This window comes from Longimicrobiales bacterium (assembly GCA_028823235.1).
Taxonomy (GTDB): domain Bacteria; phylum Gemmatimonadota; class Gemmatimonadetes; order Longimicrobiales; family Gaopeijiaceae; genus UBA2589.
In genome coordinates this window covers 1-57,671 of sequence record JAPKBW010000011.1, presented here as the reverse complement: position 1 = coordinate 57,671, position 57,671 = coordinate 1, and the positions used below count along the sequence as shown (strand labels likewise).

Here is a 57,671-nt window from a genome sequence, read left to right as displayed (position 1 = left end):
GTCAGACGGGCCCGATCGTAGGGTCGTTCGATGGAGGCTTCGGTTCCTCGTACTTGGCGAGACAGGTCGGACAGAAGCGCGCACGTGAAATCTGGTATCTCTGTAAGCAGTACTCCGCAGAGGAAGCCTACCAGATGGGAATGGTCAACAAAGTCGTGCCGATCGCGGAACTCGAAGCCGAGGGATGGGACTGGGCTCAGGAAATTCTAAAAAAGAGTCCACTGGCGATTCGACTCATCAAGAGTGCAATGAACGCCGATGTCGATGGACAGGCAGGACTACAGGAACTGGCGGGGAACGCCACGCTTCTATTCTACATGACTGAGCAGGGGCAGGAAGGCAATAAGGCCTACTTGGAGAAGCGCGAGCCAAACTTCAGGCAGTATCCTTGGCTCCCGTGGTAGGTCGCGCCGAGGTTCGTTCCCGAGCGCGGGGAAGGAACCTCGCTGCGGCGATTCTGTCCTCAGTGGTTGTCGGCGCGTGTGGTCAGAACGCGGCACTGTATAACCCGACGCCCGAGATGCTTGAAGTCGAGGCTCCCGATTCGTTCCTGGTCGACGTAACCACGAGTGAAGGCACGTTCACCGTGAAGATGCGCCGCCACTGGTCGCCCTTGGCGGTGGATCGCGCATGGCATCTTCTCGACAACGACTTCTACGCAGGTGCCCGGATCTATCGGGTCGTGGACAGCTTTGTTGCTCAGTGGGGATTCTCGGGTGAGCAAGTGAAGGACTCGATCTGGCGAGCACATGGGCTTGAGGATGAGCCCACGCTCGCGAGCAATGCGCGCGGCACCGTCGCCTTCGCGAGAGGTGGCCCTCAGACTCGGTCCTTCCAGCTGTTCGTGAACCTCGTGGACAATGAGCGGCTCGACGAATTCAGCAGTGGCGGGGTCGTGGGGTACCCGCCGATCGGTGCGGTCGAAGAGGGCATCGAGGTAATCGATGGCTTTTATGGCGCGTATGCCGAGCGCACGCCGATCCAGGACTCGATTCGCTTCCAAGGTAATGACTACCTGCGCCGTGAGTACCCTCAGCTCGATTCAATCATCGGCACGCGCGTGACCGGATTCTGGCGATAGCGGACGTGGTCACGCCGAACGAGATCACCCGAGCACAAGCGTGGATTCTCGCGTCGCGCCCGAAGACACTGACGGCCGCGGTCGCACCGGTTCTGGCTGGAATGGGCCTCGCAGCCTTCCATGACACGCTGGCCTGGCTGCCTGCGCTCGCCGCGATGCTTGGCGCAGTGCTGATTCAGATCGGGACGAACTTCGCGAACGACTACTACGACTTCATGCGCGGAGGAGACACGGAAGAACGAGTGGGTCCGGTGCGAGTGACCCAGGCAGGGCTTCTTCCGCCCCGGTCGGTCCACCGTGGCATGGTCGTCGTGCTGACGGCCGCGGTTCTCGTGGGTGCCTATCTGGTGTTTGTCGCGGGATGGCCGATCGTCTGGATTGGCCTGGCATCCGTGGCATGTGCCGTCCTGTATACGGGAGGCCCCTTTCCGCTCGCCTACCATGGATTGGGTGATGTGTTCGTCTTTCTGTTTTTTGGACTGATCGCGGTCGGCGGTACGTACTACGTGCAGGCACTGGCATGGCCCCCTGATGCGCTGTTGGCAGGCGCTGGACTCGGAGCATTAAGCACCGCGATTCTGGTAGTGAATAATCTGCGGGACATCGAGACGGACACGAAGGCAGGGAAGCGCACGCTCGCGGTGAGACTGGGCGAGCGCGGCACCAAGGCCGAGTACGTGATCATGCTTGTCGTCGCCGCGGCGGTGCCCGTGGTCGGCGTACTGAAATACGGTTGGCCACCGGCGGTACTGGCTTCACTGGCGGTTGCCCCCCTCTGCCGTCGCCCGCTTCGCACCGTGCTCACCTTCAGCGATCCGCGTGAGTTGCTACCAGCGCTCGGCGGAACCGCACGCGTTGTTGTTCTCTATGGTGCCTTTCTGGCGGTCGGTCTGGCCTTCGGATGACACAGGTTGAGCTTCTCGCCCGATCGATAGAGGCTCCCGACGCTCCTGTGATCATCGGGCGAGAAGGTGTCGTGAGCTGGGCTCAGCTTCGTGGGGCTGTAGGACGTCGAGCCAAGGCAATCACGATCCCGACTGCGCCGCAGGAGACCGGGCACGCCTTCATCGCTCGCTCCGAGCCAGCCGATGTGGTCGAGCTGCTCGCGTCGTGGCAGATGGGGAAGGTTCCCGTCCCGTTGAACCCACGCCTGCCGGCTGATGAAGCGTCCTCACTCCTGGAAGAAATGGCGTATATGACCATGCCGGAGGGCAGCGCTGTCGTGCTCCGGACCTCCGGCACCTCCGGGAACCCACGCGGCGTCGCCCTCAGCATGGACAACCTTCTCGCGAACGCGCGAGGGACGGAGGCGCGACTCGGCGCAGGTGCCGATGACGTCTGGATTTCGACCCTGGCGCCTGGTCACGTCGGCTGGCTGGCCACGATCATTCGTGCCCTCGTGCTAGGGGGGCGGATCATCCTCCCCGGGTCCCTGACCACCGAGGAACTATCTGCCTGCCTGGACGGAGAGGGCCTTCCGGGGACTGCGGCCGTCCCTCCCACCCGAATGTCTCTGGTGCCGACACAACTCCAAAGACTTCTGGCGTTCCGCGGAGACCGCGATCCGCCAACGGGGTTGCGATCCGTACTGATCGGAGGAGCGCACGCGCCCCTCGTGCTGGTTGAACGAGCACTGGAAATCGGTTGGCCCGTCGCGCTCACGTATGGCGCCACCGAGATGTCGTCTCAGATTTCCACGGCCTCTCCGGAGGAGACCCGGGGGAAGCCAGGCGCGGTCGGCCGCCCGATGCCAGGAGTGAAAATCCACTTCGACGCGTCAGGCGAGGTCCTCACACGTGGAGAGACGCTCGCGATTGGGTACGTGGGCCCCGAACACGGCGAGGTCCATGATGCCGAGGGTTGGTATCACACTGGAGATCACGGTCACCTCGACGATGAGGGAGATCTCTGGATCACGGGGCGAAGAATCGATCGGATCATCTCGGGCGGGGTGACGGTCGAGGCCGGGGACGTTGAGGAAACGCTTCGGTTACACCCGGCTGTGTTGGATGCCTGCGTCGTGGGCCTGCCCAGTGAAGAGTGGGGCGAGACCGTGGGTGCCTGGGTCGAGCCCGTTGTCGGGGAATTCGATCAGGAGGAAATTGACCGACACTTGAGGGCCAAACTCACTGCGGCGAAGCTTCCACGTGTCTGGTATGTTGGAGTTGGCCTGCCGCGAAATGTGAACGGCAAGGTAGATCGGGCCGCTGTAAAAAAGGCCTTGGCCGAGAAAAAAAACCGGCACCCGCAGCATCCGGGCGAGATGTAACCGTGGGTGGAACCATCCCCAATGGGTTGGTGACCGGTCCGGAACGGGAATGCCCCCCCGCCACGATCCAAATTTGGCCTAGAACAATCCGAGCGTCACTCCGAGCTGGAAGCTGAGCAGTTCAGCCTCGCTGAGCTTTGGGTACATCGTCACAGATCCGTCCGGGTTGTCGACGATGTCTCCCTCTGTCAGGTAGCTCACCAGCCCGTTGTCGTGCCGCACGACGCCCAGGTTGATGAAGAGCGCGTTGCCGGCTCTCACACGGAGGCCACCACCGAACTTCCACCCGAACACGTGGTCGGAGTAGTTCGTCGTATCAAGGGACGAACCGTATCCGGCGTGGTGGTCCACCGCTGAAGAGGCCACGAACCAGGACATTCCGGCGGTTGCATGGACGTAAGGCTGGATGTCGCCTCTGGCGAATACGATCTCGGGCCCCACACCACCGTACAAGATGCTGTTGGTCGTGGTGAGTTCAGAGCCGACCCGGCACCCGTAGTCACAGTAGTAGAAGGACTCGATCCCGTAGATCATGAATCCGCCGTCCAAGCGCAGGCGCAGGTGCCCATCGGCCGCCATCGGAATTCCGGCGTTTAGGTCGAGACCGAAGCCATGGTCGACCGCTAATCCGAACTCACCAATCGCATCCGCGGCGACGAAGCTCATGCCGACGCTGCCGCCGGGACCCTGTTTGTACTGAGCCTCAGCTTCGGTCGACAGAATCAGTGCGCTTCCGACCACCAGAATGAATGCTGTGAGTCCGTGCAGCATGATGCCCTCCATAGTGAATGCACCTCTCGATGAAGCACGTTCCGCTCCGGGCACATGTATATCCCTAAGGCATTTTCCAGCAATGATATACAGTTATATAGGGCTGCTGATGCAGCGTGCCCGAAACGTCCCTTGTATAGGACATATGTTCCCGATCGGGGGGGCGGACTCTCCCAGCGGGACCCGTGCGGAGTAGCGCGAGGCACCCCGCTCGCTCATGTTCGCGGCCCATGAGCCCACAACGCCCTGCCTCACACTTCATCCCTCGCACTGCAGGGGGGTGGACCGCGACGATCTCCTTCCTGGGGATCTTCCTTCTTGCGATGCCTCCGATCACGCACCTGTTCTTGGATCGTCCTGAGAACTGGTTTGCCGGCGTGCCGTTCTTTGTTGTCTCGCTCTTGCTGATTTACACCGTGCTCATCGGAGTGCTGGTATGCACGCTGAAGAAGGGCGTCTGACGTGGAACCCTGGGTTGTCTCCACAGGCCTGATCTTCGTCTATCTGCTCGCGACGATCGTCCTCGGCATCGTCGCGAACCGAAGCATGAGCAACGACATGGAGGACTTTCTCCTCTACGGTCGTAAGGCCGGTTTCGTTGTCCTGTACCTGACCGTGGTTGCCACATTCCACTCCGCATTCGCGTTTCTCGGCTCGGGCGGTTTCTTCTATACGCACGGTGTCGGCTTCTGGATGGCGGGCACGTGGACGGTGCTGGTAGGGGCAATCACCTACGTTCTGGGCCCGAGGATCTGGGCCGTAGGGAAGGCCTTCGGCTACATCACTCCAGCCGATATGCTCGCCGACTTTTACGAGTCAGAGGCTGTCCGCGTTGTGGTCGCCATCGTGTCCGTGGTCTTCACAATCCTCTACATCCAGGTGCAGGCACAGGGGCTCGGCTACATCATCAACATCGCCTCGGGAGATCGGATCTCCTTCGAGCTCGGGACACTGATTCTGCTCGTCGTGGCTGCGACCTACCTGATGGCTGGTGGCCTCCGTGCCGTCTACTGGACCGATGTGATTCAGGGTATCTGGATGTACATCGCCGTCTGGGTTGGGGCGATCTATCTGTCGTACGAGCTCTTCGGCGGCCCCTTGCAGCTTTGGGCCGAGGTCCGAGAGTCGCGGCCTGATTTGCTGACACTGCCGGGTCCTCGAGGGTTCTTCACGCCGGGCATGTGGATCGGAATGACGATCACGCTCTCCTTCGGTATCGTCTTCCAGCCGCACATGATGATTCGGTATTACACCGCTGTGGACTCGAAGACGCTCAAGATTCTGGGCGCGACGACTCCTATCTACCTGATGACGCTCTACATACCGGCGGCGCTGGTGGGGCTTGGTGGGGCCGTTGCCATGCCGGGCCTGGAGATTCCGGATCGGATCTTCCCGGAACTGCTCTTCGCCCATGCTCCTCCGATCATGACGGGTGTGATTCTCGCGGGTGCGACGGCGGCGGCGATGTCTACCCTGGACTCGATTTTGCACGCCAACATGAGTGTGCTCACTCGGGATGTTTACCAGCGCTACATCGCGCCAGAGAAGTCACAGCAACACTACGTATGGGTGGGCCGAGGCATCGTCGGTGCCCTTCTCGTCGCGGGGTATTTCCTGTCGGTTCGGACCTTCGACGCACTCGTGGTCCTCGTCACACTTTCAGGATCCGGCGCGCTGCAGCTAATGCCCGCGATTCTCGGTGTTTGCTTCCCGGGCCGACGTACGTTGACCAGGCTCGGCGTCCTGGCCGGAATTATTGCCGGAATGGTGACGCTCTACGTCACACTCGTCGTAGCGCCACACCCGCTGGGACTGCATGGTGGCGTCTGGGCCCTCATCATCAATAGCGTCCTTACGGTCGGCGTGTCGTACTTCACGGCCGCTCCGTCCGAAGAAACGATCCAACGGATCCACGGTGAAATCGAGCGCGAGGTCTACGGATCCGCGTCCTGAGGAGGTTCGAATGAAGCAACTGGTCTTGATGGTCCTGAGTGCCTTTGGTGTCGCAGCGGGTTCAGGTGTATCCGCCCAGCAACAGGGACCGCCACCCCCACAGGTCGGGCCAGAAAATGGCTCACTCGTCGTGGTCGGCGGAGCGATGCAGTCGGCCGAGATCTACGAGCGCTTCATCGAACTCGCGGGCGGCCCCGACGCGCATATTGTGCTGATTCCGACAGCCGGCGGTGCTGCGGAGTACGACGAGTTCTATCAGGGGCTGAACGCGTGGCGTAAGCATGGCGCCCGGAACCTGACGCTGCTCCACACGATCGATCCAGCAGAAGCCGATACCGATGCCTTCGTCGAGCCCCTGAAGACGGCCGGCGGTGTGTTCTTTTTTGGCGGAAGACAGTGGCGTCTCGTCGACTCGTATGGCGGAACGAAATCCGAGACGGCCTTTCGTGAGGTCCTTGAGCGAGGAGGTGTAATCGGCGGATCGTCGGCCGGCGCTTCGATTCAGGGTTCCTATCTCGTGCGTGGCGACTCTCGAACGAACACCGTGATGATGGGCGATCACGAGCGCGGATTTGGTTATCTGCGCAATGTGGGTATCGACCAGCACGTGCTGCGCCGCAATCGACAGTTCGACATGGTCGAAGTGATCGAAGCTCATCCGGAGTTGCTTGGCATTGGACTCGATGAGGACACCGCGATCGTAGTACAGGGCGATCGATTTCAGGTCATCGGCCGCTCCTACGCTCTGATTTATGACAATCAGTCGACTACTGGTCCTGACGGAAAATTCTACTTTCTCGCGCCCGGGGACCGGTTCAATCTCGCAACGCGCGAGGCGACTCGTCCCACCACGACACAGAGCCCGGTCGGTGGGCCTCAGAAGAAGCCATGGGGCGGAGACAGCTGACCCGCTGATGGCCCCACCCGCCGGACCGATTAGCCTGACTCAAGCAGCCTGACCCCCACGCCCTGAGGCCCATGGCCGACCATACCAGCACGAGCGGTGGCTCAAATGAGCACCCCTCCGTCACTGACCCTGCGACAATCGCCCGCCACAAGGAGTACTGGCGCCGGAATATCCAGTACCTGGGGTGGCTTCTCGGCGCCTGGTTCCTCGTGTCCTACGGGTTCGGCATCCTGTTCGCAGACGCGCTGAACGCGTTCACGGTTCCCGGAACACACTACCCGGTCGGCTTCTGGTTCGCGCAACAGGGATCGATCTACGCCTTCGTCGTTCTGATCTTTGTCTACGTCCGGCTCATGAACGGGCTCGACCGTGAGTTCGATGTGGATGAAGGGGCGGAGTCATGAGCGTTCAGGCCTGGACCTTCCTGCTCGTCGGGGCGTCGTTCGCCCTCTATATCGGGATCGCGATCTGGTCCCGTGCGTCTACTACCAAGGACTTCTACGTGGCGGGGGGAGGAGTGTCTCCACTCGCCAACGGCATGGCTACCGCGGCGGACTGGATGAGCGCGGCGTCGTTCATTTCGATGGCCGGCCTGATTTCGTTTATGGGATACGATGGCTCCGTGTATCTCATGGGGTGGACGGGAGGCTACGTCCTTCTCGCGCTCCTGTTGGCGCCTTATCTGCGCAAGTTCGGAGCTTTCACCGTGCCGGACTTCGTGGGAGATCGGTACTACTCGCAGCTAGCACGGATCGTCGCAGTTATCTGCGCGATCTTCGTCTCGTTCACGTACGTGGCAGGTCAGATGCGTGGCGTCGGTATCGTTTTCAGCCGCTTCCTGGAAGTCGACGTGAATGTGGGCGTGGGCATCGGCATGGCGATCGTCTTCTTCTACGCCGTGATCGGCGGCATGAAGGGCATCACCTATACGCAGGTCGCGCAGTACTGCGTGCTCATCTTCGCGTATATGGTGCCAGCGATATTTCTCTCGATCATGATTACAGGAAACCCGATCCCTCAGTTGGGACTGGGTGGTGTGGACCAGGCGTCCGGCATCGCGCTTCTCGAGCGTCTGAACGGACTTCACGCGGAGTTGGGCTTCGCGCCCTATACGAGTGGGACTAAGTCCACGCTTGATGTGTTCTTCATAACCGCGGCGCTCATGGTCGGGACGGCGGGACTTCCGCACGTCATCATCCGGTTCTACACCGTTCCGCGTGTCAGAGACGCTCGGATCTCGGTGGGCTGGGCGCTTCTCTTCATTTCGCTGCTGTACACGACCGCCCCAGCCGTGGCTGTTTTTGCTCGCACAAATCTGATCAACAGCGTTCAGGACGTGCCGTACTCGGAGGTGCCTGAGTGGTTCACCACGTGGGAGGATACCGGTCTCGTCAGCTTCAATGACGTGAATGGTGACGGACGCATTCAGTTCGTCGGTCCGGACTCGCCGATGACGAACGAGCTCACCGTCGACAATGACATCATGGTGCTCGCGAATCCCGAGATCGCGAACCTCCCAGGTTGGGTGATCGGGCTGGTCGCAGCAGGAGGGCTCGCGGCTGCACTGTCGACGGCAGCGGGACTCCTGCTGGTTATCTCGTCAGCGGTCAGTCACGACCTGCTCAAACGAAGTCTCATGCCGGAAATTTCGGAGAAGAATGAGCTCATTGCGGCACGGGTTGCCGCGGGGTTTGCGGTTTTGGTGGCGGGCTATTTCGGGATCAATCCGCCCGGCTTCGTAGCACAGGTCGTGGCGTTCGCCTTCGGGCTCGCGGCGTCCTCGTTCTTCCCGGCCATCATCCTGGGCATTTTCTCGAAACGAACGACGAGAGAGGGTGCCATCCTTGGAATGATCACAGGAATCACCTTCACTGCGGCCTACATCTCCTACTTCAAGTTCGTGAGCCCGGAGCTGAATACCGCGGAGCACTGGTGGTTCGGAATCAGCCCCGAGGGAATCGGAACAGTCGGCATGCTGCTGAACTTCGCGATCACGATCGTGGTGTCCCGCTTCACTCCTCCTCCTCCTCCGTCCGTTCAAGCCTTGGTTGACCTGATTCGGGTGCCGCGTGGAGCAGCGGAAGCAGACGAGCTTAACCTCTAGGCGCCGGAAGGATCGCTTCTCGGCAGCATGTGTTGTTTCTCGGACGAAGTGGATCTGGACTGCAATGCAAAAGCCCCTCGCCCGCCGAAGCGGACGAGGGGCTTTTGCCTAAGCAGGATCAACCCTCGCCACTATCCGGGTTCTGCATCCGGAAGACCGGGACTGCCGCGACCGCTCCGAGAATCGGGCCGACCCAGTAGAGCCAGAGGTCATCGAAGGTGCCGCCACCTATCAGTGCATCCACGATGATCAATCCTGTGCCAACCGCCGGGTTGAACGCCCCCCCGGACACATCGCCGACCGAGAAGGCGAAGGCCATGACGGTAAATCCGATCGCGAGGCCGTAGTACGAATTACCTTCGGTCGCCTTGGCTGTGGCGACGTTCAGGATGACTAGGGCGAGAGCGAAGGTCGCCAGGATCTCAGCTAGCAATGGGCCGGCTATGCCATCGACCCCCGGTGTGGGCGCGAACATCTGGCCTGTGATCCTGGGCACAGCGGTCGCCGCGAGCGCTGCTCCGATCAGCTGTGCACCGATGTAGGGAGCGATGTCAGACTTCTCCATCGCGCCGCGCAGGTATATGGCGATCGTGACGGCGGGATTGTAGTGAGCCCCGGAGACATGGCCGCCCATGTATACGAGCGCTATCAGGACTGCGCTGATCGCGAGGGGCGCCATGGGAGAACCGGCAGTACCTACCATGCCGATGGTGAAGACGAGAAAAAACGTTCCGATGAGCTCGGTGACGTAGCGATTCAGGGGGACTTCTCCGCGGAGGTGGGGTTGGGTGGGCTGCACACGGTTGTCCTGAAATTCACGGACCGCGAAGATCCGCTTTGTGGAGAGTTTGGCGCCACGGCAACCCTTCCCACAAGTTTCCCTATCTCCGGGTCTAGTCTGAACCCCACAGTCCGTTCACGTGGTCTCGTTCGACGGATTCGACCTCAATTTCCTCGAACGCTATTCCATGCCGGGTGCCTGACTAGCGAACGATCCCACCGGCGATGTAGACGGACTCGAGGCTGCGAGTCGCCAAGATATCGGCTAACGGGTCATCTTCGAACACGATGAAGTCGGCCCAGTTGCCAGCTTCGAGGGTGCCGATGTCGTCTTCAGCGAGACATGACGCGGCAACGGACGTGGCACTGAGGAGCACCTCCTCCGGGGTCATGCCGGCGTCGACCATCATCCAGAGCTCCATGTGCTCGAAGTAGCCGGGGAAACGTCCGGCGGGGCCAGCGTCTGTCCCCATCCCCACGGGCAATCCAGCGTCTGACACCGTTTTCACGTTGGCCATCGCCTGGAATAGTGCTGTGCGATAACCGGCAGCAGTGGGGCTTGCTGCGGTTCGGGCCATAAACTCGGGGTCAGAGACGCGAGCCAGTTGCCCGGCATGGGCGTGTTTGGTGAAGAACGGGTCATCGAAAAATTCGGGACGGTCCCCGTACACGAAGGTGCTCACCTCGCGGGTCAGCGTGGGGACATAGCACACGCCGGACTCGCCGAGTTGAGACAGAAAGGCCTCGTCCACCGCGGTGTCCCGGACCGAGTGGGCCACCATGCCCGTTCCCATCTCGAGAAGTCGTTTGGCGTCTTCGAGATAGAAGAGATGTGTGGCCAGTCGGAGCCCCCGCTCGTTTGCGACGTTCAATACGGCTTCGACCGCCGTCCAGGGCATCTTCTCGCTGGTCCCGAGGTTGTCGTCGACCCTCAGTTTGAGCCAGTCGACACCGGCATCGGCAATCGCCAGGGCAGTCGCTCGGGCCGCGTCTGCGTCGATATCGGTGATCACGGGCCCTGAGGCGAACAGTCGAGCGCGCGCGTCGAGGGGCGTTGACGCGTTGCGAGCAGCGAGTACGGGACCCTCGTCTCCTAGGCTGTTGACCGTCGTAATCCCGTAACGGGCGAAGAGATCGAGGTCGGCACGGACCGTGGCCATCTCACCGGTGGTCCCCTCGGGGGCCCAGATACCGCTGACATGTCCGTGCACGTTGATGAATCCGGGCGTGACGTAGCGTCCGCCGAGATTGACGACCGTTGCACCGGCCGGAGCAGCGCCACCAGGCGTCACCGAGAGGACCCGGCCCTCCTGAACAACAATGGTCGCGTTGGCCACCGGATCTGACCCCGTCCCGTCCCAGACGGTAGCGCCTGTAAACGCGGTGGTCGGAACGGTCGGCTCAGCTGGCCCACAGCTGGCGCAGATGGCGACGAGCAGGGTCGGGTACCAAAGACTTTTCTGATTCATCCCGGAGGGTACGGCTCGGTCCGATTACTCGCAAAAAATCTGCACACGGACTGCTGGCCCGTCTGGGATCTGAACCGTACTATTCTAATGGACGGATTGTCCGAAAGACCTTGCCGTCAGAGGGTTTCCGCAACTACCTCGGTCGTGTGACGCGATCGGTATTTCAATTGAGGCCCCATCGACTTGAAGACGCTCGCGACGACTCTGGCAGCGGCAGGTGCGTTGCTCGTACTCGGCGGTCGTCCTGTGCCCGATTCGAGACCTCAAGCACCGGTCCGGGTAGACGCCGTTGCTGCGACCCGGACAGACGAGGCCCTCATCGAGCAGTACTGCGTTCGCTGTCACAGTGACCGCCGCCTCAGGGGGAATCTATCGCTTGAGGCCTACGACCCATCGGCACCGCATCTGCAGGCGTCGACGACCGAGAAGATGATCGTCAAGCTCCGGGCCGGCATGATGCCGCCGCCTGGCGCCACCCGTCCCGCAGGCGACTCGTTACAGGCTCTGGTCCAGAGACTCGAGGCTCGAATCGACGAGGCTGCATCAGCCGCACCCGACCCGGGTGGACGAACGTTCCAGAGATTGAATCGCGCTGAATACGCTCGATCCATTCATGATCTTCTCGGTCTGGAGATCGATGCCGGCGCCTACCTACCGCTCGATACGAAGAGTGAGAATTTCGACAACATTGCCGATGTGCAGATGCTGTCCCCGACGCTCCTGGACGCCTATCTGGGGGCCGCTGCCGAGATCAGTCGTCTCGCAGTTGGTGATATGGACGCTGCGCCACGCGACAGGACCTACAGCGTTTCGGGCTACAGCTCTCAGATTGAGAGGGTCGCGGGGGCCCCGTTTGGGACACGTGGCGGCGCCTCGGTCGTCCACAACTTCCCGGCAGATGGGGAATACGTGTTCTCGATCATTTTCGAGCACACCACCACAGGGGATGGCTTCGCCGGCCAGCTCGCGCGCGGCGAGAAAGTCGAGATTTCGATCGATGGTGAGCCCATGGCTCTGATCGATGTCGATTCCTGGTTGAGCTACTCGGACCCATGGGGAATCACCATGCGTACCGAGGCGTTGGCTGTACGTGCGGGACCACGCCGGGTCACCGCGGCCTTTCTGGCGACGTCAGAGGGACCGGTGGACGACCTCATGTCACCCCACGACTGGTCGATAGCGGACAGGCATACCGGAATGGGCGGGTACGGACTCACGCTCCTTCCGCATTTGCGGGACCTGGTCGTGGCCGGGCCGTATCGGGTGACCGGCATCTCGGACCACTCGGTTCGAGACCGCATCTTCACATGCCGCCCGACAACCCAGGGCGAGGAAGAACCCTGTGCCCGTGCGATCGTCGCGGACCTCGCGGGGACCGCATACCGACGTCCGCTCCAAGCACGGGACCTAGACGGCCTCATGAGGTTTTACGAGGAGGGGACTACCGAGGGTGGGTTCGAGGTCGGGGTCCGTACGGCGCTCCAGGCCATTCTTGCGAGCCCGCACTTCGTCTTCCGGTTCGAGGGCGCATCGGCGGGAGAGACCTCCGAGACGTATGCGATCAGCGATCACGCGCTGGCGTCGAGACTTTCGTTCTTCCTGTGGGGCGTCCCTCCCGACGACCGACTTAGAGAAATCGCGGAGTCCGGGAATCTGTCCGACAGGGATGTGCTGACCGCAGAGATACGCCGCATGCTCAGCGATTCTCGGGCGGAGGCGCTCGGGACGAGATTCGCGGCTCAATGGCTCAGGCTCCAGGATCTCGACAAGGTCCACCCCGATACGTACTGGTTCCCTGATTTCGATCAGCAGCTCGCCGACGCGATGCGTCGCGAGACGGAACTCTTCTTTACCAGCCTCGTGAGGGAGGACCGAAGCGTCCTCGACTTGTTCACCGCCGACTACACTTATCTGAATGAGCGCCTGGCACGGCACTACGGGATTCCCGGTGTTCTCGGTGATGAGTTCCGCCGAGTGGAATATGGCGCCGCTGACCGTCAGGGTCTCCTCGGGCACGGAAGTGTGCTGACGCTCACCTCCCACGGAGACCGCACATCACCGGTTCTTCGCGGGAAGTGGGTCATGGAAGTGCTGATGGGGACGCCACCACCACCACCGCCTCCGGGTGTGCCGGATCTCGAGGAAACGGACCGGGCCGAAAATGGGCGGGCTCTCTCTACGCGTGAGCGGATGGAGGCACACCGAGCCAACCCGACGTGCAATTCCTGTCACCGCTTCATCGACCCGATCGGCCTCGCGCTGGATAGCTACGACGTGACAGGGCGGTATCGGATTCGTGAGAACGGAGCGCCAATCGACACTCGGGGGGAACTTTACGACGGCACTCCCATCGACTCGCCAGCAGCGCTTGTGGAGGCACTCATGCGTCGGCCGGCACCCCTTGTTCGGACCTTCACGCAGAACCTCATGGCTTATGGCCTCGGGCGTAGAGTGGAGTACTTCGATCAGCCGACGATTCGCGCCATTGAGCGTGACGCCGCACAGGATGGATACCGGATGTCGACCTTTGTGACCGGCGTGGTATTGAGTGACGCATTTCTGATGCAGCGATCGACGGAGGCAATCTCCGAAACCTCTGGTGTCGCAACGGGATACAACAACTAGCACACTGTGCGGCTTCGGCCGCGGGAAACGACCATGCCATACATCTCAGGCTCACATCTGGAACGCCGGACCTTCCTCAAGGGGGTGGGCGCATCGGTTGCGCTCCCTTTCCTTGATGCAATGGTTCCCGCGGGCCGTCTCTCGGGCGCCGCTGCTGCGGCTGACGACCCAACTCGGGTGGTGGCGATTGAACTCGTCCACGGCACGGCCGGATGCAGCGACTGGGGCGCGTCTCAGAACCTCTGGAACCCGGCTGAGGCCGGTCGTCATTTCGACCTCACGACGAGTGCGCTTCGGCCTCTTGAATCTTGGCGGGACCACCTCACGATCGTCAGCAACACCGACGTGCGGATGGCTGAGGCCTTTGAAGCGCACGAGATCGGCGGTGACCATTTCCGTTCGAGTGCCGTATTCCTGACCCAGTCTCATCCGAAGCAGACACGAGGCTCCGATGTTTTTGCCGGCACCTCGATGGATCAGATCTATGCCGGCCGCTTTGGGCAGGATACGCCGATTCCGTCCATGCAGCTTTGCATCGAACCGGTCGATCAGTCCGGAGGGTGCGCGTACGGGTACTCGTGCGTGTACACGGACACCATCAGTTGGGCGTCACCGGACCAGCCGCTGCCGATGATTCGCGATCCACGCATCGTTTTCAACATGCTTTTCGGGGCGGGCAGCAGCGAAGCCGACCGAGCGCGCCGCCGGCGCACCAACAGCAGTATCCTCGACTGGATCACAGGCGAGATCGCTTATCTGAAGCGTGAGCTGGGCCCGAATGATGCCGTCCGACTGGAGCGCTACTTGGACAATGTCCGAGAGATCGAGCGGCGCATCCAGGCGGTTGAGGCTCGGAACAACACAGGTGAAGAACGCGCGCTCCCAGGAGCTCCGGCAGGTGTGCCCGACTCTTTCGAAGAGCACATGCGCCTGATGTTTGACCTTCAGGCGCTGGCATTCACATCCAATATGACGCGCGTGTTCAGCTTCAAGATCGGACGCGATGCCTCCGGCCGTGTTTATCCGGAAAGTGGGACGGATCGTGCCTTTCACCCGGCGTCCCATCACGGGGGAAGAGAAGAGGCGATTCTCGATTTCCACAAGATCAACGAGTACCACGTCAGTATGCTTCCTTATTTCCTTGAAAAATTGCAAAGTCTTGAGGAAGGTGATGGCACAATGCTCGACAAGACGATGATTGTTTTCGGGTCACCGATGGCCGACGGCAATCTCCACAACCATCGGAGGTGCCCATTTGTCGTATTAGGTGGAGCCAACGGTCAACTGGATGGAAACGTTCATTTGAAGGCTCCTGACGGCACCCCAATGGCGAACGTAATGCTGAGCCTCATGCACAAACTTGGACTCGACGACCTCGAGGGCTTCGGTGACAGTACCGGAGATTTCTCCCTTTCGTCGCCTTACGCGGCCCTGCCGACGGGATGAGGACACTCTACCTATGACTGGATTGAAAACGACGTTCGCCGCAGCCGCACTGGGGAGCGCCCTCGTGCTGGTGGGTGGGTCTGCCCAGGATTCTGCAATCAGATGGCCTGGGTTTGGCGGGGCCAGCTCGAATGGCGTCCACATTCTGTCGAATGATGCGGTGATTGCCAGTTCGGGCGTGTCTGCAACGGATCGCTCGGTGAGTGCCGCTGCCATGGACGGTAACGACGTGATCGAGGAATACTGCGTTCGCTGCCACTCCGAGCGTCGACTACGGGGCAATCTTTCCCTGGAGGGCTTCGACGCGGACAATCCCGAGGCTATGGGTGAGGTCGCGGAGAAGATGATCGTCAAGCTTCGGGCAGGGATGATGCCGCCTCCGGGCGTCTCTCGTCCTGAGGGAGACACGCTCGAAGTTCTGGTCGCGGCCCTTGAGGATCGACTCGACGCTGTAGCAGAGCGCAGTCCGAATCCTGGAAGCCGGACGTTCCAGCGTCTAAATCAGGCGGAGTACGCAGCTTCGGTGCGGTCGCTGCTCGGATTGCAGATCGACGGCGCTGACTACCTCCCGCCCGACACCAAGAGCGCGAACTTTGACAACATCGCAGACGTGCAGATGCTCTCCCCGACGTTGCTCGACGCTTATCTGAATGCGGCGGCGGAGGTGAGCCGTCTCGCAGTCGGAGACCCTAGCGCGACGTCGACTGAGACACAGTACCGTGTTCCACGATGGGCGTCTCAGACGGAGCGCGTGCAGGGAGCGCCATACGGCACTCGTGGTGGCGTCTCGGAGGTGCACAACTTCCCGGCTGACGGAGACTACATCTTCCGGATGTCGTTTCATCACGAGACCACAGGAACGGTGGTCGGAAACGGCAGCTCCGCCCTGAACACGACGTCCGAAGCTCCGGAGCAGGTTGAAATTTCGATCGATGGCGAACGCGTTGCGCTCCTTGAGGTCGACCGCTGGATGCATGTGTCAAACCCCGGCGGAGTAGAGATTCGGTCTCCAGCCATCGCGATTTCTGCAGGCCCACATCGGGTGACGGCGGCTTTCCTCCAGATGGCGGACGGCCCGGTTCAGGATCTGATCGCGCCACATGACTGGTCCTTGGCGAGCACGGCCATCGCTGGCACCTACGGCATCATGTCCGTGCCGCATATGCGAGACCTCGTGGTCGTGGGGCCGGAGAACGTGACGGGCCTTTCAGACACGCCTTTCAGGCGCGCGATCTTCACCTGTCGGCCGACCGCTCGTGCAGAGGAGGTGCCGTGCGCCTCATCGATTATTGAAAGACTCGGGTCGGAGGCATTTCGTCGCTCCCTTACGGACGACGACCGCGAAGCGCTTCTGAGTTTCTATTCCTACGGTAGCGAGGACGGAGGCTTCGAGATTGGAATTCGCACTGCCATCGAAGCGATGCTGGCTAGTCCGCATTTCGTATTCCGATTCGAAGAGGCGCCCGCGGGAACTCAGGCTGGGACGGCCTATTCCATTGCGGATGATGATCTCGCCGCTCGCCTCTCGTACTTCCTGTGGGGGCTGCCCCCTGATGCCGAACTGGTTCGTCTCGCTCAACAGGGCGAACTGTCCAACGACGAGACGCTTGAAGCTCAGGTACGCAGGATGCTAGCGGACTCGCGTTCTGAGGCTCTGGGAACGCGATTCGCTGCTCAGTGGCTGCGGCTCCAGGACCTGGATAAGGTCCATCCGGACGTACGCCTCGAGCCTGATTTTCATCAGCAGCTTGCAGACGCCATGCTGCGAGAGACGGAGTTGTTCTTCTCGAGCATCGTGCGGGAAGACCGACCGATGTTCGAGTTGTATACGGCCGACTACACGTATGTGAATGAACGGCTCGCCCGGCACTACGGCATGGAAGACGTCATGGGCGACGAATTCAGGCGCGTCCAGTATTCAGATGAGAACCGCAGAGGGCTGCTGGGTCACGCGAGTATTCTCACCCTTACGTCTCATGCAGGTCGAACTTCTCCGGTTCTTCGTGGAAAGTGGGTCATGGAAGTCATGATGGGCACCCCGCCTCCTCCTCCTCCTCCGGGCGTGCCAGCCCTCGAGGAGACGGATGCATCAGAAGGGGGGCGCGTGCTCACGACGCGAGAGCGCATGGAGGTTCACAGGGCGAATCCGACCTGTAACTCCTGCCACCGCTTCATGGATCCGATCGGCCTAGCGCTGGACAGCTACGGTGTGACCGGAAAATGGCGCATTCGGGAGAACGGAAATGCTCTCGATACGCGGGGCGATTTCTACGACGGCACTCCGATCACCAGCCCTGTTGCACTCCAGGAAGCATTGCTGGCACGACCGATTCCCCTCGTCCGGACCTTTACGGCCAATCTCATGGCCTACGGATTGGGGCGGCGGGTGGAGTACTTCGACCAGCCAACGATTCGGGAGATCGTACGCGAAGCAGAAGATCAGGACTATCGCATGTCCGCCTTCTTCCTCGGGGTCGTGATGAGTGACGCGTTCAGGATGCAGGAAGTGCCAGTTATAGTGGACCAAGAATTGAACTGATTGCGCCGAGGGCGCATGGAGACGGATTTAGATGGAATTCATCACCGGAAAACAGATCGAGCGTCGGACCTTCCTTCGGGGAATGGGTGCCAGCGTTGCATTGCCGTTTCTCGATTCGATGGTGCCTGCAGGCCGGCTCCGCAGCGCGGCTGCGCAGGATGCCGCGGACCCGACACGACTGGTTGCGATTGAGTTGGTGCACGGTGCGGCGGGCAGTAATGAGTGGGGTTCCACCCAGAACCTTTGGTCTCCGGCCACGGTGGGACGTGAATACGATCTGACACCGAGCTCCCTGCTGCCCCTCGATCCGTGGCGGGAGTACCTGACAATCGTCTCGAACACCGATGTTCGGATGGCCGAGGCGTTTCAGCCTCACGAGATTGGCGGAGACCATTTCCGCTCTTCATCGGTCTTCTTGACGCAGTCGCATCCGAAGCAGACCGAGAGTTCCGACGTGTATGTCGGATCCTCGCTTGACCAGATCTACGCGCGCCGGTTTGGGCAGAACACGCCGATTCCGTCGATGCAGCTTTGTATCGAAAATGTGGATCAGGCGGGTGGCTGCGCGTACGGCTACTCCTGCGTCTACACCGATTCGATCAGCTGGGCGTCACCGACAGAGCCGCTCCCGATGATCCGTGATCCTCGGGTCGCCTTCGACCTTCTGTTCGGAGCCGGCGGCACCCCGGAGGAGCGAGCTCGGAGACGGCGGACCAGTTCCAGTATTCTGGACTGGATCACCGAGGACATGGCGCGTATGCGCAGGGAGCTTGGTCCGGGTGACTACGTACGCCTCGATCGATACCTCGACAATGTCCGTGAGATCGAACGTAGGATTCAGGCTATCGAGGTACAAAACGCGAGCGGGGAAGAGCGAGACCTTCCGGGCGCACCGCCCGGCGTACCCGATTCATTCACCGAGCACATGCACCTGATGTTCGACCTGCAAGCTCTCGCGTTTGCGTCGGACATGACCCGTGTCTTTTCGCTCAAAACCGGGCGCGACGCATCGTCTCGGGTCTATCCAGAGAGCGGTACCGAAACTCCGTTCCATCCCGCTTCCCACCATGGCGGACGTGAAGCGGCCATTCTGGACTTTGCCGAGATCAACAAATTCCATGTGAGCATGCTGCCGTACTTTCTCCAGAAGTTGAAGGATATCGACGAGGGCGGTACCGATCTCCTCGAGAAGACGATGATCGTCTTCGGATCTCCGATGGCTGACGGCAACGTGCACAACCATCGGCGGGCACCGCTCATCGTGCTTGGGCACGCAAATGGGAAGCTCGATGGCAACATGCATCTGCGGGCGCCCGACGGAACACCGATGGCAAATGCCATGCTGTCGATGCTGCATTCGCTTGGACACGACGATATGGAGAGCTTCGGTGACAGTACGGGAGAGTTCCCCTTGACGTTGCCCGCAGCCACGCCTGACCGGTAGGAAACGCACCGTGACGAAATCCCTTCGAGCTCACGCCGGCTTCGCACTCATTCTGTCACTCCTTCTGTCGGGAGCCGTGCCCGCGGAAGCGCCCGTGGCCGACGCAGCGATGCGCGGCGACGTGATGAAAGTGCGGACACTTCTCCGTGCGGGTTCCGATGTGAACGCCGCCCATGGTGATGGCATGACGGCATTGCATTGGGCGGCAGAACTGGGCGACGGGGAGATGGCGGCGGTACTCCTCAGTGCGGGTGCGAACCCGGCGGCTGTCACTAGACTCGGTCACTACACAGCACTTCACATTGCCAGCAAGTCGGGCGCCGTTGCGGTCGTTGAGGCACTACTCGACGCGGGAGCGGACCCGCTCGCAGCAACGTCGATGGGTGGGGTGACGCCGCTCCACTATGCTGCTGGCGCGGGTTCTGCCGAGGTGGTGGGACTGCTGATCCAGGGCGGCACCTCGGTTGATGTCCGGGAACCTCAGTGGGGGCAGACGCCGTTGATGTTCGCTGCTGCGGCTGGTCATACTCCGGTTCTGGAGACACTTCTGAAAGCGGGAGCGGACCCCCTGCTCACCGCCAGCGTCATGGACATGGACGCAAGGGAGCAGGAGGACCGTGCTGACCGCCGGCGACGAGAAACCGTCCAGAGTCGAATCGCTGCGGCACAGGAGGGGCGCCCAGCCGCGGCGCCGCGGCGTGGGATGTCTCCGCCTCAGGGCCGTCCTCCAGAGTTGGCGACCCCCCCCCCGGGATTGCCCGAGGGTCAACCCGCCGCCCCGAACCGAGAGGACCTTAACAACCAGCTGCGTGACCGCGTGCCTTCGTCACGGTTCTCGCATGCTCAGCTGGTCGGCGGATACGGAGGGCTCACCGCATTGCATCTCTCCGTTCGGGAGGGGCACTCCCGGGCTGCGCTCACGCTACTCGACAGCGGCGCGGACATCGACCAGGTGACCGCAGGAGATCATACCACGCCATTCCTCCTAGCGACGATCAACGGGCACTTCGATCTCGCGATGGAACTCTTCGAGCGGGGCGCAGATCCCAGCATCGCGAGCGATGCGAACGCGACCCCACTTTACACCGTCATCAACACACAGTGGATCCCGAAGTCCAGACACCCTCAACCCGCGCACTACATGCAGCAGCGGGTGACGTATATGGAACTTGCCCAGACGCTGCTCGACGCCGGAGTCGATCCGAATGTCCGACTGACCAAGCAACTCTGGTTCACGACGTTTGGTGACGACTACCTGCGTACCGATCGTATGGGGGCAACTCCTTTCTGGCGGGCGGCCTACGCGTTGGACTTGCCGCTCATGCGGCTGCTTGTGGATTACGGTGCGGACCCAGGTACGCCCACCAAGAAGACAGCCCCGCGTAGTTTCGGACGGCCTGTCGCCGGTGGGTTGTCCGACGCGGCGTCTCCGACGGTCGATCGGTTCGGGTTCGCGCCCATACCAGTCGGCGGACCAGGGGTTTACCCTATCCATGCAGCGTCAGGCGTCGGGTACGGTGAAGGCTTCGCTGCCAACATCCACCGCGTCGTACCGAACGGGTGGATGCCCGCGATGCGCTACTTGATCGAAGAGCTTGGCGCCGACGTGAATCAGCGCGATCACAACGGCTACACGGCGATGCACCACGCCGCAGCTCGCGGAGACAACGAACTCATCCGCTACCTCGTGGAACAAGGCGGGGACGTGATGGTCGTCGGGAGACGCGGCCAGACGACAGTCGATATGGCGAACGGGCCGGTTCAACGAATCAGTCCATTCCCGTCGACGATCGAACTTCTTGAGAGCCTCGGCGCAGTCAATAACCACAACTGCGTGGCTTGCTGAAGCTGGCCTGCGCCAGCCATGCTTTCTAGAGAGAGCCTCTGCGTCTAAGTGGTTCCGAGTTCTTCGAGTTCGAGCATGATCTCGTCGAACATCACACGGAAATCACCATCGAGGCTGATCAGAAGTGTGATCGCGTCATATTCCTCACGGGTCATTCCTTGACCCTCCAGGATCGTGACGATCGCTGCTTCGACTTCTTCCCGGGCGCGCAGTCGTCCCTCGGCATCATGGACCCGGGCCACCTTTCCGTGGAACTCGTCGCGCGCGTCGTTGATCGCTCCGTGAGCGATCGCGTACTGGGTGAGGCTCTCGCGGTCGAGGTCGAGACCTTCGCCCTCCGTCTGTGCCTGCACCGGGGTGGCGACGCTGGCGAGCGCCAGGACGAGCAACCCAAAGCCCCAACTCACTGTGCGTCCGATTTTCATTCTTTTTTTCCGTTGCCTGACTGTGGTCGACACACTCCAGCGGATCTAGGAGCGGCATAGGGGTACTACCGTTGCCCCCCGCTCGGTGTTCAGCGTACCGTTTACTGAGCAAAGGACGAACTTTGAAATCCGGATACCATCATACCTATCTACGAATATTCCTGCCAAGGCTGCGGACATCAATTCGAGGCCCTCATACGCGGGAGTGAGCAGCCTGCCTGCCCGGCCTGTGAGAGCACAGCGTTGGAGCGCGAATTTTCGCTCCCGACCGTGCATTCCTCCGGCACGCGGGCCATGTCGATGCGTGCCGCCAAGAAGCGTGATCAGAAGCAAGGATCGGAGCGCATGCACACGCAACGTGAGTACGAGCTGCATCACGACGATCACTAGTCGGGACTACTGCGGTCTTGGACGGCTTATCTCACCGGTGAGATAGGCGTTGTTTCGTGCTATTTCGCTGTACGAAAACGTGTTCACCGGATATCATTCAATATGAGGCGACGCTCGCTCTTTGAGGCTCGCTGTGCAGGTCAACTAATTCGCGCGCGCGGGGGTCTTTTAGGCGACTGTGAGCTCGGAGAAACGGGGTCCGAATCCCATTGAAGACGTTTAGCGCATCCCTAGCCCTACTTGGTACCGTTCTCGTCTACGCGGGCGGTCTTGAGAGCCGCACCGGTGTGCGTCCTATGGACTACACGCCCGCGACTCTCTCTGACGCCTCGTCCAGCGAGCTGGCGTTCGTTGACTGGAGTGCGGCCGACGACAACGCCGTGCTCGAGGAGTACTGCGTCCGCTGTCACAGCGAGCGCCGTCTGAGGGGTAATCTTTCGCTTGAAGGATTCGATGCCGCGGAGCCTCACCTCACAGGTGACGTGGCGGAGAAGATCATTGTGAAGCTGCGGGCAGGCATGATGCCACCTCCCGGAGTGTCGCGACCGGAGGGCGATACCCTGCGCGCACTGGTCGAGTCCCTCGAGCAGCGAATGGACGCCGCGGCAGGCCGCGATCCAAATCCCGGTGGTCGGTCGTTCCAGCGTCTGAACCAGACGGAGTACGCTCGCTCGGTGAACGACCTCCTGGGTTTGGAAATTGACGCGAGCGCTTTCCTCCCCCTCGACACCAAGAGTGCCAATTTCGACAACATTGCGGATGTCCAGATGTTGTCCCCGACCTTGCTGGACGCCTACCTGAATGCGGCGGCGAGTATCAGCCGGATTGCAGTCGGTGATCCTGATGCGGCGCCGAGCTCAACGACGTATACGAACCCGGGATACGCGTCCCAGTGGGAGAGAGCTGAGGGGGCGCCGTATGGCACCCGCGGCGGCTTGTCGGTCACCCACAATTTCTTGGCGGACGGCCAGTATGAGTTCCATCTCGCCTTCGAGCACACGACCACTGGCGGTTATTTCGGAGGTGTTACGGCCCAGGAGCAGCTCGAGGTCTCCATCGACGGCCAGCGAGTGGCGTTGCTTGAGATGGACCGCTGGATGAGCGTGGCCGATCCGAATGGCGTCACGATGCGTACCGAGTCGATTTTCGTTCGAGCCGGGCCGCACCGCGTCACATCTGCGTTCTTGAAGCAGACGGAAGGTCCTGTCGATGACCTGCTGTCGCCGCATGATTGGTCGCTATCCGATCGGCAGATTGGAGTGAGCGGCTACGGGATTACCTCGATCGCGCACCTCAAGGACATGGTGGTAGCGGGCCCGTCAAGCGTCACCGGGGTCTCTGAGACACCGACGCGGAGCCGAATCTTCAGCTGTCGACCAACGACGCTGGCGGAAGAAATCCCGTGCGCAGAAGAAATCGTTGCCCGTTTAGGGCCGCAGGCTTTCCGGAGGCCGTTGACCGAATCTGATAGCGATGCGCTTATGAGGTTCTATCAGATGGGTGCGGACCAAGGTGGCTTCGAAATTGGAGTCCGGACGGCGATCGAGGCAATGCTGGCCAGCCCTGACTTCGTCTTCCGGATGGAGGAAGCGCCCTCGGGTGTCCAGGTCGGAGAGAACTACGCCATTGCAGACATGGACCTCGCTGCTCGCATGTCATTCTTCATCTGGGGGCTTCCGCCTGATGAAGAGCTCCGTGCTCTCGCAGCCGCGGGCGACCTCTCGGACTCGGATGAGCTGGAGAGGCAGGTCGAGCGCATGCTTTCCGATCCTCAGTCAGAGGCTTTGGCGACTCGCTTCGCGGCGCAGTGGCTGCGGCTCGACGACCTCGACAAGGTGCATCCTGACCGCCTTCTGTTCCCGGACTTCCATCAGCGTCTTGCCGATGATCTTCGGCGTGAAACAGAGACGTTCTTTGCGAGCCTCGTGCAGAACGACGCGAGCGTGTTCGACCTGTATACGGCCGACTACTCCTACATGAATGAACGGGTCGCTCGTCACTACGGCATCGATGGCGTAGTCGGAGACGAGTTTCGCCGTGTTGAGTACCCGGATGATACCCGTCGCGGACTCCTCGGCCATGCGAGCGTGCTGACGCTCACGTCTCATGCGGGCCGGACATCGCCGGTTCTGCGGGGCAAGTGGGTCATGGAAGTGCTCATGGGCACGCCTCCTCCTCCTCCTCCTCCGGGCGTACCGGATCTGGAAGAGACCGACGATGCTCTGGACGGACGCATGCTGACCACACGTGAGCGGATGGAGGTTCACAGAGCGAATCCCACCTGTAACGCCTGTCACCGCTTCATGGATCCCATTGGGCTGGCGCTCGACAGCTATGATGTCACCGGACGGTGGCGGATTCGCGAAAACGGAATGCCGCTCGACACACAGGGTGAACTCTACGACGGGACGCCAATCACCAGCCCAGTAGAACTGAACGAGGCTCTCGTCGCCCGCCCGATCCCACTGGTGCGGACGTTTACGCAGAACCTGATGGCTTACGCGCTCGGCCGTCGATTGTCGTACTACGACCAGCCAACGGTGCGAGCCATCGTTCGCGATGCCGAGTCCAACGGCTACAACATGTCTTCGTTCGTCTTGGGGGTCGTGAAGAGCGATGCCTTCCGGATGCAGCGAGCCGGAGCGGTGGCCGACGCCGCGCACTAGAATCGATTGAATACCGCCATCGGCTTTGGTCGGTGCATAGGAGATGGGATATGCAGTTCATCACAGGAAAGCACATGGAGCGCCGGACTTTCATCCAGGGGATGGGGGCTTCGCTCGCGCTCCCCTTCCTAGATGCGATGATTCCGGCAGGGCGTCTCTCCGCAGCGACTCGCGCTGACATCGACGCTACGAGACTCGTAGCGATCGAGATGGTGCACGGGGCCGCGGGTTGCAACGAGTGGGGCGCGTCGCAGAACCTCTGGGCCCCCGCCGCAGTTGGTCGCGACTTTGATCTCGCTCCCAGTTCGCTTCTGCCGCTGGACCCCTGGCGTGAATATCTCACCATCGTCAGCAACACCGACGTCAGGATGGCGGAGGCATTCCAGGCTCCGGAAATCGGTGGTGATCACTTCCGTTCCAGTGCCGTATTCCTGACGCAGCAGCATCCGAAGCAGACCGAAGGGTCGGATGTTTTCGTTGGCGAGTCGCTCGATCAAATTCACGCGCGCCGCTTTGGACAGGACACTCCGGTCCCATCGATGCAGCTGTGCATCGAGAACATCAATCAGTCGGGTGGGTGCGCCTACGGATATACCTGCGTCTACACGGACTCGATCTCATGGGCTTCGCCCGTCGAGCCCCTTCCGGTGATTCGTGATCCGCGAGTGGCTTTCGAGCAGCTTTTTGGGGCAGGGGGCACCTCGGAAGAGCGTGCGATGCGCCGCCGAACTTCAGCTTCGATCCTCGACTGGGTCAGTGGTCGGGTGTCCGAGCTACAGCGTGAACTGGGCCCGAATGACCGAGAGCGTCTGGACCGCTACCTGCAGAACGTACGTGAGCTCGAACGTCGAATTCAGATGGTAGAGGCTCAGAATCGAAGTGGCGAAGAGCGTGCATTGCCAACAGCCCCGGCGGGCGTGCCCGATTCGTTCGAGGAGCACGTCAAACTCATGTTCGACCTTCAGGCATTGGCCTTCGCATCGGACACGACGCGCGTCTTCTCCTTCAAGATGGGGCGTGACTCCTCTGCTCGAGTTTTCCCCGAGTCCGGAACCGACAAGCCATTCCACCCTGCGTCGCACCACGGAGGTCGCGAAGAGAACGTCCTCGACTTCGCGCTCATCAACAAGTATCACGTGGGAATGCTGCCGTACTTCTTCGAGAAGCTCGCAAGCATCCAAGAGGGCGATAGCCACCTCCTGGACAAAACGATGATCGTCTACGGTTCGCCGATGGCAGACAGCAACCTGCACAATCACCGGAGAGCACCGCTGATCGTGGCCGGTGGAGCCAACGGCGGCCTTGAAGGCAACCTTCACCTGAAGGCACCGGACGGAACACCTATGGCAAATGCGATGCTCAGCCTCATGCACGGACTTGGGCACGATGACATGGAGAACTTCGGTGACAGCACAGGTGCCATGTCCCTGACGATGCCGGGTTCTGCGACGTCGCCCGCGCAGGGCTGATGAGACAACAGATGAGACAACAGATGAGACCGCCGGGCCGCACCCTTCGAGCGAATGTCACGGGAGCACTCGTTCTGTCTGTCCTGCTCTGGAGTGGAATGGCTTCAGAGTCTCCCGTTGCCGACGCTGCGATGCGGGGCGATGCGGAGCAGGTCCAGACGCTGCTTCGTTTGGGTTCTGATGTAAACGCGGCTCAGGGTGATGGAATGACTGCCCTTCATTGGGCGGCCGAGAACGGCGATGCCGACTTGGCCGAGATGCTCCTCTACGCGGGTGCGAACCTTGGTGCTGTTACGAGGCTCGCTGACTACACACCTTTGCATATCGCCAGTCGCAGAGGACGAGCGGAAGTCGTCACCGCCCTTGTCGGAGCGGGCGCCGATGTTCACGCTGTGACCGCGACCGGTGGAGTGACACCTCTCCATTTCGGTGCGATGGCCGGCAACCCGGAACTGGTGCGAACCCTTCTCGAGGCCGGCGCCGAGCCTAACACTGTCGAGGCGACGCGCGGACAAAGCGCGTTGATGTTCGCGTCAGCCGCAGGGCGCACGGATGTCGTCCTGACGCTCCTTGAGGCCGGTGCCGACCCGTTGGCAACGTCAATTGTGGTCGATATTCCAACCCTCTCCGCTGAGGATCGCGCAGCGGGGCAGGTGAGAGACGAGGTGCTCGACGCATTCCGGGGCGATGTCCCGCCCGGAACGGCGTGGCAGCCTTCACCCGCCGAGGTGCAGGCGGCGGTGCGTGCGGCGAACAACGCGCGGGTCACTGCGTCCGACGCCGGATCGGCTCAGCGACGAGATGAACCACAGCCGGATCCGGACCTCGGCGACATGCCGATGGCATCGATGCACCGGTCTGGGGAGTACAGCAATTCCTATACAGACCTCGTGTACCGCCAGGGGGGGCTTAGCGCCCTCCACTACGCGGTTCGTGAGGGAGAGTCCGAAACTGTCTTTGCCCTCCTCGAGGGCGGGGCTGACATTGATCAGCAGACGGCGGGCGATTTGACGTCACCCATGCTGATGGCTGTTGTCAACGGACATTTCGACCTGTCTCTCGACCTGCTCGAGAGCGGAGCTGATCCCGATGTCGTGAGTCACGCGGGTGTTACGCCTCTTTACGCGGCGATAAACACCTATTGGGCTCCCAAGGCACGCTATCCACAGCAGCAGGCATACCAGCAGCAGCAGGCAACGCATCTCGATGTCATGCAGGCCATGCTCGATGCGGGTGCGGACCCCAACGTGCGGCTGACAAAACATCTCTGGTTCATGGAGTACACCTTTAGTCAGCTCGATGTCGATACGCGTGGGGCCTCTCCGTTCTGGAGGGCTGCCTACGCGCTCGACCTGCCTGCAATGCGGATGCTGATTGAAGCAGGTGCTGATCCGAACGTGCCCACGATGAAGGCCCCGGCCCGTCGGTTCGCGTTCGCTCCTGAGGGTAGCGCCACCGATCCATCGGGCCTTCCTCCGGTGCCGATTAGTGGCCCGGACGTGTTCCCGATCCATGCAGGAACGGGTCACGCGTACGGCACCGGGTTCGCGGGAGTCTCCCATCGTCACGCACCAGATGCCTGGATGCCGACCGTGCGCTACCTGGTGGAAGAGCTTGGTGCGGATGTGAACGCTCGCGATTCGAACGGCTTCGCCCCAATCCACTGGGCCGCTTCACGAGGCGACAACGAGGTCATCATGTATCTGGTGGAGAAGGGCGCCGATCCGACGGTCATCAGCCGTAGGGGCCACACCACAGCCGACATGGCGAATGGCCCGGTGCAGCGAATTTCTCCGTTCCTAGAGACGATCGCGCTTCTCGAGAGCCTCGGATCTGCCAACAACAACAACTGCGTGTCCTGCGAGTAGGCTCGATCGCTTGAGCGGCTAGCGCCTGACTCCGGTCGTCTCGATCGCCATCCCCGGCGCATCCACTGCGAGGGTATCGGCCACGAGCGGCGGCATCTCCAAGCCTTCGACTCGGTAGAGGAGCTGCAAGTGATACCATGCCTGCGCGAGCCCCGCTTCTGGCTCTGTCTGCCCGATTCGTCCGTCTCGATCTCGATCGGTCCCAAAGGCCATCGCGCGAATCAGATCCCGGAGCTCTTCGATCAAGGGGAGAGTCTCGACAGGATCCGTGGCCCGTTGAATTCTCCGGGCCATCACAATCGCCTCATCGGCCCGGACAAGGGAACCGCGGGCAGCCCGATTGACGAAGGGTGCATGGAAGAGCACAGTCTCAGACACTCCGTCCGAGGTTTCAGCGAGCTCGATGTGGGCAATGACACCTTCAGCCGCGCGCTTGAACCCGTAGCCCAGCCCGAATCCAGCGCCGACCTCGACTGGGTCGATCGCGTGGAGAACGTGAGACATGTTCTCCGTCATGTTCAGAATGTCTGCGGAGTCTTGGCCGGCCAGCCATGCGTACTCCTTAGCGATTGCAGCCTCGGCCATGCCCACCGGGAGAATGCCCATCCCCGACGGTGTATCGAAGAAAGCAGTCGTGATATGCCCGAGATGTGTCACCACCGCTTCGGGTAGCGTTGTCTGATACTCGATCGCGTCCGACTGAACGGTCATTGATGCGCTCGTCGAATCGGGCATCTGAGCCTCGAGCACTCCCGCCGACGTACTCATTCCGATCAGTGCTGCCACTGCGGGGCTTCTGTACCGCACGTGTCAACCACCCAGTCCTTCGCCGCGCTTGAGCAGTCCCATATGTGTGGTGGCTTGCGCCAAGCCACCCTCGCCTTCCTGCCAGCCCACGCGACCATCGGCGTCTGCGTCGATGCCATTCAGGATCGCATCGGTGAGGGCCGTCAGTTCTGCCAGTAGTTCCGCGGCGGCGGCCGCGTCCTCAGCCTGCTGGATTTTCTCGGCTACCTCGATCGCTGCTGCTGCGTTTGACCCTGCATTTCGTGCAGCGGAAGCTACGTGCGTCGCGTGTGTCTTCACGCCATCGGACGCACCGTCCGACGCGGCGGCTAGTTCCGTGTGGCGAGCTGCTCCCTCGGCGGCGGTAGCGACCCCCATGCCTAGTCCTGGACCGTTCTCAACCTTATCGGCGTCGAGGGCGTTGATCACGTGGTCCATGTGGCGCTTCATACCTTCGAGGCTAGAGAGATCGCTGCCAGCCAGAGTGGCGTGCTGATGCGCAATCTCTGCTTCAGCCACAGCCGCAGGCAGGAGGCCCATCCCGTCGGGCGCGCTACGGAAGGCATCCGCGGCATGGCCGATATGGATGTAGACCGGATTACTCTGCGCGAAGACGGAGCCTGATCCGATGGCGAAAGCCATCGCACAGGCGCCGAGCGCACAAAGGATCGTACCAGAACGCGTTTGCATGGGGCACCTCTCTACATGGACAGGAACCGCAATATCGGTAGCGGGCGGACCGGTGCAAGGAGGGGGAGAGACTAAGTAGCAAAAAAACCGGAGCCAGCGTATCACGCTGACCCCGGCTGGGTTCTGCTGAAACCGTGGCCCCGGTCACGGAATAACCCCTTCCGGGTTATCCGATTTTCGGGTTTCTGGCCTGCTTTCCCCCGAGGTCGAGAAGCAGAAGTCCTGAGAGGATCCAACTCTGCTTTGGCTAGGGCCGTCGGCCGCAGCCTCTCTAATTAACAGTGACCTGGGCTTCGGCGGTCCTGTTACCAGACCCCGACACGAGACTGCCGCTCACAGTATAAACACCAGTGGCGGAGTAGGCATGTGACGTCCTATCGGAAACCTCTACCGGGTTTAGGTAGGTAAGCGTGTCGGAAACACCGTCCCCGAAGTCAATAACGACGACGCGGATTTGAGTCCCGGTGGCAGAAAAGTCGATATTCACTGAAGCGTTGACCGTGGTCGTCTCTGGTGTCACAGAGAGCACGAAACTTAGTGGCCGGAAGCCGGTAATCGACTGATCGAAACAGGAAGCGGTGACGAGAAGTGCCGGAAAAATGAGCAGAAATGCAAGGAGGCGGGGCATGGGCCAATACCTACGGGTAGTCACCGGCCAGACAGAACCGAGAAGATATTTATGCTCAGGGAAAAATCTACTGGATCAAACGGCGGGTCTCGCTGCTCGCCCATAACTGGTTTCACTATGATTGCCACGATCCCGGCCATCAGGGCGACTCCGCCCGCGATTGTGAGGCCGGTAGCGAGCGAATTAAGCTCACGGCGCTGAAGGGAGATGATTTCACCCAACGGAACCCGCACGACCTGTCCGATGGCGCTTGTGACGAAACCTTCACTTCTTACTCCGACAGGAACGCTCATTAGGAGCGCATCGCTCTCGATTCCAGCTACGGTGCCGTCGACAAGCGGGACCTCATTATCGATCGCCGTCACTGTGCGTAATTCCTCGGCGCCGGCTCTCGTTATGAGGACTCGAACTCCGGCCCCAGGAGGGATCGCTTCCGCTTGCGCGGGGACGTATCGATAACAGCCCGAGGTTGTCAGGGTTACCGCAATGATGGCGAGGAACCCCCGTCTCCAATCGTTCTTCATTCGCTTACCCAGTTGGCCGCGTTCGAAATGCGCACGTCCGTTGTAGTGCCGGAAACGTCCATGCCATGGATGAAAATCTACACGAATCGAGAGCTCTCAGGCAGCTTTGATCGTGCAATCGACGTGCTTTTACCGGAGAATTCTGATGAGCCGGTCAGAGAGTGTCACTGCGATGGGCACACCTAGCCCGAGCACAACCACACCTGCTGCTCGGGACCCATCCGCTCCCGCGAGGAACATGATATAGCCTGCCGTGAGGCCGATCCCGGCGCTGATCATGGTCGGGACCAGTCTGCCGCGACTTCGATCCGTGGTTCCGACCCGACGGGCGATCAGCCCCGAAGCGGTGGCCGGGAGTGCGACGCTGAGGATCGCGGTGCCGGCGGTACTAAACCCACCGCACCGCGTTCGAATGGCGAGGGACGACTTTTGCGTCACGAAGCACCGATCGGAAAGGAGGTAGGTGACGCCGAGCGCTGCCGCGTTTGTGACGAACGTTGAGGCGAGCACGTTGAACCAAGGGTAGGGCTGTGATTCCTGGGTCCAGTCCATACCGGTCACGTATTTGCTGAGGTCAGATTTCCGCTGAGTCTGGGCGGTCTTCGTCTCGATCAAAAGGACCCCCTGGCCGGAACGTGGCCCGTAACGAACACCGGCTTGGGCCGGGGAGAGGACCTCAAGACGTTCGATGTCTTGGAGAGGGAGTGCACCATAGATGTATGCAGGGTCGGATATGGCTATCCCATCTAGGACTACGGAGACGCCGTTGCAGTCACCTAGGTCGTTGTCCGAGCGGATCGCCCGATATGTTACGCAGAGGCCGAGGCCGCTCGGCCGAGCGTCGACGCCGGGAAGGGCACTGATGAATTGCCCGAGCGTAAGCCCTGACCGTGCAGCGAGGTCGATACGGTTGGCGGTAACCTCGTTGATTGAGTTCCCGGAGGTGCGGCGGCGTGCCTCCAGCTCAGAAAGCGCTTCGACCAGCAGCGGAGTGAGTTCGATGGCCTGCGCTGATATGCGGACTAGAGCGAGAGTTTCGTCGCCTTCCACTACATCGACCGGCCGGTTGTGCGTTCCATAGGCGATGTGCTCAAAGCTCAGGGAGTGTATCCCTACCGGCACTCGCTCGAAGCGAAAGACCCCGTTTTCGTCCGTCAACTCCTGCGAACCCCCGGAGATCTGGACGATGACACCTGGGATCGGCTTTGCGGAGCTCGCGTCCACGACCCGGCCGGAGACCTGGCTGATTTCCTGGGTAGCCCCGATAGTCGGAGCCAGCGCCGTTGCGGTGGCGAGTATGAGGGGCAAGAGACGCAAGAAAGCTCCGGATTTGTCAGTCCTAGTCACTTGTCTTGTACTTCGGAACGAGGTCGAAGTTGCCACGGTGAGACCCATCCCTCCCATCAAACAGAACCGCCCCCTGCCTAAGCAGGGGGCGGTCTGTCAAAATCGTTACTGCAAGAGGACTACTACAGCATCAACCGACCTCTTCCAGATTTTTGTTCAAACTGCGCTCACTGTTAGGAATGTCGAAGCAGATCTGGAGACCCGACAGCCCAGTAATGAACGATTTAGCAGCATCCAACCCGCGGGGGTTCTGGCTGAAAAGAGGAGAGATATCCTCGAACTTCGGAAGCTCAAGAGCACCGGGGACACTGTTCTGGTCCCAGCGACGGTGGTCACCCACCGTACGGCCTTCGTAAAATAGTTCGATGGCCCGCTCCCGTTTCAGCATTCTCCAGGCGTCGGTCGCGTCGACCGGATCTGCCCAACCAGCTAGGGCACTGCCACCGATCGTAGCGTTGTTTTCACTGTTCACTGTGGTGATCCCGGCCCGCATCGTGTTGATGGCCGCGATCGCGCCCGTGAAGTCACCACCGGCAAGCTTGGCTTCCGCCTCGATGAGGCGCATCTCACGCCCGCTCGCCAACCGGATCCCGTCATTTCCGCTTGTGTATTTGAGCGGCTTGTCAAAATACGCCTGACCGTACTCGGTCAGCGCTCCGACTGCGAAAACGGTCGAACCCTGCTCCCACGCTACTCGTGGGTCACCCGTCGTCTCGAAGTATCCCGTACCCGCTATCGGGAAACCAAAGCCCGATGTTTCGGTGTGCGGCTGGGCTTGCGTGAGATCCGGCGCGTTACCGTAGTACGAGCCCCACATCGTGTACGACCCATACGGAGTGCCCGCGACCGCCCAGTAAAGCGAATTACGCGTGGACGCGTCGGACGCATCGGTCTGGACGTCGAAATGCCACGAGTTGTCGGTAATCGTTGCGGCATCAGCTGCGGCGCCGCTCCAAGTTCCCTTACCGTACGTCGCCAAGAACGCTCTCACTTGGGCCCGTCCTGCTGTAGCAGCTTTCACCAAGTCCGCGTCGCTAGTCGCTGCTATAGCGGCCGTGAACTGAGCTTCAGCCCTGGTCATGTAGTCCACGCCAGGGAAGGGCGGGCCTCCGTCAATGACCCCTTGGCAAAAGTGCTCACCGAGAATCCGGTTGGCATATCCGGCCCAGATGTTGGCTTTCGCAACGAGCTTAGCGTCCACACCACCTGTCTCTGCAAAGAGGTTCACTGCCGTTTCGGCAATGAACCGGGCCTGCTGAAGAGTCGAGAACGTCGATCCTGTTCCGGGCTCCAACGACCCGGCCTGCCCGTTGGCAGAGTGGCCATGGGATCCGGTCTGGCCTCCAGGCATCATCTCACGAGCGAGCATGGCGCCGGAACGAGCGATACCGCTCGGCCCTGCGAGACCGACCATGATTTGGCGCTGTGCGCCATTCACGAGGCCTTCTTGGGACTCCGGTTCCACCAGGAATTTGTCCTGAATAGGCCCTGGGTTCACGACATCACAACCGGCGGAGAAGAACACCGCCATCGCGAGGGCCGTCGTCGTAGCAAATCTCTGATTCATTTTAATGTGCCTCATCAGAACGTCACCCGTAGGGACAGACGCAGGGAGATCGGTGCAGGCACCGTCTCTTCGAAGTTGTAGCCCTGCTGGGCCCCATCACTGCTGGTCGGGTCGGCACTCGTCTCCGGGTCCATGAAGGGCATTTCCTTCATCCAGAGGTAGGAGTTGGAGAGACCAACCGTAAGCACCGATGCGCCCACTTGGTCCGGGAACAAAAAGTCGACCGGTATCGTGGCGGAGACGCTACGGAGCTTAAAGAAGCTCGCGTCCCACACGTAGCCTTCTGCTCCTCTCGTGTTCCCGCAACGGGCCATCCAAATTGCCGGGATGGACTCCTTCACTTTGATTGAGTTGTCCGGATCCACATAATGGGGGAAGCAGAGTGGCGAACGGACACTTCGTGAGATCGGGAACACCTGCTCGTTCATGTAGAACCCGCCCTTATAGTCACCGCGCGCGGACAGCTGGATGCCACCCGGTATGCGCATTGTGATCGACGGGCTGATGAACGTCGTCGGGAGGTTCGGGCCGTAGAAGTAATGACTGGCAGACGTTCCGTCGCCCTGATAATCCGGGGAACCCGGCTCGATGAACTGCACCTCAGAGTACGAACTAACTATCTGGTCTGGGTTTCCGACCTTCTGGTTGCAAACCCCGCGGAGCGGGTACCCGACCTTCATGCAAGTCGTCTCAATGGACGGATCGTTCAACTCAAGAATCTCGGACTTGTTGGTGCTGAGGTTCATGCCGAGGTCGACACCCCAAGAGGCATTCTCGAATACCGTCGCGTTCACTTGGAGTTCGAGCCCCTCGTTCTTGATCTTTCCGATGTTCGTGAGCTGGCTGTTACTGAAGCCGCCCGACGGAAGCTGCGGAACGTTGAAAAGCGCGTCATCCGTGATCTGCTGGTAGTAAGTGAAGGACGTCGACACCCGGTTATCGAACCAGGCAGCGTCGAACCCACCCTCCATCTCCGTCGTGACTTCAGGCCCGATGTTGTCGTTACCGACGTTCGCGGGCACGAATGCAGGAACGCCAGCCAAGCCGTTTGGCGCCCAAGTCCGCACCGCGTCGAACGCACCAGGCGCACGACCCGACTGACCGTATGCCGCACGGAACTTCATTTCCATTCCATCGGGATAGAAGCTCTCGTCCGAGGCTACCCAAGCCACGCTGCCCTTGGGATACACCTGTAGGCCGAATCCTGAACCGAACGCACTGTTGCCGTCCACACGAGCACCAAGCGTCAAGAAGTACTTACTGTCGATGTCCATGACGTTTTGCACGAAGAACCCAGCGTTCCAAATCTTCTGCCGTTCTTCAAACGCAATTTTGACCGCGCCGGAGTTGATCGTCGGGGCAGCAGCACCCGGGAAGTTCTCGGCGTAGCCCTCAATGGAACGAAGGTCATCACCGGTGGCCTGACCACCCCATGAGAACGTGTTCTTCATGCTCGAGGTCAGGTCGATCGAATAAGAGCCGACGTAGTCGAGCGTCAGTACGCGATTCTGGAGCGTGTTGTTGAGGAGTTTTCCCGTTGGCGTCTGCTTCCAGCCGTACGGGCGGAGGTTCCGATGCTCACGCTGGGTCCAGTCGTACCCCATCGTGAAGCGATTCGTCATGTTCGCGATCGGCGTGTACGTCATCGTCGCACCGGTCGTGAAGCGCTCTACATCCTCATTGATCTGCTGATCCATCAGAACGTCGAGCACTGCCGGATCACCAGTTGCGAAGTAGTTACGCTCCTGACGGAAGGCGTTCAGTACGATGCTCTGTGCGTTGTTCTGCTGAGCCGTCGACGTGAGCCCTAGGTTCGAGTAGGACGTGTTCCACTGAACCTGAAGGTTGCTAGCCGGCGAGAACGTGAGGTTCGCACGCGATGAGTAGGTCTTGCCGTGATCGTTCGGCAGCAAGCCTTGCTGATCAGCGAAAGAACCGGACACGAAGTAGTTGATGTCATCGGCGCCGCCTCGCACTGACAACGAATAGTTCTGCGTGTAGGTCTGGTTCGCGTAATCACCGCAAGTCAGGATCCCCGTGCACAACCAAGGTTCCATCCCGTTGTAGTCCACGCCCGAGCCCGCGACACCAAACTTGCGAGACCAGTCGGTTCCAGTTGAGGTTTCCGCGGTCCACTGAGCAGGCCCGCTTCTTCCGCGCTTGGTGAAGACCTGGATCACGCCACCGGCAGCCTCTGTACCATAGAGAGTCGTGGCGGCTGAACCCTTGATGATCTCAATCCGCTCGATGTCGTTCGGGTTGATCTGATCAAGTGGGCTGACGGAAATGTTACCGCTGCGGCCACCGCGACGATCTGGCGGGTTCGCATCGGGGAGGCCGGTGCTCCTGATTCGCACACCATCGACGTAGATCATCGGTGCGCTGTTCAGCATGGCACTGTTGGCACCACGCAGGCGGATGATCTTGGACTGGCCAATCGCTCCACCGCCGTAGACGTCCAAGCCTGGCGCAGCTGCCTGGAGCATGTCCGAAACCACCAAGGGCTCGTCCATGACGTCACCCACGTTGATCTGGGCGATCGTGTTACCGATCTCTCGTCGAGTCGCTGCACCGGCGGCGCCGGTGACGACGATTTCGTCGAGGCCCAATGCTTGGGCTTCCATGGCCAAGTCTGCCGTCACGGTTCCATCTATGGTGACGGTCACCGACATGGTCGACGTACCGAATCCGATTCGCTGAGCCGTGACCTCGTAGGATCCCACCGGGACGTTTAGAATCAGGAAGCGACCGTTGGTGCGGGTCAGTGATCCCTGGTTCAGTCCTTCGATGTAGACCTGAACCTCACTCAACGGGGCTCCTGAAGCCGCATTGGTCACTGTACCGGTGATTTGGCCCGTCTGGGCCTCTGCTGCTGGTCCGCTGAACCCCAAGAGCGCGATCGCGACAGACGCGATTAAGCTCGTGCGGAACAGGGCCGAAGGCCGAACAATGTTGGCCACCATTAAATCCTCCATTCAAACGATGTGATCCAGCTAAAATGGTTCGGTAGCCCTGAGGGTTTTCCGAACGGCATCAATTTAGGACAGAAATCGAGGCACTGCAAGGAGTATGGTGGATCTGAGCGGAGTATTTATCAGTGCAGAGTTCCAACGGATCCGAATGAATGGGCCGGGTTCAGGGCATGCGGCGAAGTCCGTTTTTAGCCGATGTCTGCCCGGGCTCGGAAACGGGCTGATTTTGCTCGGTTTCCGCAGGTAGCCATTGAGCACCACTGACGCCTGCCTCCCTTGCTAGTGTCGAGGAACCACCGAGTGCACTCTGTTCCCGCGCACTGCCGCAGGCGGCGGCGGTCGGCGTCGGCGACCAGTGTGGCCCCGGCGAGCGCGATCGGGGCCAAGACTGCGAGGGGCGCGTCCGCTTCTTGGTGCTCACGGAGTACTGGGAGTCCGTCGACGACGGTCAGTCGGCTCGCGCGTCGGGACCGGCGAAGGGCCCGGTTCACATTGAAGACGACGGCATCCGGGAGTGCCTTGCCCGATGTGAACGCGTTGAACAGGTGATGGAGGTCGGCCCGCAATCGATGGGCCTCCACGAACAAGGTCTTCCGGCCCGGCGGGCTGTCGGGAATGAGTTCTGGACACCCCGGGGCCTCCATCTCAGAGAGCCATTCGATGAACTGGTCTGGCTTCTGGATTACGTCGACAGGACCGGTCCGTTCGCAAATCACGGTGTTCGTCAGATCGAGCGCGAGGTTGCCGAAGCGCTCAAGCACACTCTTTCGGATAAGGGTATCCATTAATCTAGATATAAGAGGTTAATTAGTTAAATAACCGATAAAATATATTATAACAGGTGCCTTGGTGTTTCGCGAATCGTAGGATTGGATTTCGCGTTTAATGGGATGATGTGGCATCATCATGCCATGGCTCCTATGACTTGGCTCGAACTGCGACGGTTTCCACCCTTCTTGGCGCTTCTCCTGGCGATGGCGTGCATCCCCGGGCGTGACGATGGGAAACCGGACCGAGGCTTCGACCCACCGGCGGCTGAACTCGTCCTCCACACGGTCGATTCCGATGGGCACCCGATCGCGGTCTGGGAGAAGAGCCCCGCCGAGCCTCGCGCGGTCCTCCTCTTGGTGCACGGGCGCACCTGGAGTACGGTGCCGGACTTCGATCTCCAAGTACCGGGTGAGAACCTGTCGTTGATGGACGGCCTGGTCGATCTCGGCATCGCTTCCTATGGCATCGACTTACGGGGATACGGAGAGACGCCTCGAGACCCCAGTGGGTGGACCACGCCGAACCAGGCCGCAGACGATGTAGCCGTCGTCCTCGCCTGGATTCGCGAGCGGCACGCTACGGCCGATGTGAACCTTTTTGGTTGGTCGCAGGGCTCGAGGGTTGCGCAGCTTACCGCTCAACGGCACCCCGAGGCGCTCGATCGGCTGGTGGTTTTCGGGTACCCGCACCGTCCGGGCCAACGCCCCGTCCAGGCGCCCGGGGGAGATCCGCCCATGGAGGCCACGACGGCAGAGGCTGCCGCAAGTGACTTCATCATTCCCGGTTCGATCAGCCAGGTGGCCATCGAAGCTTATGTCGAGAGCGCGTTGGCGGCCGACCCGGTCCGATCCGACTGGACGAGTGGTCACGAGTTCAACGCACTCGACCCGGCACGGGTGACTGTTCCGACGCTCATTCTGCAGGGGGAGCACGATCCCCTGAGCCCACCCCGGTTTCAGAACTGGTTATTCACCGGACTCGCCACGGTGGACAAATCCTGGGTGGTGATTCCAGGGGGCGACCATGCGGCGTTTCTGGAGACCCCTCGGGCCTACTTTTTGTCGGCGCTTGAGAGCTTTCTATTGCGTGGCGAGATGTGAGGCTGAGAGCTCCTCGACTAGGGCCAACCGCACCCCTCGAGATCGACGCGTCCACGCTCGTCGAAGCGAATCCCTTCTTCTTTGAGCAAGAGACGCTGGATCTGCTCGAACGCCGTACCGCCGCTGCGCCGGCTCACCTCGCCCTTCGCATTGACGACCCGATGCCAGGGAATGTCATGTTCGTCGGGCAGGGCGGCGAGCGCATACCCCACCTGACGCGCCCGTCCGGGGAGGCCTGCGACTGTGGCGACCGTCCCGTACGTGGAGACGCGTCCGCGCGGAATCTGACGGACGACCTCATAATACCTTTTATAGCTGGACATGCTGGGCATCCTGCTTCTCGACTCCCTAGCGTGCAAACTCCTCCGCCCCTGATTCCCCCGAAAGCGGCCCCATAGCGGTGGATATCTTGCTCGAGAACTACCGGTGACACAGCCTCCACCATGAGGGCCACATCACTGCACTCCGGAATCGCTTGGAGTGGTAGCCGCCTTGACCTCGCCCTAGGCCTGCGTACCGTTCCAGCTTATGAACAAACTCCTCGAAGAATACCGAGCGCGCGATCTGCTCCAGGATGCCACGGAGGGTGCTGCCGAGCACCTCGCCGAAGCGGCCCGAGCCATATACATCGGCTTCGATCCCACCGCTGCGAGCCTCCATCTCGGCAGCCTCGTACCGATTATGGGGTTGGTGCATGCCCAGCGTGCCGGTCACACACCGATCGCGCTGGTGGGTGGGGGCACCGGGCTCATCGGGGACCCATCGGGCAAGACGGCGGAGCGACAGTTGCTGACCAAGGAGAAGGCTGCAGAGAACGCGGAGGGCATCCGTGGACAGCTTGAGCACTTCCTGGATTTTGAAGCGAAGTCGAATCCGGCGCGCATGCGCAATAACCACGACTGGCTCGGTGGCCTGGCTCTGGTCGATTTCCTGAGAGACATCGGAAAGCACTTTTCTGTGAACCAACTGATGGCCAAGGAGTCTGTTAGGCGCCGGTTGCAGGACGAAGACTCGGGCGTCTCCTACACCGAGTTCTCATACGCGCTACTTCAGTCCTACGACTTCCTGGAGTTGTCCCGGCAGGAAGGCTGCACGGTGCAGATGGGTGGCAGCGATCAGTGGGGCAACATCACCGCGGGGATCGATCTCATCCGAAGAGTGGAGGGTGAGCGAGCGTTCGGAGTCGTTTACCCGCTCATCACGAACTCGTCCGGGACCAAGTTCGGAAAATCGGAAGCGGGCGCGGTATGGCTCGACCCAGCCCTGACATCTCCCTTCCGGTTCTATCAGTACTGGATCAATGTCGAGGATGGGGATGCGATCCGGTACCTGAAGTTTTTCTCGCTCTTGTCACTCGACGAGATCTCTGATCTTGAAGAGGCTGTGGAAACCGAGCCGTGGAAACGAACCGCTCAGAGGGCACTTGCCGAGGACGTTACAAGGCGGCTCCATGGAGAGAGTGGTCTGGCGTCCGCGGAGCGGGCCACGAAGGCTCTCTTCAGTGGAGAAATCGCCGGGCTCGCGGTGGATGAGATCGCAGACGTCTTCTCTGATATCCCCTCGTCTCAGGTCGATGCACCTGATCTCGAGGGAGAGGGAGTTTCGCTCGCAGACCTCCTCGTATCATGCGACCTGGCATCTTCGAAGGGGGACGCGCGGCGTTCAATCGAGGGAGGAGGGGTTTACGTGAACAGTGAGAGGGTGGACGACACGGCGGCTAGCGTAACCTCAGCACAGGCGATCGAGGGACGGTTCGTCCTCTTGCGAAAAGGGAAAAAGAACTATCACCTGCTTGCGATCCGGCGCTGACTACTCACTAGGTGTGGGCACATAGAAAAGGGCCTAGGGCGAGACGCCTCGGGCCTTTTTTTCTGCGGTGGGAGACCTTAGGAGGCCATCGTCCAGCCGAAGTTCAGGCCCCGGTCCATGCCCATCTGAGGCGCTTGATAGTCGTGATGGAGTGCGCAGACGGATTTGATCGTCAACATGTACCCTCCGAATTTGCTGTCGGACGGCAGTGAGAAGTTGACACCTAGGGACATCGATGCCGGCTTCCACGATAGCGGTCTCGTCACTCCAAGACCGCCACCGCGAAGAAAAGAAAGGGGATCAGTTCAGGAAACTCGTCGAGCCAATTCTGCATGTTGTCTTGGCGGTCAGTCATGGTTCTTGGTGGTCCAAGAGGCGGGACCGGCACTTGACCGTTCACCGTGCTTTGAGCAACGTGGCGGCCTCAGCGGCACCCCTTAGAAAACACTACGAACGAGCGAGGCAAGGCACGATGGCAAAACCCACAGTTGGTGTAGTCATGGGATCTAAATCGGACTGGGAGACCATGCAGCATTGTGTTTCGACGCTCGAGGCACTCGGCATCGAAGTGGAAGCACGGGTGATGTCTGCGCACCGGACACCAGACGTTGCGATCGAATTCTCGAAAACCGCGGAAGAGCGCGGACTCGAAATTATCATCGCGGCGGCGGGTGGAGCGGCTCACTTGGCTGGAGTGATGGCGGCGAAGACGACCATTCCGGTGTTGGGTGTACCGGTAAAGGGGTGGTCGCTGGACGGCCTCGACTCATTGCTTTCCACCGTTCAGATGCCAAGCGGTATCCCGGTCGGGACGCTCGCTATCGGGAAGGCCGGTGCGGTCAATGCGGCTCTCTTGGCAGGCCAGATCCTAGGGCTCAAGTACCCCGAAATCAGCGCCGCCGTGAAGGCTGATCGAGTAGCGCGCCGGGACCTGGTACTTTCTGACTCTGACCCCAGGATCTGACCCGACCGGCTCGTCATTCTGCTGTTCCCGCCTCGCCTGGCAGTGCTGCTGCTCGCGGCCGCGGTTATGCGGTCCGTGGCCAGCTATCTCTTAGGGATATTGAGCACGGATATCGTGACGTCTCCGGTCATTTCGATGCGGTTGTCCGCGGTCGCGTTCTTTGCGGCGTAGGTACCGGCTCGAAGGGCCAGTCTAGTGGATCCCGTGACCGCTCCTTGAAGCGAGTAGAGGGGGACTCCTCTCGAGCGAGACTGCCGCCCGCTTCCATCCTGTGCCTTCCATTCGTATCGTTTTGCTACGGCCGCCCCGACTTCTTGGGACGGCGCTTCGTTTCCACCCAGGACGCAGCCTTCGCCAATCACGGCGCGGATGCCGTGCAGGGCGGACCAAAGCCTTACAGGTGTCGCCATGCTTGAAGTAATTCGCGAAAAGATCGAGGGTGAGATTCTCAACCTCACGAACGAACTGAACGTTGATCTGCCCGCGCGCATCAAGACTGCACTGGAGCACGGAGACCTCCGCGAGAACGCCGAGTTCAAGGCGGCGAAAGAGCGTCAGGGCTTCGTCATGGCACGGCTGAATCATCTGACGTCCCGCATGACCGAGCTGTCGAAGATCAATGTCAACGACATGGTCTACGATCGCGTTGGCTTCGGCTCAAAGGTGAAGATCCGCGACCTAGGAATGGGAGAGGACTACGACTTCACGATTACTGCCGGGGACTTCATTGATCTGGATGGCGGGCAGGTATCGCTGGCTTCCCCTATCGGTCGAGGTCTTCTTGGTGCCGCGGAAGGTGAAGAGGTGACGATCGATCTACCAGCTGGTGAGCGGCAGTACAAGATTCTCGAACTATCGACCCTTCCTCAACAGTTGGAAGTGAAGGGCGGCTGAGGGTCTAGGGAGATGCCTCCAAGATGAGTCGCGTAGACGACGCACCTGACGGACCTGTCTCGGACGCAGGACCGTCGATCGAGTTGATCGACGTTCGAAAGAGTTATATGGAAGGTGGGCGTAGTCACGTCGTGCTTGATAACGTGTCCGTGAGCATCGCTGCGGGTGAGCGTGTGGCCATCCTCGGTCCATCCGGATCCGGCAAGTCCACACTGCTCAATCTCGTGAGTGGTATTGACCTTCCCGATGAAGGGAGAGTGCTGGTCGGAGGAGCGGATATTGGTGCGTTCTCGGAGCGAGAACGCACGCTGTTTCGCCGCGATCGAGTCGGGTTCGTCTTTCAGTTTTTCAATCTCCTCCCGACGCTGACGGTGCTGGAGAATCTACTGTTGCCGCTCGAGCTGGCGGGAAGAGCCGAAGGAGAGTCCGAGGCCAGACAGCTTCTTGCTGAGGTGGGGCTTAAGGCCCGCGCTGGAGCCTTCCCCGATCGTCTCTCCGGCGGTGAACAGCAACGAGTCGCGATCGCCAGGGCCCTGATCCACCGGCCCGCGCTGCTCCTCGCCGACGAGCCAACCGGCAATCTCGATCAAGACACAGGCGAACGGGTGGTGGAGCTGCTCGATGGCCTGGTCACCGCAGCAGGGGCGACGCTCGTGATCGTAACGCACTCGCGAGGTCTCGCCGCACGTATGGATCGCACCTTACGCGTCGATCGGGGCGCGCTGGTCGAGAGTTGACCATGAAGCTACTGACACGAGCCAGCGTCAGACATCTGACAAGACATCGTCTCCAGTCGGTCCTCTCCGTGCTGGGCGTGGCCCTCGGGGTTGCGGTCGTGCTTTCCATCGACTTGGCGATTTCGAGTGCCCGGACCGGCTTTCAGATTTCAGCTGAGACGGTTGCTGGTCGCGCGACCCACGTGGTCGTGAGTGAATCGGGGACCCTCGACGAGTCGTTGATCCGCGTCCTTCGGGTGGACCTTGGACTTGAGGCCGTCGCGCCTGTGGTAGAGGGATATGCGTCGTCTACTGAGGTGCCCGGCCGCGCGCTCCGCGTGCTCGGTATCGACCCATTTTCGGAATCTCCTTTTCGGCCGTGGGTCGCAGGAGGTGCCACCGGCGTCGATGTGTCCGGATTGATTACGACCCGCCTCGGTGTGGTCATTTCCGACGGTCTCGCTCGGACAGCTGGCGTCAACGTCGGTGACTCTCTCGCTGTGCGGGCGTCGGGGGATGTGTGGTCTGCGCCGGTCGTTGCGGTCGTCGAACCTTTGGACGATATGGCTCGAGCTGGACTCGCTGACGTGCTGCTGATGGACATCAGTTCCGCACAGGAGATTCTCCGGACGGGTCCTCGTCTGAGTCGTATCGAATTGCGGCTCGCTTCAGAGAATGAACTCGCGGACGTTCGGGCAGCGTTGACTGAGTATCTGCCTGGCGGCACGCGCGTCGAGCTCGCAGGGACGCGTGCCGAAACCATGTCCGGAATGATTGCCGCGTTCGACGTCAATCTTACGGCGCTTAGTCTGCTCGGTCTCATTTTCGGAATGTTCCTGATATACAACTCCGTGACGTTCTCAGTGGTCCAGAGGCGGGACACGCTCAGTCGACTTCGGGCGATCGGGGTGACGCGAGCCGAGGTCATGCGACTGATTCTTTCTGAGGCGGTGTGGATCGGGTGTGCCGGGGCCGCCCTTGGCATACTCCTCGGTGTGTTCCTGGCGGAAGGGCTCGTCGGAATGATTGCCGCGACGATCAACGATCTCTACTTCGCGGTCGCCGTAAGGAGTGTCGATCTCGAGCCGACGCTCGTTGCCAAGGCGGCAGGGCTAGGGCTCGCATCGACTCTGCTGGCCTCTATACCCCCCGCGCTCGAGGCCGCTGATGCGAATCCTCGTCTTTCGGGACTCCGATCGGTCATTGAGTCCCGGGCTCGTTCAATGGTTCCGAGAGCCGCTGCAGCAGGCGTCGCGCTGACGGCACTGGGAGGAGGACTCCTGGTGCTGCCCACGCGAAGTCTTTTGGTCAGCTTTTCTTCGTTGTTCTTCGTGATCACCGGGCTTGCCGCCATGACACCAGCGGGGACCCTGCTTGTCGTCACGGTTCTGCGCCCGGCGCTCCGGGCCACCTCGGGCACGTTGGGGTCGATGGCGGCGCGAGGTGTGGGGAGCAGCCTCAGCAGAACCGCACCCGCCATCGCGGCTCTTGTAGTGGCGGTGTCCGTGACCGTCGGGCTTGGGGTCATGATTGAGAGCTTCCGTGGAACACTCACTCGATGGCTCGACACGACTCTCCAGGCGGACGTGTACGTCTCGCTGCCGGGCCCTGGAGCGTCACGGGCCTCAGGGACGCTGTGGCCTGAGATGATCGACGCGTTTGTCGGGCACCCCCAAGTGGTGGGTCACAGCACCTACAGAGGTGCGCAGATAATCCGCAAAGAGGACGTATTCCAACTGGTGGCGCTCGAATTGGATCCTCTGGGGGAGAGTGCGTTCACCTTTGCAGGCGGCCGGAGCGCAGAGGTGATGGCGGCGTTCCGAGGCGGCGACGGTGTGATCGTGTCTGAACCATTCGCCTACCGTCGAGGTCTCGCCGAGGGAGATCACGTCCAACTTTCGGGTGAGGCGGGCACTCGTGCGTTCCCTATTGTGGGCATCTTTCGCGACTACGGCTCGGAGCAGGGAACCGTCATGCTCACGCGAGCACTATATGATCAGATCTATGACGATGACGGGGTGACCTCGCTGGGACTGTTCCTCAACGAAGGTGCGGACTCTGAGGTTGTCGTCGCGGAACTGATGAGCTTGGTCCCGGAGGGACGAACTGTGGTGGCACGCACCAACGACACCCTTCGCCGCGCGTCTCTGGAGGTCTTCGAGCGAACGTTTCGGATCACAGGTGTGCTTCGCCTGCTGGCCTTCATCGTTGCATTCGTGGGAGTCCTCAGCGCGCTGGCATCACTCCAGCTTGAGCGAGCCCGCGAACTCGGACTACTTCGAGCGGCAGGGCTGACCCCCGGTCAGCTATGGCGGCTCGTCATTACACAGACCGGCCTCATCGGTCTGGCGTCCGGACTCCTCGCGGTTCCGATGGGCCTCGTCCTTTCCCTCGTGATGGTATTCGTAGTGAACAAGCGATCGTTCGGGTGGTCGCTTGACTTTCAGATCGGCCCTACGGTTCTAGCCCAGGCGGTCGGCCTAGCGGTGGCCGCAGCCCTGTTGGCCGGGATCTATCCGGCTTGGCGCATGGCACGCACATCGCCGGCTTTGGCATTGCGCGGTGAATAATATGCGGACCGAGTTCGGTCGGGCCCCTCTGGCCACCAACTGGATACTCGCAATGGGTGTGCTACTGCTGATAGCAGGCTCATGCCGCGACCCTGGCGACGCAGGGGAAGTCCGTGGTCCGCAGCTCTCACTCGTCGAGACTCTCGGTGGGCTCGACACGGCAGGATTTGCGAGGGCCACCGAACCTCGTCCCCTTGAGTTCCCACGTGATCACGGCCCGCATCCAGACTTTCGGAATGAATGGTGGTACGTCACGGGTAACCTCGAGGCTGTCGACGGTCGTGCGTTCGGGTTCCAGTTCACGGTCTTTCGGAGCGCGCTCTCACCCGATGTGCCATCCGGCCCATCGGAGTGGAGAACCAATCAGGCCTTCATGGGCCACTTTGCCTTCACTGACGTGAGTGGGAACAGCTTTCGAGCCGACGAGGTCTTTTCACGAGGCACCGAGTATCTGGCCGGCGCTCGTGCAGATCCTTTTGTGGTATGGCTTCAGGACTGGTACCTCAGATCGTCAGCAAGCGCCTTGGGCCACCCCGACATCCTGCGCTCAACCGGGCCTGCAATTGCCACCGAAAGTTCTGGCGGCTCGATCTTTCCACTCAAGCTGCGTGCCGACGCAGATGGGGCGATGGTAGAGCTGACGCTCGAGGCGGGGAAGCCTCCAGTCGCTCACGGTGTCGAGGGATTGAGTCAGAAGGGCCCCGAGGCGGGAAACGCTTCTTACTACTATGCGCACACCAGAATGCCGGCGGCTGGGCAAGTCGTACTGGACGGAGATACCGTGAGGGTTCAGGGCTTGGCATGGCTCGACCGCGAGTGGTCTACCTCGGCATTGTCACCGGGTCAGGTCGGGTGGGACTGGTTTGCCCTGCAGCTCGACGACGGATGGGACCTGATGGTGTACCAGCTCCGTCGCGAAGATGGATCCGCGGACCCGCACAGCGATGGCGCCTTGATCGATCCGACCGGTCGCAGGATCCCACTGGAATGGGATCATGATATCCAGGTCGAGGCGACGTCGGAGTGGAAGTCGCCGCACGATGGGACGATCTATCCCGCTGGGTGGCGAATTCGGATCCCGGACCGGGGGTGGGACCTCAGAGTGCGCCCGGTAGTGGCAGACCAGGAGCTAATGCTCGCCTACCGCTACTGGGAAGGTGCGGTACTCATCGAGGGCAGGGGCGAGGACTCTGAGACGGTCGGTGGCCGAGGCTATGTGGAGCTGACCGGATACGAGGGGGGTCGGAACTAGAGGCCGTTCACCATCTCGACTGCGGCGCGCAATTCCTCTTGGACGATGTAGTGTCCGATCGGATAGTCCGCGCTCGTGAGAGGTACGCCGGCTGCGGACAGGGCGGCCCGCCCGCGCACTGCCAGATTGAACGGGATCGCCGGATCATCGAGACCATGCCCCCAGAAGATCGGGGTGCCGTTAGCGGCGGTTTCGCCGCTTGGCAGGGGTACTCCCGAAGCTAGGAATCCGGAAAAATTGAGAGCGGCGGTCACCTGACCGGGTCGAGTGAGAACGAAGGCTGTGCTCATCGTTCCCCCCTGAGAGAATCCACCGAGAATGATCGGTCCCGGTGTGAATCCCATGATCTCCGGCAAATCCCGGAGGAAGTCGTCGATTCGGCTCAAGCTGTGGGTCAGCGTCTCTTCAACCACCCGATCTTCGGCGATGTAACGGTACCAGGCATATCCAGGGCCGTACCCCCAGTCGGCGCCATGAAACGGGGCCTGAGGAGTGACGACACTCCAATCATCAGGAAGGCCTGCCACCACGCCCTGAAGGTCACCCATGTGACTGCCACGCCCATGAAGAAGAACGGCTACAGGACTTTCGTCGACTGACCCTTCCGGGCGGTGCATTTGGAAATCCAGTCTTGGTTCAGGCATGTCGGTTCAGGCTCGGAGGGGCAAGGGAATGAGGCTGTCTTCGATCTGGGGACGGCGCGGCTTGAGGCATTCAACAACTCCAGATCTGCTACGACCGTGTATCCGTCGAGAGATTGTCTCTGTGGGCCAAAGGGATTCGCAGGAATTTATGATGGCCTGCAGGAGGAACAGGACCTCCCACAACGAATTTGGGATAGAGACCCAGCAGGGAGCTATCGCGGCCTGGAGGGCTCCTGTAGTGCCGCCACGACCTTCCTCATCTCGCGCACGCCGTCGACGAGCCTCGGGCCGGGCCGCCCGAGAAACGGCTCGCCGATACAGAACACTCGGTTGTGCTCGACGAAGGATTGGTCCTGCCACGCTTCATTTCTCAGAACCACATCCGGCCTGTACTTGTCTGGATGCACTCCACACCAGGAGAGCACGACCGCATCGGGCCGCCGGTCGGCGACCTCTTCGTCCGTCATCGGGCGACTCTTGATGTCTTCGTCCCCGAGGACCGCTCGGCCTCCGGCGGCCCGAATGACATCCGTTGCCCATGATTGTCGCCCAGGCGTGATCACCGGTTTGGGCCACCACTGGATCAACACGCTCGGCGCGTCCGGCGACGGCTCCTCGGCCTCCAGTTCTCTTCGCATCTCGGCCACGAGAACTTCGGCTCGCTCTGAGACACCGAGTAGTCCGCCTATCTCTCGGATGTCTCGGTAGACGTCAGTGATCGATACCGGTTCGGGCGCGATGAAGGGCAGCCCTGCCGCATCGAGGCGCTCCACAACCTGCTCGTGCCCGGGGACGGTAAGCGTAGCCAGCACCAGGTCCGGCTCGAGTGAGGCAACCCGCTCCACATCGATTTGTAGATCTGGGCCAACCTTCGGAAGTGGTGCGACGATACCCACCGGGAAATCGGAGTGGTCATCCACCCCCACGAGGAGGTCTGCGCATCCGAGGGCGCATACGATTTCGGTGTTGGAGCAGGCCAGAGAAACGATTCGCATAGCCTCGTATACCCCCCCCCTCGCGGACGGTTTCTTGACGGACCCGAGACTATAAAGGCACTGACGTCGGAGTAGCCATCAGTCACTGCCTTCGACATTCTTCGCTCGACCCGACCTGCGCGCTCGGGCGACACACGTGCCTTCAGGAGTGACCCGTGGCTGAAACACCCTCGACGATGCTGGCACTGCAGACCCAGGCACCGGAATTCAGCCTGCCCGATCCTGTGACCGGCGAGACGGTGTCGTTGGCCGACTTTGCCGGGGCTCCGGCTCTGGTCGTTATGGTGCTGTCGAACCACTGCCCGTTCGTGAAACACGTGGCGTCCGAACTGGCGGACTTTGGGCGGGACTATCAGGAGCGCGGAGTTGGAATCGTGGCGATCTGTGGTAACGACGCTCGCGCGTATCCGGCTGACAGCCCGGAGAAGATGGCTCGTGAGGTCCAGCTTCGTGGTTACTCGTTCCCCTACCTCTTCGACGAGTCGCAGGATGTCCTGAAAGCGTACCAGGCGGCCTGCACGCCGGACTTCTTCCTCTTTGATGGATGTCGGGAACTCGCGTACAGAGGACAGTTCGATGGTAGTCGTCCCTCGCTCAATGTCCCCGTGACGGGCAACGATCTACGGACGGCTTGCGATACCGTTTTGGCCGGCCGCCAGCCAAAGGGGGATCAGCACCCGAGCATCGGCTGCAACATCAAGTGGAAAACTGGAAACACACCTAACTGGTTCGCATAAAGAAACAGGTAACAAGAAGACGCCACCGAAGAACTTCTCCGGTGGCGTCTCATTGTCTCAGCCCAGCGCGAACGCCGGGTTGGCTCGAACAGCGAGCTTACTGCTTTCGGTTCGGCTTGTTAGAAGCCGTTCCGGCGATCGCTTGCCCATGCCGGGCTGGACAGTGTACAGAAATTTAACAAGGGATCACCTCCTGTTTTGGGTTGACTCGGGGCGCGGACGCCAGCGGACTCCAAGGCCCGCGGTCCTTGATCGACGCCTTCTGAGGCTGCCGTTCGAGGCCCAGAACGGAACAACCATATCCGTTCGAGGCCATCATATCGGTGGAAGGGCCACAGGTGCAAGCTTTCGTGTATGACAACTGGTAGGAGTGGGGAATGACGGAACGGCATGCGGTAGTGGGCCTGCTCCTAGTGGTCTTCTTGGCGCTTCCTTGCCCGGCGGCCTCCCAGAGTGTCGACGAGTGGAGGACTCGTTTCGCGGCCGGTGAGCAGGCTCGTCAGGCGGGAGAACATCGGGTCTATGCGACCGAAATGGCCGCCGCTGCGGATGCTCTGCCCGAAGGCGTGCTGAATCGGCCGTTCATCCAGTACCATGCCGCGCGGGCCGCGGCACTCGCGGGGGATGCCGACGCTGCCGTCTACTGGTTACGGACGACGTGGGACGAAGGCCTCGAATCGCTCATGATCTCATTCGCGCCGTTCGACCCGGCGTTCGCAGATATCGTGGATGACTCCGACTTCCTTGCGGTGATGGCGCTCGCTGCTGAGATAGAGCTGTCCGTGCGTCGACTCGGAGGAAGCGTTCACCTGATCGTCGGAGCTGGCGCCAATGTGGTGGCTCAGGTCGGATCGGACGGAGTGTTCTTAGTCGACACCGGCTATGGCTCGGCCCTCCCGGCCCTTCAAGCGGCGCTCGCCTCGCTTTCGAACATGCCTGTCTCGCGGCTGCTCGTGACTCATCCTCACGAAGATCACATGGGTGCTACGCCGGAGCTTGGTGCCGCGGTGACGGTCCTTGCCCATCCGGGGACGACCGCAGCCATGAGGGCGCAGTATGACTTCATGGATGGGGTCTCCATGCCCCCGAAGCCGCAACAGGCCCTCCCCGACGTCGAGATTTCCGGCGACACCACGTTTGTGTTCAACGGCGAAACAGTTCGGGTGGTGCCTACCCTGGCCCATACGGGCGGAGACCTCTCGGTGTACTTCAGCGATGCCCACGTCGCACACTTTGGTGACAGCTATCTCCCGGGCAATCCGATGATATATCCCGGCACCGAAGATCCGGATGGATTTCTGGACCGGCTCGAAGCATTCATCGGTTCAATGGACCTGGCTACGGTCGTCGTCGGTGGCCACGAAGAGATCGGGGACCTCGCAGCCGTGCGGGCCCAGATCGAAGTGTCGAGGGCGTGTATGGCTTTTGTCCGCGGGGCGATGGAGGACGGGCTTACCATCGAACAGACGGCAGAGCAGGGGGTGGATCGGTTTCCGCCTCAGTGGGTCGCGTTCTTCTACGGTCTCTTCGCGTCGCGCTGACCTCGGGCCTGCAAGACGGGTTAAGCCCGCGTCAGGCGTCGTCCCATGCTCGCATGAGGAGCCATCCTGTGAAGACGACCGCGATCGCCATCCACAGGATACCCCACGTCATGGCGGATCCGATGCCGGTCAACTCGGCGAGCATGTATGCGTCGGACTCAAGTTCCGGTCGATCCAGGACGTCGCTCTTGATGTCGAGGACCGCATAGAGCGCGCTTGTTAGACCGATCGTGAGTAAAAGCCGTCGGTTCCATCTGGCGCCGATATTTTTCGCCGCCGCCACCATCGCGGCGCCAAAAAAGATGCCGAAGGCGATCCCGAATCCGCTTCGCACATAAAAGATCGTCAAAAGGATGCCCGTCACGCCGATGGCACCGTTCACCCAGTCCGTCCGTACCCGATTGTTGCGACCCGCCGTGAAGAATATCCCTCCCCAGATGAGACTCCCGAGGTAGCCCGCGCTCAGGGCCAAGAATGCGTTCCCGCCTTGGAAATACGTCGCGCCCCCTTGGAGAGGATCAAGGGTGATCCGGTCGAGCGTTCCTCCGGTAGCGACCACTGCGATCGCATGGCTGACCTCGTGAAGTAGGACCACGAAGATCTTGAGCGGATAGACGAGGGCCGTATCCCATAGCAACCAGAGTGCTACGAAGAAGAAGCCGAAGCTGAGCAGGAATCGAAGCTTTCCGTTCATTCCGTCAATACAGTCCGCGAGAAGGTACGCACCCCTGAGATACCGCTGGTTACCCTACGGTTGTATCGGCAGCGGGGTTCTAGGCAAGGCTCACTCCGTTGGGAATCACCGACTCGACGCTCTCGACACGTCGTACCGGGCATCAAGCAGTTCGCCATGGGCACTGATCTCCCGCCGCACGAGTTCAGCGCCTTGAGACGGATTGGCCAGAGCCACCATCGCTGCGTTCGCTACTTCGTCGGTGCTCATTCCATGTGTGAAACCCAGCGTCGAAGCCCAGCGATACGTCATGTCATCCCACACCCGGACCAACTCAGCCCTCTCACCCTCCGGGACGAGTATGGCTCGTGCTTCCGCCTCGGCAACCGCGGCTGCTCGCCGCTCGTCGGGACGATCTCCGGCAGTCGCCAGCCAGTTCTCGAAGGTGGCATCGACGTCCCCGATCTGTGCCGCGACGGCCCGCGCCACTAGGGTGCGCGCCTCCGAGAACGGCACGATGTCGCGACCCTCAAGACGGAGAATATGGTAGCCGTACTGCGTCTCAGTCACCGGACTGATGTCACCGGGCTCCATGGCCAGGGCGGCCGACCAGAACTCGGGTACCCACGATCCCTCGCGACCTGGAGTGAGCAGGCCTTGCCGCCCTTCGGCTCCCGGCTCCTCCGACAATTCCGCTGCAGTGAAGGCGAAGTCGGCACCCGCTTGGAGCGCGTCCATTGCTCGACTCGCCTTGACCTCTGCTTCTGCCCGATGATCGACCGACCTCCACCGCTCGCTGAAGAACAGGATGTGCCGGACGACGAGTTCCCACTGGGGATCCGTCAGATACTGAGCCTCGAGGACGGTGTCCCCGACGTCATTCACCTCGAGGGTAAGGTTCGCGGCCAGAATCTCGACTCGCCTGTCGTCGACCCAATTGGAGACGAGTGGCTCTCCAAGGATATTGGTCGTGGAGTCTGCGACTACCAGACCGAAAGCCGTCAGGTGGGCAAGCGCTTCGCGTCGGCTCTCCGTCAAGCCCAGTAACTGGTCTTCGGTGAACGAAATCGTCCCCACAGTGAGGGCAGGCGGCGCGTCCGTACCGCAGGCGGTCAGCATTGCGGTGGCCAGTAGAAGTCGTGTAGAGGTAAGCATGCGAACAAAACTCGCCACCAGGCGCCACGGCGCCAACGTTGTGGGGGCTCACTTCATGTCTCACCCGCCTTGGTTGGAATCAGAATTTTTCTCCATGGGTTGGACCGCTGACCGTCCAAGGCCCAACTTGCTTGCGTGATGACTCTTGGACTGATGCCGATCGACCCGGGTGGGGGCCTCGCCGAAACGCTATCGAGCAATCCGCTCGTCGCGCTCGCGGCGATGTTCGTGGCCGGTGTTCTGACGAGCCTGACGCCATGCGTCTACCCGATGATTCCGATTACCAGCGCGGTGATCGCCGGGACGACGCGCGAAGGTCAGACGAAATTTCGGACAATCACGCTGACCCTCACCTATGCTGTGGGCCTCGCGACACTGTACGCGACGCTCGGGGCGATCGCCGGGCTCAGCGGCCAGATCTTCGGGACGATCAGTGCTAATCCGTGGGCATTATTTGCGATCGGAAATCTATTGATCGTCTTCGCCCTCTCCATGCTCGACGTGCTGCCTGTTCCCGTGCCTCGGAAACTGCTCGAGCGCGCTGCTGCTACCGATGGAGGCTCTTACGGAGCCGTGTTTGTCATGGGGGCCATGTCAGGCATCGTGGCGGCGCCGTGCGGTGCACCGGCTTTTGCGGTGGTGCTGACATGGGTGGCGGCGACGCAGGCGGGACTGATGGGTTTTGTCTACCTCTTCGTGTTCTCGATCGGGATGACGTCATTGCTCGTTGTGGTCGGACTTTTTTCGGGCGCGCTCGTGATGCTCCCTCGTTCGGGAGCCTGGATGGTGTGGGTGAAGCGCGCTGCCGCTGTGATCATGCTGGCAATGGCGGAGTACTACTTCATGACGGCCGGCTACAATCTCTGATCCTGTTCCATGTATGAGGGCTTCATGCTCGCGATAAACAGCTTTCACGGCGTCCGAGCGGTGATGCTCACGGTTTGTCTTCTCGCTGCTGTGCCCGGTTCTGCCCTGGCTCAATCGGGAGGGGTCTCATTGGCCCTCGGCACTCAGGGCCCGGGCGCTGCGCTGGAAGACCTCGCAGGCGGGACGGTTGAACTTCTCGACTATGTCGAGGCGGGCAAGCCGACCGTGTTTGAGTTCTGGGCGACGTGGTGTGAACAGTGCGAGGCGCTTCAGCCTCAATTCGATCAGATGCAGGCGGAGCACGGTGCCGAGGTCAACATCGTGGCGGTCGCGGTGGGCGTTTCACAGAGCGTGCGAAGGGTGAACCGTCACCTCGAAGAGCATGACCCGGGATACCCGTATCTTTTCGACAAGCGAGGGGCTGCGGTGCGTGCGTACAGTGCGACGACAACCTCGATCGTCGTTATGCTCGACCGGGACGGGAAGGTCGCCTATACTGGCGTTGGCACTGGCCAGGACCTCATGGGTGCGGTAGGGCGTTTGCTGGGCAGCTGACCCCGCCTGAGAGAGATCACGAAGGGCCCGACACGGATCCATCCGTATTGGGCCCTTCGCTATTCTCAGATACAGGTCAGGGAAAAACACCCTGTCCATCCGGATTGCAGATCAGTTGCCCTCTGCAGGCTCCGGTGTCACGCGGTCTACGATCTCGGCCAGCTCTTCATAGGCCATCGGATCGTTTTGGTTGAACGCCGGAATTGTGCCCGCGATCCGGCCATCTGGCCCGACTACGATCACGGCTCGGCTGTCGACCATGTTGTTGTCGCGCAGTCCGCCACCAAATGCGGCGTACGTCGCGCCATCGTTCTCGGCATCACTCACGAACACGAAGGGGAAGTCCTCGTCGTGCAGCCACGAAGCACCTTCTTCCGACGAGTCGTTGGAAACACCCATCACGACCACGTTTTGTCCTGCATTGAAAAGACTTGCGTACTGATCACGGTACGCTCTCATTTGAACTGTTCAGCCACGTGTTCGAACGCGGAAGAAGAACGCGAGGACAACCGTTTCGCCGCTGTAGTCACTCAGGGTCACTGGCTCGTCTAGCACTCCAAACCGTGTTGCGCCGGGGAGCGCAAAATTTGGAGCCATTTCGCCTACGGCCAACAGGCCGCTTTCCTGAGCACCGACGTCGACCGGGCCCCCCATCGCGAACACTCCCGCAAGAAGCGCGGCACAGATTGCATGGCGCATCTGGTCCATCTCCTGAGCATTAGGAAGGGTCATTGTCGGCAACATGGGGGGGCTCTAGCAGACGTGCCAGACTCGGAGAGGTGAGGGACCCTGACAGGAGTCTCGACGGTGGTGCCTATGTGGCAGTTTTCTTGACGGATTTGCGCCGCCCAGGTTGTTCGTCACGAGAGGACAGAGCTGCGGACTGCTCCCCTGCTGATGCCGGATTTCGCCCCACTCCGAGCGATGAAGAGTATTTCGAACGCTCGCGTCGTGGCCGCGAGGCTGTCCGTCCCGTTCGTATTGCTGCTGGGGACCACTGGCTTGGTAGGAGAAACACCCGCCGCCGCTGGCGCGAATGCCAAACGTGCTTTGATCATCGCGATCGCGGACTACGGACACCGCCGAACCACCCTGAGACGAGTGAGCCTCTGTTGTCTTAGGTGCCAATACCGGCAAAGACGTAACGGTCGGTGGGGACCTCGCCGGATCCACGACTCTCCTGGGCACCCGCGATCTGCGGGAGGTCCGCAGCGGGGAGCCGGAGCGTGGTGAAGAGAAAGTGTCCCATCGTACGGGAAGGATACAGGGTGGAAAGCCGGTTAGACTAGAAGATCGTTGCGGGCATCGTCATGATGGCCGCGTAGAGGTCGATTGCATACCAGAGATTTGCGATCCGCAGGTTCTCGTCGGGGGCGTGTTGGTTGTTGTCATGGTTCGCTACCGGTACCACGACCGCCGGTTTGCCTGCGATGTCACTGAAAAGGTAGAGGGGAAGGGTTCCACCCATGCCGGGCGCGACAACCAGGGCTCCGGGTGAGAACGCTCTGTCAGCGGCAGATGTTGCGGCGGCCAGGATGCTTTGCGCGAACGGATTCGCCATAGAGGTTCGAGACGCGATCGAGCCGCCACGCCCACCCGTGACCTTCGCGATGCGTGGATAGCGGAGTCGCGTTTCCATGTCCGGATCCTCGGCTACCACGTGGAAGCCCTGACCCTCGACATGGGCGAGAATCAAGTCGCGCAAGTTTTCCGTCGTATTGCCTTTTACCATGCGGATTCCCAGAGCCGCGACAGCCGTGTTCGGGATCACGTTACGAGCCAGTGAGCCCGTGTTTCCACTGGTGATGCCTCGAATATTCAGCGCGGGTACCATCAATCGCTCGGGGAGCGACTGGGGCTCGCCCTCCGACCATACTAGGCCGAGCTCCTGTTTGAGCTGCTCGTCCCACTCCGGCATGGCGTCGAGTGCCGCTTGCTCCTCCGGCCCGATCGGGTCGGCGCCGTCGTACCATCCGTCGACGAGGACATTACCCTCGTCGTCCTTCATCGAGGTCAACAAGCGCGACAGGATGTTTCCGGTGTCGGGCGCCCAGTTGCCGTAGTGGCCCGAGTGAAGATTGCGGGTCGCGCCGTACACCGTGACCTCCATTCCGAAGGATCCCCGGACGCCGAAGACCACCTGCGGTCGCCCACTCGCATGGGCTGGTCCGTCAAAAAAGAGCCAGATGTCGACCTTGTCCAAGACCTCGGCCTCCATCTCCATGTAGGTCGCCAGATTGCGAGACCCAGCCTCCTCTTCGCCGTCGAACATGAAGACAAGGTTCGACGTCGGAGTGACGCCTGCGTCAGCGAATGACTGGAGTACGGGAAGGATCGCTGCGATCGGGGCCTTGTCGTCACCGGCCGATCTGGCATAGAGCCGCCACTCCGGGTCTACCGTCTCGCCCTGATTCGGGAAGTCGATGGGCTCGCCACCGGCCTCCATTGGAGCGGAGTAGAGCGTGGGGTCGAACGGATCATGGGTCCAGTTCGATGGGTCGACAGGCTGTCCGTCATAGTGCACGTAAATCCCGATCGTCCGGGTCGCACCAGGCACCTCGAGAACTCCGAGAATGAGCGGAGATACACCGTCGATCTCGACAAGTCGGGTGTCGACGCCGACCTCGTTCATCCGATCTTGAATGAATACGGCCGCCTCCCGAATCTCGGGAGTGTGCGCCCGGTTCGGATAACTGAGGAGCTCTGCGAAGTCACGGACGAGCGCGGGCTCGTTGGCCTCGCGATGGGTCCGCGCGACCTCCGGCCCGGACTGGGCGGCGAGGGGTGCCGCGACTCCGACCGCGAGTGTACAGAAGAGTAGGACGAAATAGGTGCGCTTCGTGAACATCAAGCCTTCCTCGGCGTTTTTGTGGCAGTCCGCTTGTTCGCGGGTGTCTGTTTTTGCGGGCGTGGGATTTTTCCCTACCCGGTGCCTTCGCATCGGCATACTTCTTCTTCGCGGCAGGCTTCTTCCGCGCAGGGCGCCAATCTACGGGGGTGCCCCGGGATCCGGCGAGACCTGGGGCCGGGGTCGTGGTGGTCCGACCGGCGGGTTCGACTCTTAGGGCTCAGTCACCAGAGACAGGGTAACGAATCTGTCGATGTCCCGATTCGGCGTCAGGACTTCCGTGCCGGAAGGTCCGTCGAGAAGCGGTACGCCAACGAGAGGAGGGTCCCCATCGTAGAGCATCTGGTGCGTCTTGAAGGCCAGGCCTCCAGCAAGCGCGACGGAAATGTTTACTCCCCAGTCGATTCGGAGATCGTCCGTGTTCTCGAGGTCCTCATCGGTAATCAATGACGTCTCAAAATCCGTGCTCGAGGTCAGGGCGCGCTGCTGGATGGAGCCGGGTGGTTTACGTTCCCCGAGGGCATGACCTTCGCCGAGGCAGATGAGGCGTTCCAGACGCTCCAAACCGCCTACCAGCAGGCTGATGCCGAGACTATGTTACTCGGCGTTATGCAGGCTCACGAGCCTTGAGAATCTCGATGAAATCGTCTGAACGTACACGCCAGCGTACACAGTCCGTGTTGGTACAAGAAGATGGGCACGCCGGAAACAGCATAGAAGCAGAGTAAAGTAGGTCTACGGGGCCATAGCTCAGTTGGGAGAGTGCCTGCTTTGCAAGCAGGAGGTCGGCGGTTCGATCCCGCCTGGCTCCACTGATAGAAAGATAAGCCCCTCAACGACTTAGGTTGTTTGGGGGATTTCGCGTTTTCCTTGCTGTAGGCATTTGTGCAAACAATGTGCAAACAGTAGGAACCGTTTCGAGGCTGATATCGTCGGTCCACGACACCCCCCCCCTCATTGGTGGCCACGGGGCGGTACTGGTGCAGGTCCGCACACATCGCCTCCACTGAAACG

Annotated in this window: 49 protein-coding genes and 1 tRNA gene (1 of these 50 running past the window's edge); 29 read left to right on the top strand and 21 right to left on the bottom strand. The window is 61.0% G+C overall.

Features of this window, described 5'->3' with window-relative positions; all coding sequences use genetic code 11:
• The 4 genes in view from menB to OSA81_08135 are tightly spaced (at most 5 nt apart) and all read left to right on the top strand, a layout consistent with a single transcriptional unit that may run on beyond the window.
• Positions 1 to 404, top strand: the 3' end of a protein-coding gene (gene menB, locus OSA81_08150) for a 1,4-dihydroxy-2-naphthoyl-CoA synthase (protein MDE0898973.1). The gene continues 436 nt to the left of window position 1, outside the view; the window shows 404 of its 840 coding nt (coding positions 437–840); its start codon lies beyond the left edge, outside the window; it ends in the stop codon at positions 402 to 404.
• Positions 398 to 1,081: a peptidylprolyl isomerase gene (locus OSA81_08145; GenBank protein ID MDE0898972.1), complete on the top strand. Its 684-nt coding sequence runs from the start codon at positions 398 to 400 to the stop codon at positions 1,079 to 1,081. Before menB ends, OSA81_08145 begins: the two co-directional genes overlap by 7 nt.
• A gap of 5 nt (positions 1,082 to 1,086) precedes the next feature.
• Positions 1,087 to 1,986: a 1,4-dihydroxy-2-naphthoate polyprenyltransferase gene (locus OSA81_08140; protein MDE0898971.1), complete on the top strand. Its 900-nt coding sequence runs from the start codon at positions 1,087 to 1,089 to the stop codon at positions 1,984 to 1,986.
• Entirely contained in the window at positions 1,983 to 3,350 is a 1,368-nt protein-coding gene (locus OSA81_08135) for an AMP-binding protein (GenBank protein MDE0898970.1), read from the top strand. The genes OSA81_08140 and OSA81_08135 overlap by 4 nt, the downstream gene beginning before the upstream one ends.
• Before the next feature lie 78 nt (positions 3,351 to 3,428).
• On the opposite strand, the gene OSA81_08130 is transcribed toward OSA81_08135, so the two are convergent.
• Entirely contained in the window at positions 3,429 to 4,121 is a 693-nt protein-coding gene (locus tag OSA81_08130) for a hypothetical protein (protein MDE0898969.1), read from the bottom strand.
• A gap of 230 nt (positions 4,122 to 4,351) precedes the next feature.
• Between OSA81_08130 and OSA81_08125 the strand changes: the two genes are divergently transcribed.
• The 5 genes from OSA81_08125 to OSA81_08105 all read left to right on the top strand — a co-directional run bounded on the left by OSA81_08125 (position 4,352) and on the right by OSA81_08105 (position 9,085).
• Positions 4,352 to 4,582, top strand: coding sequence for a hypothetical protein (locus OSA81_08125; GenBank protein ID MDE0898968.1), 231 nt, complete (start codon positions 4,352 to 4,354; stop codon positions 4,580 to 4,582).
• Between the two features lies 1 nt (position 4,583).
• On the top strand, positions 4,584 to 6,074 hold the full coding sequence (locus OSA81_08120; protein ID MDE0898967.1) for a sodium:solute symporter family protein: 1,491 nt from the start codon (positions 4,584 to 4,586) through the stop codon (positions 6,072 to 6,074).
• Positions 6,075 to 6,084: 10 nt separating this feature from the next.
• The gene (locus OSA81_08115) at positions 6,085 to 6,981 is read left to right on the top strand and encodes a cyanophycinase (GenBank protein MDE0898966.1); all 897 of its coding nucleotides are present in this window, start codon (positions 6,085 to 6,087) and stop codon (positions 6,979 to 6,981) included.
• 71 nt (positions 6,982 to 7,052) lie between these two features.
• A complete protein-coding gene (locus tag OSA81_08110; protein MDE0898965.1) occupies positions 7,053 to 7,385 on the top strand; it encodes a DUF4212 domain-containing protein in 333 nt (110 codons plus the stop codon).
• On the top strand, positions 7,382 to 9,085 hold the full coding sequence (locus OSA81_08105; protein MDE0898964.1) for a cation acetate symporter: 1,704 nt from the start codon (positions 7,382 to 7,384) through the stop codon (positions 9,083 to 9,085). Before OSA81_08110 ends, OSA81_08105 begins: the two co-directional genes overlap by 4 nt.
• A gap of 118 nt (positions 9,086 to 9,203) precedes the next feature.
• Here OSA81_08105 and OSA81_08100 read toward each other — a convergent pair whose 3' ends face one another.
• Both OSA81_08100 and OSA81_08095 read right to left on the bottom strand, forming a co-directional pair.
• Positions 9,204 to 9,884 carry an aquaporin family protein gene (locus tag OSA81_08100; GenBank protein ID MDE0898963.1) on the bottom strand — a complete coding sequence of 227 codons (681 nt, stop codon included), beginning with the start codon at positions 9,882 to 9,884 and terminating at the stop codon, positions 9,204 to 9,206.
• A gap of 184 nt (positions 9,885 to 10,068) precedes the next feature.
• Positions 10,069 to 11,334: an amidohydrolase family protein gene (locus tag OSA81_08095; GenBank protein ID MDE0898962.1), complete on the bottom strand. Its 1,266-nt coding sequence runs from the start codon at positions 11,332 to 11,334 to the stop codon at positions 10,069 to 10,071.
• A 183-nt stretch (positions 11,335 to 11,517) separates the two neighbouring features.
• On the opposite strand from OSA81_08095, the gene OSA81_08090 reads away from it, so the two are divergent.
• The 5 genes from OSA81_08090 to OSA81_08070 are packed head-to-tail and all read left to right on the top strand — an operon-like array spanning position 11,518 to position 21,234.
• Positions 11,518 to 13,959: a DUF1592 domain-containing protein gene (locus OSA81_08090; GenBank protein ID MDE0898961.1), complete on the top strand. Its 2,442-nt coding sequence runs from the start codon at positions 11,518 to 11,520 to the stop codon at positions 13,957 to 13,959.
• 33 nt (positions 13,960 to 13,992) lie between these two features.
• Complete coding sequence (locus tag OSA81_08085; protein ID MDE0898960.1) at positions 13,993 to 15,405, top strand: DUF1552 domain-containing protein; 1,413 nt, start codon at positions 13,993 to 13,995, stop codon at positions 15,403 to 15,405.
• Positions 15,406 to 15,418: 13 nt separating this feature from the next.
• Positions 15,419 to 17,944 (top strand): DUF1592 domain-containing protein, encoded by a 2,526-nt coding sequence (locus tag OSA81_08080; GenBank protein ID MDE0898959.1) that lies wholly within the window; start codon positions 15,419 to 15,421, stop codon positions 17,942 to 17,944.
• A gap of 31 nt (positions 17,945 to 17,975) precedes the next feature.
• A complete protein-coding gene (locus OSA81_08075; protein ID MDE0898958.1) occupies positions 17,976 to 19,388 on the top strand; it encodes a DUF1552 domain-containing protein in 1,413 nt (470 codons plus the stop codon).
• A 10-nt stretch (positions 19,389 to 19,398) separates the two neighbouring features.
• Entirely contained in the window at positions 19,399 to 21,234 is a 1,836-nt protein-coding gene (locus OSA81_08070; protein ID MDE0898957.1) for an ankyrin repeat domain-containing protein, read from the top strand.
• A gap of 44 nt (positions 21,235 to 21,278) precedes the next feature.
• On the opposite strand, the gene OSA81_08065 is transcribed toward OSA81_08070, so the two are convergent.
• Entirely contained in the window at positions 21,279 to 21,659 is a 381-nt protein-coding gene (locus OSA81_08065; protein ID MDE0898956.1) for a DUF4168 domain-containing protein, read from the bottom strand.
• Positions 21,660 to 22,258: 599 nt separating this feature from the next.
• Between OSA81_08065 and OSA81_08060 the strand changes: the two genes are divergently transcribed.
• From OSA81_08060 to OSA81_08050, 3 genes are read left to right on the top strand one after another with little or no spacing between them, the layout of a single operon-like run.
• The gene (locus tag OSA81_08060) at positions 22,259 to 24,715 is read left to right on the top strand and encodes a DUF1592 domain-containing protein (GenBank protein MDE0898955.1); all 2,457 of its coding nucleotides are present in this window, start codon (positions 22,259 to 22,261) and stop codon (positions 24,713 to 24,715) included.
• Positions 24,716 to 24,765: 50 nt separating this feature from the next.
• Positions 24,766 to 26,184, top strand: coding sequence for a DUF1552 domain-containing protein (locus OSA81_08055; GenBank protein ID MDE0898954.1), 1,419 nt, complete (start codon positions 24,766 to 24,768; stop codon positions 26,182 to 26,184).
• 23 nt (positions 26,185 to 26,207) lie between these two features.
• Complete coding sequence (locus OSA81_08050) at positions 26,208 to 28,052, top strand: ankyrin repeat domain-containing protein (protein ID MDE0898953.1); 1,845 nt, start codon at positions 26,208 to 26,210, stop codon at positions 28,050 to 28,052.
• A gap of 18 nt (positions 28,053 to 28,070) precedes the next feature.
• Here OSA81_08050 and OSA81_08045 read toward each other — a convergent pair whose 3' ends face one another.
• The 8 genes from OSA81_08045 to OSA81_08010 form a co-directional block, all read right to left on the bottom strand.
• On the bottom strand, positions 28,071 to 28,820 hold the full coding sequence (locus OSA81_08045; protein ID MDE0898952.1) for a hypothetical protein: 750 nt from the start codon (positions 28,818 to 28,820) through the stop codon (positions 28,071 to 28,073).
• Positions 28,821 to 28,862: 42 nt separating this feature from the next.
• On the bottom strand, positions 28,863 to 29,528 hold the full coding sequence (locus OSA81_08040; GenBank protein ID MDE0898951.1) for a hypothetical protein: 666 nt from the start codon (positions 29,526 to 29,528) through the stop codon (positions 28,863 to 28,865).
• A gap of 271 nt (positions 29,529 to 29,799) precedes the next feature.
• On the bottom strand, positions 29,800 to 30,156 hold the full coding sequence (locus tag OSA81_08035) for a hypothetical protein (GenBank protein MDE0898950.1): 357 nt from the start codon (positions 30,154 to 30,156) through the stop codon (positions 29,800 to 29,802).
• Between the two features lie 20 nt (positions 30,157 to 30,176).
• Entirely contained in the window at positions 30,177 to 30,680 is a 504-nt protein-coding gene (locus OSA81_08030; protein ID MDE0898949.1) for a hypothetical protein, read from the bottom strand.
• Between the two features lie 129 nt (positions 30,681 to 30,809).
• Complete coding sequence (locus tag OSA81_08025; GenBank protein ID MDE0898948.1) at positions 30,810 to 31,997, bottom strand: carboxypeptidase regulatory-like domain-containing protein; 1,188 nt, start codon at positions 31,995 to 31,997, stop codon at positions 30,810 to 30,812.
• 160 nt (positions 31,998 to 32,157) lie between these two features.
• A complete protein-coding gene (locus OSA81_08020) occupies positions 32,158 to 33,594 on the bottom strand; it encodes a RagB/SusD family nutrient uptake outer membrane protein (protein MDE0898947.1) in 1,437 nt (478 codons plus the stop codon).
• Positions 33,595 to 33,608: 14 nt separating this feature from the next.
• On the bottom strand, positions 33,609 to 36,557 hold the full coding sequence (locus OSA81_08015) for a TonB-dependent receptor (protein ID MDE0898946.1): 2,949 nt from the start codon (positions 36,555 to 36,557) through the stop codon (positions 33,609 to 33,611).
• Positions 36,558 to 36,754: 197 nt separating this feature from the next.
• Positions 36,755 to 37,351, bottom strand: a complete 597-nt coding sequence (locus OSA81_08010) for a CGNR zinc finger domain-containing protein (GenBank protein MDE0898945.1) — start codon at positions 37,349 to 37,351, stop codon at positions 36,755 to 36,757.
• A 126-nt stretch (positions 37,352 to 37,477) separates the two neighbouring features.
• Between OSA81_08010 and OSA81_08005 the strand changes: the two genes are divergently transcribed.
• Entirely contained in the window at positions 37,478 to 38,437 is a 960-nt protein-coding gene (locus OSA81_08005) for an alpha/beta fold hydrolase (GenBank protein ID MDE0898944.1), read from the top strand.
• 17 nt (positions 38,438 to 38,454) lie between these two features.
• Here OSA81_08005 and OSA81_08000 read toward each other — a convergent pair whose 3' ends face one another.
• Positions 38,455 to 38,760: an MGMT family protein gene (locus tag OSA81_08000; GenBank protein MDE0898943.1), complete on the bottom strand. Its 306-nt coding sequence runs from the start codon at positions 38,758 to 38,760 to the stop codon at positions 38,455 to 38,457.
• 205 nt (positions 38,761 to 38,965) lie between these two features.
• Here OSA81_08000 and tyrS point away from each other — a divergent pair, with 205 nt between their 5' ends.
• From tyrS to OSA81_07970, 6 genes are all read left to right on the top strand, one after another.
• Positions 38,966 to 40,246: a tyrosine--tRNA ligase gene (gene tyrS, locus OSA81_07995; GenBank protein MDE0898942.1), complete on the top strand. Its 1,281-nt coding sequence runs from the start codon at positions 38,966 to 38,968 to the stop codon at positions 40,244 to 40,246.
• Positions 40,247 to 40,718: 472 nt separating this feature from the next.
• Complete coding sequence (gene purE / locus OSA81_07990) at positions 40,719 to 41,210, top strand: 5-(carboxyamino)imidazole ribonucleotide mutase (protein MDE0898941.1); 492 nt, start codon at positions 40,719 to 40,721, stop codon at positions 41,208 to 41,210.
• 408 nt (positions 41,211 to 41,618) lie between these two features.
• Complete coding sequence (locus tag OSA81_07985; protein ID MDE0898940.1) at positions 41,619 to 42,104, top strand: GreA/GreB family elongation factor; 486 nt, start codon at positions 41,619 to 41,621, stop codon at positions 42,102 to 42,104.
• A 23-nt stretch (positions 42,105 to 42,127) separates the two neighbouring features.
• A complete protein-coding gene (locus tag OSA81_07980) occupies positions 42,128 to 42,841 on the top strand; it encodes an ABC transporter ATP-binding protein (GenBank protein ID MDE0898939.1) in 714 nt (237 codons plus the stop codon).
• 2 nt (positions 42,842 to 42,843) lie between these two features.
• Complete coding sequence (locus OSA81_07975; GenBank protein ID MDE0898938.1) at positions 42,844 to 45,390, top strand: FtsX-like permease family protein; 2,547 nt, start codon at positions 42,844 to 42,846, stop codon at positions 45,388 to 45,390.
• A gap of 1 nt (position 45,391) precedes the next feature.
• Complete coding sequence (locus OSA81_07970) at positions 45,392 to 46,642, top strand: hypothetical protein (GenBank protein ID MDE0898937.1); 1,251 nt, start codon at positions 45,392 to 45,394, stop codon at positions 46,640 to 46,642.
• Here OSA81_07970 and OSA81_07965 read toward each other — a convergent pair.
• Together OSA81_07965 and OSA81_07960 are read right to left on the bottom strand one after the other, a co-directional pair.
• Positions 46,639 to 47,286, bottom strand: a complete 648-nt coding sequence (locus OSA81_07965) for an alpha/beta fold hydrolase (protein ID MDE0898936.1) — start codon at positions 47,284 to 47,286, stop codon at positions 46,639 to 46,641. The genes OSA81_07970 and OSA81_07965 overlap by 4 nt on opposite strands.
• A gap of 212 nt (positions 47,287 to 47,498) precedes the next feature.
• Positions 47,499 to 48,281 carry a helical backbone metal receptor gene (locus OSA81_07960; GenBank protein ID MDE0898935.1) on the bottom strand — a complete coding sequence of 261 codons (783 nt, stop codon included), beginning with the start codon at positions 48,279 to 48,281 and terminating at the stop codon, positions 47,499 to 47,501.
• Between the two features lie 155 nt (positions 48,282 to 48,436).
• Here OSA81_07960 and OSA81_07955 point away from each other — a divergent pair, with 155 nt between their 5' ends.
• Both OSA81_07955 and OSA81_07950 read left to right on the top strand, forming a co-directional pair.
• Positions 48,437 to 49,018, top strand: a complete 582-nt coding sequence (locus tag OSA81_07955) for a thioredoxin family protein (protein MDE0898934.1) — start codon at positions 48,437 to 48,439, stop codon at positions 49,016 to 49,018.
• A 377-nt stretch (positions 49,019 to 49,395) separates the two neighbouring features.
• On the top strand, positions 49,396 to 50,559 hold the full coding sequence (locus tag OSA81_07950) for an MBL fold metallo-hydrolase (GenBank protein ID MDE0898933.1): 1,164 nt from the start codon (positions 49,396 to 49,398) through the stop codon (positions 50,557 to 50,559).
• Positions 50,560 to 50,590: 31 nt separating this feature from the next.
• Here the strand turns inward: OSA81_07950 and OSA81_07945 are convergent, their stop codons facing one another.
• Together OSA81_07945 and OSA81_07940 are read right to left on the bottom strand one after the other, a co-directional pair.
• Entirely contained in the window at positions 50,591 to 51,253 is a 663-nt protein-coding gene (locus tag OSA81_07945; protein MDE0898932.1) for a M50 family metallopeptidase, read from the bottom strand.
• A gap of 105 nt (positions 51,254 to 51,358) precedes the next feature.
• A complete protein-coding gene (locus OSA81_07940) occupies positions 51,359 to 52,387 on the bottom strand; it encodes a peptidylprolyl isomerase (GenBank protein ID MDE0898931.1) in 1,029 nt (342 codons plus the stop codon).
• A gap of 138 nt (positions 52,388 to 52,525) precedes the next feature.
• Between OSA81_07940 and OSA81_07935 the strand changes: the two genes are divergently transcribed.
• Complete coding sequence (locus OSA81_07935) at positions 52,526 to 53,254, top strand: sulfite exporter TauE/SafE family protein (protein MDE0898930.1); 729 nt, start codon at positions 52,526 to 52,528, stop codon at positions 53,252 to 53,254.
• A 24-nt stretch (positions 53,255 to 53,278) separates the two neighbouring features.
• A complete protein-coding gene (locus tag OSA81_07930; protein ID MDE0898929.1) occupies positions 53,279 to 53,809 on the top strand; it encodes a TlpA disulfide reductase family protein in 531 nt (176 codons plus the stop codon).
• Between the two features lie 111 nt (positions 53,810 to 53,920).
• Here OSA81_07930 and OSA81_07925 read toward each other — a convergent pair whose 3' ends face one another.
• The 4 genes from OSA81_07925 to OSA81_07910 form a co-directional block, all read right to left on the bottom strand.
• On the bottom strand, positions 53,921 to 54,268 hold the full coding sequence (locus OSA81_07925) for a redoxin domain-containing protein (protein MDE0898928.1): 348 nt from the start codon (positions 54,266 to 54,268) through the stop codon (positions 53,921 to 53,923).
• A gap of 9 nt (positions 54,269 to 54,277) precedes the next feature.
• The gene (locus OSA81_07920) at positions 54,278 to 54,508 is read right to left on the bottom strand and encodes a redoxin domain-containing protein (GenBank protein ID MDE0898927.1); all 231 of its coding nucleotides are present in this window, start codon (positions 54,506 to 54,508) and stop codon (positions 54,278 to 54,280) included.
• Positions 54,509 to 55,094: 586 nt separating this feature from the next.
• Positions 55,095 to 56,657, bottom strand: coding sequence for a M20/M25/M40 family metallo-hydrolase (locus tag OSA81_07915; protein ID MDE0898926.1), 1,563 nt, complete (start codon positions 56,655 to 56,657; stop codon positions 55,095 to 55,097).
• Positions 56,658 to 56,870: 213 nt separating this feature from the next.
• Positions 56,871 to 57,104, bottom strand: a complete 234-nt coding sequence (locus OSA81_07910) for a hypothetical protein (GenBank protein ID MDE0898925.1) — start codon at positions 57,102 to 57,104, stop codon at positions 56,871 to 56,873.
• 292 nt (positions 57,105 to 57,396) lie between these two features.
• Between OSA81_07910 and OSA81_07905 the strand changes: the two genes are divergently transcribed.
• Positions 57,397 to 57,469 (top strand) — tRNA-Ala (locus OSA81_07905).
• The last annotated feature ends 202 nt before the right edge of the window (positions 57,470 to 57,671 follow it).

Bases quoted from the DNA above. Each gene is read 5' to 3' on its own strand.
- OSA81_07935 (MDE0898930.1), top strand. From the start codon at position 52,526: ATGACTCTTGGACTGATGCCGATCGACCCGGGTGGGGGCCTCGCCGAA.
- OSA81_08045 (MDE0898952.1), bottom strand. From the start codon at position 28,820: ATGAGTACGTCGGCGGGAGTGCTCGAGGCTCAGATGCCCGATTCGACG.
- OSA81_08030 (MDE0898949.1), bottom strand. From the start codon at position 30,680: ATGAAGAACGATTGGAGACGGGGGTTCCTCGCCATCATTGCGGTAACC.
- OSA81_08110 (MDE0898965.1), top strand. From the start codon at position 7,053: ATGGCCGACCATACCAGCACGAGCGGTGGCTCAAATGAGCACCCCTCC.
- OSA81_07930 (MDE0898929.1), top strand. From the start codon at position 53,279: ATGCTCGCGATAAACAGCTTTCACGGCGTCCGAGCGGTGATGCTCACG.
- OSA81_07945 (MDE0898932.1), bottom strand. From the start codon at position 51,253: ATGAACGGAAAGCTTCGATTCCTGCTCAGCTTCGGCTTCTTCTTCGTA.
- OSA81_08035 (MDE0898950.1), bottom strand. From the start codon at position 30,156: ATGCCCCGCCTCCTTGCATTTCTGCTCATTTTTCCGGCACTTCTCGTC.
- OSA81_08135 (MDE0898970.1), top strand. From the start codon at position 1,983: ATGACACAGGTTGAGCTTCTCGCCCGATCGATAGAGGCTCCCGACGCT.
- OSA81_07915 (MDE0898926.1), bottom strand. From the start codon at position 56,657: ATGTTCACGAAGCGCACCTATTTCGTCCTACTCTTCTGTACACTCGCG.
- OSA81_07950 (MDE0898933.1), top strand. From the start codon at position 49,396: ATGACGGAACGGCATGCGGTAGTGGGCCTGCTCCTAGTGGTCTTCTTG.
- OSA81_08055 (MDE0898954.1), top strand. From the start codon at position 24,766: ATGCAGTTCATCACAGGAAAGCACATGGAGCGCCGGACTTTCATCCAG.
- OSA81_08005 (MDE0898944.1), top strand. From the start codon at position 37,478: ATGGCTCCTATGACTTGGCTCGAACTGCGACGGTTTCCACCCTTCTTG.
- OSA81_08125 (MDE0898968.1), top strand. From the start codon at position 4,352: ATGAGCCCACAACGCCCTGCCTCACACTTCATCCCTCGCACTGCAGGG.
- OSA81_08000 (MDE0898943.1), bottom strand. From the start codon at position 38,760: ATGTCCAGCTATAAAAGGTATTATGAGGTCGTCCGTCAGATTCCGCGC.
- OSA81_08130 (MDE0898969.1), bottom strand. From the start codon at position 4,121: ATGCTGCACGGACTCACAGCATTCATTCTGGTGGTCGGAAGCGCACTG.
- OSA81_08010 (MDE0898945.1), bottom strand. From the start codon at position 37,351: ATGGATACCCTTATCCGAAAGAGTGTGCTTGAGCGCTTCGGCAACCTC.
- OSA81_07940 (MDE0898931.1), bottom strand. From the start codon at position 52,387: ATGCTTACCTCTACACGACTTCTACTGGCCACCGCAATGCTGACCGCC.
- OSA81_07960 (MDE0898935.1), bottom strand. From the start codon at position 48,281: ATGCGAATCGTTTCTCTGGCCTGCTCCAACACCGAAATCGTATGCGCC.
- OSA81_08115 (MDE0898966.1), top strand. From the start codon at position 6,085: ATGAAGCAACTGGTCTTGATGGTCCTGAGTGCCTTTGGTGTCGCAGCG.
- OSA81_08095 (MDE0898962.1), bottom strand. From the start codon at position 11,334: ATGAATCAGAAAAGTCTTTGGTACCCGACCCTGCTCGTCGCCATCTGC.
- OSA81_08105 (MDE0898964.1), top strand. From the start codon at position 7,382: ATGAGCGTTCAGGCCTGGACCTTCCTGCTCGTCGGGGCGTCGTTCGCC.
- OSA81_07925 (MDE0898928.1), bottom strand. From the start codon at position 54,268: ATGAGAGCGTACCGTGATCAGTACGCAAGTCTTTTCAATGCAGGACAA.
- OSA81_08085 (MDE0898960.1), top strand. From the start codon at position 13,993: ATGCCATACATCTCAGGCTCACATCTGGAACGCCGGACCTTCCTCAAG.
- OSA81_08080 (MDE0898959.1), top strand. From the start codon at position 15,419: ATGACTGGATTGAAAACGACGTTCGCCGCAGCCGCACTGGGGAGCGCC.
- OSA81_07975 (MDE0898938.1), top strand. From the start codon at position 42,844: ATGAAGCTACTGACACGAGCCAGCGTCAGACATCTGACAAGACATCGT.
- OSA81_08075 (MDE0898958.1), top strand. From the start codon at position 17,976: ATGGAATTCATCACCGGAAAACAGATCGAGCGTCGGACCTTCCTTCGG.
- OSA81_08020 (MDE0898947.1), bottom strand. From the start codon at position 33,594: ATGAATCAGAGATTTGCTACGACGACGGCCCTCGCGATGGCGGTGTTC.
- OSA81_08050 (MDE0898953.1), top strand. From the start codon at position 26,208: ATGAGACCGCCGGGCCGCACCCTTCGAGCGAATGTCACGGGAGCACTC.
- OSA81_08040 (MDE0898951.1), bottom strand. From the start codon at position 29,528: ATGCAAACGCGTTCTGGTACGATCCTTTGTGCGCTCGGCGCCTGTGCG.
- purE (MDE0898941.1), top strand. From the start codon at position 40,719: ATGGCAAAACCCACAGTTGGTGTAGTCATGGGATCTAAATCGGACTGG.
- OSA81_07920 (MDE0898927.1), bottom strand. From the start codon at position 54,508: ATGCGCCATGCAATCTGTGCCGCGCTTCTTGCGGGAGTGTTCGCGATG.
- OSA81_08015 (MDE0898946.1), bottom strand. From the start codon at position 36,557: ATGGTGGCCAACATTGTTCGGCCTTCGGCCCTGTTCCGCACGAGCTTA.
- tyrS (MDE0898942.1), top strand. From the start codon at position 38,966: ATGAACAAACTCCTCGAAGAATACCGAGCGCGCGATCTGCTCCAGGAT.
- OSA81_07965 (MDE0898936.1), bottom strand. From the start codon at position 47,286: ATGCCTGAACCAAGACTGGATTTCCAAATGCACCGCCCGGAAGGGTCA.
- OSA81_07985 (MDE0898940.1), top strand. From the start codon at position 41,619: ATGCTTGAAGTAATTCGCGAAAAGATCGAGGGTGAGATTCTCAACCTC.
- OSA81_07970 (MDE0898937.1), top strand. From the start codon at position 45,392: ATGCGGACCGAGTTCGGTCGGGCCCCTCTGGCCACCAACTGGATACTC.
- OSA81_07980 (MDE0898939.1), top strand. From the start codon at position 42,128: ATGAGTCGCGTAGACGACGCACCTGACGGACCTGTCTCGGACGCAGGA.
- OSA81_08065 (MDE0898956.1), bottom strand. From the start codon at position 21,659: ATGAAAATCGGACGCACAGTGAGTTGGGGCTTTGGGTTGCTCGTCCTG.